We start from the raw sequence: 41,873 nt of genomic DNA on the forward strand, positions 1-41,873 counted from the left end.
GAACCGCACGTGGCGCAGAAGCGCAAACCCCCGGCCCCCCCCCCTCCCCTCTCCCCCCCCCCCCCCCCCCCCCCCCCCCCCCCCCCCCCCCCCCCCCCCCCCCCCCCCCCCCCCCCCCCCCCCCCGCACCTGCGTCCGAACCCCTGGAGGAATTGGTGATCTTCGGAGGCTTCAGCAATCCGCACAATCCCCACCCTCGCCCCGCCGGAGTGAAGCCCGTCGCGGCACGGTCAGCAACATGGCGGCTGGGGGACGGCGCTGCTCGCTCGGTGTCGAACGACAGCGGTCGGCGGCGCATCCTCATCCTGGGGCTTTGCGGTGCCACCAGCTTCGAAATGCAGTGCCTGGCCGGCAGCAAGCTGCCGCACGATATCGCGTGGCGTTGGCCCGGCTCCTACACGGTCGTGGAAGAAACCGAGGACGGTGTGGCCGTGTATTCGGACCCTGCCGCTGCCCGCCCCGTCTACCTCACCGCCTACCAAGGAGGGTGGGCGTGGTGCACCTCTGCTCGGACATTGGCATCGCTCATCGGTGCCCCTGTAGACACCCAGCGGCTGGCGTGCTCCGTATTTCTGCCCTCGGCACCCGTATTAGCGGGCCCACGGACCTTCTTCACGGGCGTTGAGCAACTGCCGCCCGGCAGCCGAATCGAGCTGCCCGCCGACGGCAGCAGCCCCAGGTGTACGACCTTGTGGCGGCCCGACGCCGACTCGGCAGGATCGCCCGTACAGCGTCTGCGCAGTGCGCTGACGGCCACCGTCGCATTACGAGTGGCAGCTGCCCCTGCCCTGTCGTGTGATCTGTCCGGAGGACTGGACTCGACCTCCGTCGCCGTTCTGGCAGCGCACGCGTTGCCGCCCTCCGGCCGTCTCAACGCCGTCACCATCCACCCCGAGGGCGACACGTCCGGTGCGGATCTGCACTACGCGCGCCTGACGGCCGAGGCGCATGAAGGTCGCATCACCCATCACCTGCTGCCGATGGCAGCGGAACACCTGCCGTACACCCGCATCACCGCCGTGCCGGCCACCGATGAACCAGCACCCTCCACCCTGATGCAGGCCCGTCTGACCGGCCAGCTCCGCTGGATGCGAACGCGCCTCGGAAGTCACACGCACCTCACCGGCGACGGAGGCGACAGCGTCCTGTTCCAGCCGCCTCTTCACCTCGCCGACCTGATACGCCACCGCCGCTGGAAGCGAGCAGCCAACGAGGCGTTCGGCTGGGCCCGCCTGCGGCACCACAAGGTGCTTCCCTTCCTCGCCGATGCCACGAAGGCCGCCAGGGCCAGCCGGCACCAAGCTCTCGCCACCCTCGCCCGCACCGTCGGCACGCCTGGCCGAAACGATCACGGGCTCGTCCGCTGGTTCCCCGTTCTGCCGTTCCCCGCCTGGGCCGAACCGACAGCCCGCCGCCTCCTGATACAGGCAGCACGCGAAGCCGTCGCTGCACCGGACACGCTGCCGGGCCTGGACGGATCCGTGCGAGTCCTGGTGGACGAGATCCGCGAAGTCGCACGCACGGCAGCGGCCGACGCCCAGCTGGCCGCCTCCTGCGGGATCGACATGCACAACCCGTTCCTCGACGCCACGGTGATGGACACCGTGCTGAGGACACCCCTCGACCAGCGTCCGCCGCTCCACGCCTACAAGCCACAGCTGAGCCAGGCCATGGCAGGACTGCTCCCGCCCGCCGTTGCGGCCCGCACCACCAAGGGCAGCTTCGACGCCGATCACTACGCCGGTCTGCGCGCCAACCTGACTGACCTCCTCGCCCTCACCGACGGCCACCTAGCCAGCCTCGGATTGATCAACCCCACTTCCCTGGGCCGCGCCCTGTGCGGGGCTGCCGCAGGCATCCCGATGCCGCTGGCCACCCTCGAACAAGCCTTGGCCGCCGAAGCCTGGCTGGTCGCCCACCACCGCGCCCCCGCACCTGCCTGGACGAGCGAGCCCGCCAGGAGCACAAATGATTGAGCCGTCCCCCTTCGCCACCGCCCCAGACCACGTCCGAGCCCTCGACTTCGGGCACGTCACGGTCCTCGTCAACTACCGCAATGGCCATGTCCAATGCCTGCTGCCCGCCGCGGCGGCGCTCTGGCGCGACGCAGCAGCGACCGGCCGCCTGGACGTCATGCCATCCGTTCTCGCCACCCGGCTTCTCACCACCGGCCTCCTGGTCAGAACCCTCACACCGACCCCGTGGCCAGCGCCTCTGATCGCGAAGGGCCCCAGCGCGAGCTGGGGCAGTGCAGAACACCCTGCCGGAGCCCTCAGGCCCGCTCCCACCCGCACCACCACTGCCGCCGCATCCGCTCTGGCCACGGTCCTCGCCATCAAACGAATCGGCACCCCGAGCACCACGATGAACCGCCTCACCACTGCACTGAGGAGGGCGGTGTCAACATGCCGCCGACCCGCCACCCACGACCAGGCACAGGCCGCCACCCTCGCCGTCCGCCGCGCCGGCTGGTACTCACCAGCAAGAACCGCCTGCCTGGAGGAATCCGCCGCCGCGGTACTCCTGCTCGCCACCCGGCGGCTGTCGGCCACCTGGTGCCACGGCGTCGCACCAGACCCCGTCCGGCTCCACGCCTGGGTGCAGACTGACAACGGAGCCCCGGCCGCCGAGCCACCCTCGACGCTCGCCTACACCGCCGCCCTCACCATTGGAGCCCGCCATCAGCACCAACACTGACCCAATCCTGTGGATCGGCACCGACACCTGCGCACTCGGCCCTTACCGCGCCGACCTCGTCGAGAAGTACTGGCGCTGGGAACAGGACCCCACCCTCCTCGTCGGCTACGGCCGCCAGGCACCCGAGTCCCTCGAAGCGCGCACCGAAGGCATGTCCCACCAACTCCGCGGCGAGAACATCCGCTTCACCATCTACGACCGCACCTCCGGCAAACCCGTACCCGCCGGAGTCGCCACCCTCCTGCCCGACCACGCCGTCCGCACCGCCGAATACATCATCATGCTCGCCCCCGAAGCCCGCGGACGAGGAATCGGCACCCAGGCCACCCGCCTGACCCTCGACTACGCCTTCCACATCACCAACCTGCGCATGGTCTGGCTCAAGGTCCTCGCCCCGAACACAGCAGGCATCCGGGCCTACGAGAAAGCAGGCTTCCGCAAAGCCGGCAACCTCCGCGAAGCCGGGTACTGGCTAGGGCAGACGTGCGACGAAGTCATCATGGATGCCGTCGCCGGGGAGTTCGAAGGCCCATCCGTCGTGACGCCTCTACTGCCCAGCTAGCGGTGCTCCTCCTGCACCTGACGGGTGAACGGCAGAGGTGCCCGGCCCGCATCTCCGCCTAGAGGTTGTCCCGTAACCGGTGAGGTGGTTGGTGCGTTGGCTGGGTATGGGTGGGGTGATCTCAGCGGATGATCCGAAGTAGATCGAGCCGTTCGCCGGGCTGACCGAGGTGCAGTTCGCCAGGCTGGTGGCGTTGGTGCGGCGGCACGGGGGCGACGTTCAGCGCGGTCGTCCCTGGCGGCTGACGCTGGAGGACCGGGTGTTGCTGGTGGCGACGTACTGGCGCACGAACCTCACGTTGCGGCAGGTGGCGCCGCTGTTCGGGGTTTCGAAGTCTGCAGCCGATCGCATCCTCGATCACCTGGCGCCTTTGCTGGCCTTCTCGCCGGCCCGCCGACCACGCAAGGACACCGTCTACATTGTCGACGGCACCCTGGTGCCCACCCGTGACCGCAGCGTGGCCACGTCCAGCAAGAACTATCGGTACTCGACGAACCTGCAGGTCGTCATCGACGCCAACAGCCGCCTGGTGGTGGCGATCGGCCTGCCGTTGCCCGGCAGCCGCAACGACTGCCGGGCGTTCACGGAGTCCGGCGTCGACCGGGCCTGCCGCGGCGCTCCGACCCTCGCCGACGGCGGATACCAGGGCACCGGCCTGCTCATCCCGCACCGCAAACGACGAGGTCAAACGCACCTCAGTCCCCACCAGGAAGCGGAGAACGCCGTCCACTGCCGGCTCAAGGGCGACGGCGTTCACCAGGCCATGCTCGGCATCGCCCGGCTCCATAACCTGGCCCTCACTGGATAACTCACACCCCATACGGGACAACCTCTAGGGGTCGTTACCGTGCGGGTGTGAGTGATTCGGTGAGGGCCAGGGAGTCGGGCATTGCCGAGCATGGCCCACCTCTAGAGCAGGTCGTATAGATCCTCTTCATACCCCTCTAGATCCTCGTCATCCCCCTCCGGAACTAGTCCATCGAATGCTCGCAGTAGTGGGTAGCCCACGTCTGGCTCGACTGCGGCGATATAGCATGCCCAGCCCAATAGCCGACGCCGATACATCCCCTCGTCCTCGCCACCGAACTCGGCCATATAGACCTCATAACCAAATTTCGATATCACGTGCAAGATCCATCGCATCTTACGCTTTAGGTTGCGCGGAATCCGGGGCCCGTCCGAGTCTCCGACATACAAACCGGTAACGTATTGCGGACCACCGCGGCGCATGAAAGCGGTCTTGCGCGTGTTTACCGACCAGCCAGCGTCGTCGAGAATACGAGCGATATCCGCCGAGTGGCGGTCAGTAACGTCGCCGGAGAATGTGAGATCGTCCACATAGCGCGTAAACGTCAGACCTTCCGACCGCGCATACTCGGCAAGCGAGCGGTCTGTGCCCAGGAAGGCCAAATTAGACAACAGGGGCGACGTACTAAGTCCGATTGGCAGCTTGCCGCCGATAGTAACGAGACTGACAGCAAGTTCCGCAGCCTTCTCATCGTAGTCTTGCTCTCGCAATGAAGCCCTTATTGTTGCGGCACCAATGGACGGAAAGAAATCCTCAAGATCCATGCGCAATACACACCTCTTCGCAAGGTGCTGACTGGCATTACTGATCGTGGAACGCCCGCGAACAAATCCGTGAACATGGTCGGGAGCTTCATACGAGAACCGGCCCGTAAAGCTCCGATGCAAATTCTTGCTAACGGCGTTGAATGGCGACTTCAGCTCGAATACTTCTCGTATTCCGCCGCGCTTCTTGCGGTGCCTCCGCTGGACATAGAAACGCCCTTCACCCGCAGGCAGCTGCGCGGATAGCCATTCTAGATTTTCAACCGATAAGCCAGCCTGCTCAGCCAGCTGATCAACCGAGAAAGACACTGGACCCCCTGCGGTGGCGTGTCAGGAGGTAGGGCCACACTCCCGTGCAAGGGCTATCATGCAACGCACGCGAACTCGCGCACAACGTTGACCGCGACCCTACCTCAGGCGTGAGCATATCACACATCAATGAAGGGGGTCCTTTCGACTGGAAATGCGACCAAGCTCGAACGAATAGAGCATGGAAACGGACGGTTCAATCTCGCGGAATGCTCTATAAGCGTAGTCTTTCGGGTTCTTGGTGCGGTCCTTTTGGAGCCATCTACTTACGTCGGCCATGGCATAGTCGATGATGGCCGTAGACATATAATCACGCTTAGTGACCATTGAAATATTCGGCCGTGGCAACGATGCATCTCTACCGGCCTTTTTGCGGGCCCGCCTGACGACGGCATCGGGAAGTCGGCGAATGATCGACGCCATTTCTTCGCTCTGCTCTATGTAGCAAAGAAACTCGGGTTCACGGCGATGCCGAATCAGTAAATCACTCAACAACTTTACGTACATGAACTCGATTAGCTCGGATTCGGCGTTACGGGGGAAACTCGTTCGATCAGTGACGACCATATACGCCCTGAAGAAGGTGGTCCGCATGAGCTCTCGAAATGGGACGGAGATCTCTGTCGGATCGTTCGAGCTGTGAAAACCGTCCTTGCGAAAATCTTCGAAGCTGCCAAATCCGGTCAAGCTACGCCTCGCGACCAGGCGTTTGTACAGATCCTGAATTCTTTCCTCGATGTCTTCTGCATCGTCACCCAGTTCAACCGCGCCTACGATCAATGGCTGGGAAGCGTTTCCGTTTCCCGACTCGTCCATAAATAGCTTCACCGCAAGTATCCTTTCATGAGCCATGCCGCAACGCCGCCAAGCCATCCGCGTCATCAGGCTAGAAGAGTAATGGTGTTCACCAGGCCATACTCGGCGTTTCCCGGCTCCCCAATCTGGCCCTCGCCGGATAACTCACACCCATACGGGACAACCTCTAGACAGAGGAAGGGAACGGGACCGTGCATCGCTGATCCAGACAGCGTCAGCGGCATGACCGCATCGGCTGGGTACGCGCAAGATCTCCGTACGCAGCCGCATCACGCCGCTCCCGCGCAAAGACATCGGGGACCTCCTGCGCTGGCCCGCTGTTCGTTCCTACGCCTCGCCGCCGTCCGTGCGCGAGGACGCCGGAGCGCACCCCGTCTGGCTGAGGGCTTCGGCAATCAACTCGCGGCATACCCGAATCAGTTCATGCGGTTGGCCGCGTACACCCGCCAGGCGGACGGCCCGCTCCACGACCGCCTCGTTGTCCAGTGATTCGAGCCAGATCCGGACCGTTTCCGCCTCGGGTCCTTCCGGGGAAGGAGCGAGGACCTCGACGAGATCGGCACGGGCGACGGCAGCCGCGATCCTGTCCCTGGCACGCAGCACAGCGGGCGTGCGGCCCGCCGTTGCTAGTTCGGCGCGCAGGTCCCCGTGTCCGACCGTGATGTCGAGCTGCGGCGGCAGCGAGCTCACCTCGTAACTGCCGGTGGCAAGAACGGGAATGGCTATGGTGCGCACCCAGTCTTCAAGAAGGTCCAGCTCATGGGCGGCGATAGCCCACACCTCAGTGTGAGGCCACTGCAGAGATACGGTCGGCACCACGGAGAAGGCAATTCGGGCGCCGCGCGGGGCAGCGGCGAGTACATCGCCCTCCCGTAGGGGCAGGCCGTCGCCCGGTCGGGGCCGCGGTTTGAGGGGAAGCGCAACGGTCAGATCGCTGCGCGGATCGTCCGGGTACACGGCCCCGAGCCGGGCTGCCGCGACAGCGGGGGTACGGTGCTTAGCCAGGTTGGTGTAGACGGCCAGGAGCCGCAGCGGATGCTCGTCGGCGTCCCGGCGCTGGAACGGCTGAAGCCTCTCGATACGCTGCGCAAGAGGCGTTTCGGCATGAAGCGGCGGAAGTCGGCGCCGCCGACCGTCTCGGAACCACTTGGCAAGCGCCCCGGCCTCCGTGGTCGCGGGCATCTCGACACCCCGTGCCTCTTCTTCGGTCAAGGGCCGCCCAAGACTGGCCTCGACCTCCGCGTACAGGGTGTGCTCCAACGCAGCCCGCAACTGGGTGAGAGCATCAGCCACGAGCCGGGGCACCGCTTCCGGGAGAGGCGCAAGCGCCTTGACCACAACCTCCACCCGGCTGCCTGCGACCACCTCGGCGAACGTGATCGGCCCTTGCTCAGTGTAATCATGAGTCAGCCGCAGCGCTTGGTCGATCGTGTGATCCACATGGGCCAGCGTCGCGACCACGTGAAGCTGGTGGTCCGGCAGCCAGGAGTAGTCCACGTCGTAAGGGCTCATGAACACGACCCTAGCGACGGGCTCCGAACCAATGGCCGGATGACGGTTCGGGCCTGGCTGGTGCCTGGTCCTGCCGATCTCGCCGAGCAGGGCGTCTCCAGGCGGCGCCTCGATGCCGCAGACAGCGCAACACGACAGTTGCCCTACAAACACGACATCCATCGCGCTCGGCCTCAACAGGCCGAACCCCCAGGCGATCGGTTGAAGGGCGTGTCGGTGGCAACCTCATACGCCCAAAGCTATCCGTGTCCGTCACCCCTCTTGAGGCAGCCCTTGCGCTAGGCGGACACCAGGTCTCCCAGCGCTTCGCGAAGGGTGGTGCCCACGACAGGTCCTGCCACGGCTACCTGCAGAAGCTCATCGCCCTTCATGTAGCGGTAGCTCTGCGGAGGGTGGAAGGCCCCCGCAGCCCGCAGTGCGCTGAGCGTCACCGGCTCGTCGAAAGAATGAGGAGCCTCCAATGTGAGGCCACTCGCCTGGGTCGCGCCGCGCATGTAGGTGTCGTACTCCCGCCGAGAGATTCCCGTCTGGGTGCGATGGGCGGACCACACCTCCTTGGGAGAGGCGACGTGGACTGCTGCGATGCGCGCCGTGCCCACCAGGGCCATGGTGGGCGCGGTCGCGTACAGCAGAACCAGGGTTCCGGGGGGCACAGCGACGCGCTGGCGACGGACCTCCACCGTCTTGCTGCCGGCCAGGATCGCGGTGGCGAAGCGCGGATGGACGGACAGCAGCATCGCGCGTTCCGGATCGTTCACGTCGTTCGGTGCCCCTCTTGGTAGACCGCCTGGAACAGCTCTCTGCTGATCCTGGACAACGAGATCAGCGAGCTCGGCGACCACGGTAGTCCCTGCTCCCTGGCCAGTGAGGTCAATCGCCGCAGCGTCACCGGCTTCGGGAAGATCTCGGTGTCCGAGAACCTCAGCGCCATGGCGCGTCCCGAGGCATCGGCAGCATCTTGAACCTCAGCCCGACCATATACACCCAGGTGTTCGAATTTCGAGTAGAGGGTGAGGGGCGTGTCGATGAGCACTTCGTCGAGTCGCGAACTGCCCACCACCATTTGACCTTCGCCCGGGAAGTGGCCCTCGCTGACGTACCAGAGCAGGCGAGCCGGGACGCTCTCACCCCGGCGGCCCGAGGAGCGGTAATAGACGTGCTCTCTGCTGATTCCCAAGACGTCGCTCCGCGGAATGAGCATGGCGGGAACGTCGAACAGCTCGGTCGACCAGCGCGGCTTGATGGGCACCAAGAAGGAGGGCAGTTCGGAGTCGATGACCTTAGCCGGCCACCACGCCCGTTCCACCACGGCGGCCACCTCTGCGGGCATGCCGACCCGGAGCGCGGTCGTCTCCACGGTCAGCTCCCGAGCCAGGCCACCGGCCACAGCCTCCACCTCCGCGGCCGTCCCACACACGTTCACGAGGAGGGCGACGAGGCTGCCGTCATGCTCGAAGAACCCGTCATCGCCTGCTGCGGACTTGGCAGCCTCTGATGGATGCGGATCGCTGATGCGGATGATCTCTGCACCGTAGCTCCGGCCGAGCCGTTTGATCAGGAAGAGAAGTTGCCGGGCCAGTGTCTCTTCGAGCGCGTGGCTGGCCGTGCGAAGGACGGGAACAACCAAAGTTCGCCCGTCCAGCGCCCACGCATAGAGGGCGACTGGACAGCCCTGACCATCTCGGAGCAGCTCGCGACGCCAGGCGACCTCTCCTTCGTTCAGCGACCGCAGCCGCTCAGCGAAGGGCGATCCGTCGTCACCGCCCGACTGGCGAAAGAAGGCGATCAGCTCGCCCTCCGCACCTGGTGCCACCTCGCCGGACCGGAACTCCGTCCCCATCAGATCGGCAGGGCGGTACACCTGGGCCTGCCGCAATTCGTCCGCGTGCAGCGTCACGGTGGAAGGCAAGACAACCCGAACGCGGGCGACATCCCAGGCGACGTCGGCCAGGCGGGACAGCAGCGGCTCACGGGTCGCCAGGACTTGCAGCCCGGCGCACGAGGTCTCGGCCACATACCGCAGGTGAAGCCGAAGCTCAGCGTCGACAGTCAGGGCGGGGGTGGCCTGCTTAGCGGCTTGAAGCAGTTCACGGCTTCTTTCGTCTACGGCCGCCGATTCGGGGGCAAGCTTGCGCAGACCAGTCAGCGCCGCACGTTGGTGCTGACGTTCTGCCGCGTCAGTGAGGTCCCGGATCTGATGGACCAGCTGGGGTGTGTAGGCGAGCTCGACGAGATCCGCCATCCAGCCGGCTTCCAACGCGCGGGACTCCTCCGCGTCGTCCGTGTCGGCAAGGCCGCGCAAATCAGCGAAAACGCTATGGTCGACCGTCACCAGCAGGAGCGCGTCGCTCTCCATCTCCGTGAACAGATCCGGATGACCGAGGTCCAACCACCAGCCGTCCAGGATCTCGCCATCCCGGCCCCGCCCTCGAACCTCGCCATCCGGGACGAAACCTAGGCTTCTCCACATCCCGCTGAGGTTGTAGTCCCGGCGGCACTTGGCCTTGATCCCAAGTCGTTGCGGGTACTGCTCTTTGATGCCCTGCACCAGACGGCGGGCGATTCCCCGGCCGCGCTGCTCCTCCGCCACGCACAAGTGCGCGAGCCGGATGCGCGCACTCCTCTTCGGGAGTCCGAACAGCGCGTAGCCAATCACCTCATCAGATTCGACGACGGCTAGAAGACCGCCATCCTCTGCCGCTTTCCGGTAGGCAGGAGGCGTCAAAAGCCCCAGGGTCTTCGTGTAGCGATCCCCTAGAGCTACGGCCTTGTCGATCAGCTCGTCCTGCACAGGCGAAACGGACACCAACTTGATCGTCACTGCTCCCCCTCCAGTTGGGCCGGTCACGACCGACCACAACTCCCCTGTCAGTACATACAGGGAATTCTGATCTCACTCTCGGCAGCCCCTCAAGGGGGCACGAGGGGCGCACGGTGCTGCGGTGACTGTCACACGCGATGCCGACGTGTCGGAATCCGGCCAACGGACCATCAGTCGCCGCTCAGCCCGTCTCCGCCACTTGGACTGCGCGCTAAGGTGCGTGACGGATCTGGCCAGGGCCTGATCCGAGGGATCGCTCCAAGCTCTGACGTGCTTCCGGAGACTGCTTGAAAGCCGACTCGGATTCAGGGTGCCCGAACGGCTCCCTTCCTTCACCACCACGGTCGACACGGACTGTGGGGTCACACCCCGATTAGCATGGCCCCCACTCACTCATCCCTTCAGAAGAACCGCACTCTTACTGCAAGAGGGTGCTGAGCTCGTCGGCTCGCCCTGCCTGTACGTATGCAGCGGCAAGGCCAGCAAGAGCAGCGACGGTGGTGGAGTGGTCGGCGCCATGGATTCGCCTACTGTCGGCAAGTAGCCGCTCCATATGAGCAATGACCTGGTCGATGTGGCCCGCCTGCCAGTGGGCTGCAGCAAGGTTGCCCCGGACCGCGAGCGTGTCGGGGTGATCAGGGCGAACTCGTTCGCTGTCGGCGAGCACCCGATTGAGGATGGCGATGGCCCTATCGACGTGTCCCGCCTGCCAGTAGGCACTGCCGAGGCTGGCGCGGCCAACGAGGACGCTGTGATCGTCGGGCCCCACTCGCCGTTCCAGGGCAGCCAACGCCTCCTCCTCAATGGTGAGGGCCTCTTCGATGCGCCCCTCATGGTGGTAGTAGCAATCTGCAAGGCGGCGGCGAATCTTGAGGGTATCGGGGTGGTCGGCGCTTAGGATCCTTTCGCTGTCACGGAGCGCCTGTTCCAGGTAGGCAACGGCGTCGGCGATGCGCCCAGCTTTCTCATAGGAGGCGGCGAGATTGCTACGGGCAACGATTGTGTCGGGATGGTCGGGTCCCGCAGTCCGCACCCGGGCGGCGAGTACTTCCACCTCTACGCTTATGGCCTGGTCGATGTGCCCCGCCTGGCGGTAGAGGACAGCTAGGTTGCCGCGTGCGGCAAGAGTTTTGGGGTGATCGGAGCCCATCGTTCGTTCGCAGTCATCGAGCAGTTGCTCTGCGATCGAACGGGCCTCATCGGTACGTCCGGCATACCCGTAGGCGGCAGCGAGGTTGTGCCGCGCCGCGAGGCTGTTGGGATGGTCAGGCTCCAACCTCCTCTTGCAGTCGGCTGCTACCTGCTCCATGAGGCTAACGGCGTCGTCAGCGCGCCCGCTTTGTTGGTAGACGCCGGCGAGATTGCCGCGGGCAACAAGAGTGTCGGGGTTGTCAGGCCCCAACGTCTCTTCACAGTCGGCGAGTACCTGCTCCAGGACGGTAACGGCGATATCGGTCTGCCCCGCTTGACGGTGTGAAGCGCCGAGCTGGATGCGGGCAACGAGGGTGCCTCGGTTATGGGGTCCGTGTACGCGATCGCTGTCAGTGGCGAGTTGCTGCCAGTAGGCGGTGCCAGAGGCTGTCAGACCTGCATTTGCGAGGCTGTAGCCAGCGGTGTAAAGGACTGCGTGGCCTTCGGGGTACCAGAGGTGGTCGCCGCTATGGCCAGCGAGGGCCTCAGTGTTGGCGCGCATAGCAGCCGCGAGGTCGGGATGAGGCTGATCGGGATCGGGCCAGGCTTCAAGCAGGGAACCGGCAGCTGCAGCTGCAAGTCCCGGGAGGACTTCAGGCGGGGTGGATTCCCGCACAGCACGGGCCGTGAGGGCATGGATTCTCACTGCACGGGGTTCCGCACGCGTGTCACACGTGAGTAGTGCGTAGCGGTGCAAGATGCGCAAGGCGGCATGGGCTTGCTCGGCGGTGGCCGCTGGCGCCTTCTCGTGCTGAGGAGCATGCGGCGGCATGCGGCAGATGGTGAGGTAGCGGAGGGCTGTGAGGGTGCCCCACACACCACGGGGATGGCCAGCCGGGTCCAAGAGGGCAGCCAATGTCAGGGCCGGGGTGACCAGTCCGGTGGGGTCGGCACGCTGTGCGGCCTCCAGGGACAACAGCAGGGTGGCGGTGATCTGCCGTCCATAGCCATCGGCGTCAGCCGATTCTGGCAGTGCCTGCTCCAACCGGGTGCGGTGGAAGCGGTCGAGGTACTCAGCGCTGGAGAGGTCCTCGTTGATCATGTAGGCGGCAGCGTGCCCCAAAGCGAGCGGGAGGTAGCCCAAGGCTTCGGCTAGGGCTCCGCTGTGGTTGTCCAGGAGATGACCCATGCCGTCGCCATCCAGCCGGGCGCGCAGATAGGCGTGCGCCTCGTCAGGCGTGTAGACATCGATTGCGATGCGGGTACGGCCACCGCCGGACAGCCGAGCGTCATGCAGGCGGCTAGTGGCCAGCACCCAACCGGTGCCGGTGCGGCTGGCCGGCCACCATGGGGCGAGGCCAGTGGGGTCGGTGATGTTGTCCAGAACCACCAACCATCGGCGGGGAGTGGTGGCCAGCCACGAGAGAAAGGCACGGGCAACCACTTCGGGGTCCCCCGCGTCGGCGCCCGGAACTCCGATGCGAACGGCTGCCTGCGCATACTGCGTGATCACCTGGTGCGTGTGGGCAGCCGATGCCCAGACCACCAGCTCCGTGCCATCCGCCACAGCTTCGGTGGCGTAGGCGGCAGCCAGCTGGGATTTACCGACGCCGCCACCACCGGAAAGCACCTGAGTCAGCACGACGGATTCACCGCCCGAACGGGCCGCTTCAACCTTCTTGCGCAGGTTGCTCCGAGACTGGAACGCTGTGGCCAACGCCGGAACCGCCCCGATCTCCAGCGGCCATGTCACCTCCAGCCCTCGGTCGCGGGGCAGATGCACGTGCTGTTCCCCGATGTTGGTAACCCGACTGTAGGGGCCGAGCGCGTTGCCCACGACGTCACCGCCGGCTCCTACGCCGCCGCGGCTCACCCTCACGTGTCGCGCGCTGTCCGGGGGAACGGTGGTGCCCGTCTCTGCCGCATGAGAGTCCACGTATCGGTCACTCGCCGCAGGGGTGCCGTCTTCCGGGCTGGGGCTGGCAGATGATCTTCCGCGACGCCACGGCAGCTCAGTCATCGACGGCTCTCGTTGCCAAAGGCGTTGTCGGTCATGTCCCCGCCAGCTACTACGGCACCTGGGCCTGCCTGAACGTGATCGTGGCCTCGCTGGGTTGTGGGCCGACGATCAGGAGTTCGCGATCCCGACACCTGTGACCGGTCACCGACGGCGTTGCCGGCGAAATTGCCGCCGGCAGCGAACCCACCTCGCCTCGCCCGGACCTGGCGTCCCACACGACCACTACCTCTGGGGGTGCGGATCAGGGCGACGAAGGAGCCCACCGCACCCACCAGGCCGACCACTGCGCCTATGAGACTTGATACGAGCGCTGCTGTGTTCAAATCGGCCATCACTGCCACTGCAACTAACCCGACCGACGCCGTGCCCGCCAGCACCACAGCCAGCCACAGCGCGCCGCGACCCGATTCCGAGCTCCCCACCATTAAGACCTCCCACCCGTGCGGCACTCTATGCACTCGCCGAAACCCACGCCTCGTCCGTCGGCAGTCGGTGCTTAGACCGTAGCGCCGCTCACACGGTCGTGACCTCAATTCGCACACAAAGCCCTGCTCCTCGCCGATATATAGGTCGCCGCGCGCTCCGACCTGAGTCACCAGGCGAATGTCCCCGTGTGCGCGATGAACTGGCAGTCAGCGTCCGCCACTTCCCGAGAACGCCAGAAATCCGCCTCACGGCCCTTCAATCCCAGCCATCGTTGCAGGTCAGAGCCACCTCATGCCGGTAACCACCTGGTGCCTTCTAAGCACCTGCTGCATCTCGTGCTGCCGCAACATCGACAGCACCGGTCGGGTGATAGTCGCTGTTCCTCGCTGGGCAGCGGGTATGTCAAAGCCCCGGCGGAGTGGCCTGTTGCCAGGGCCGACGCTCCACCGGGGCGTCAGAGCAATCCCAGCTCGCATTCTTGGCCCCGCTCCGGGCATGTGAACCGCGTCGGTTCAGCGGAGGTCGGGTCCGCCCGCCTCGGCGAGCTCGCCAAGCACACTGATCGCCTCGTCGGCGTCGTCCGGGACGTCCGTGTCGGAATCAGGGAACGATGCGGATGCCTCCTCGTCACCGAGATGTGGGTACTTCTCAAGGAGGAACCGCCGCCGGTACGCCACGTCGGCGGCGTCAACGATCCCCTCCAATGTGGTCCAGTTGAGGCTGCCTCCAACGAGGATCCCAAATGCGGGTACGGCTTTGCCGAGTCCCTTCTTGGTAAGGCGAAAGCCGAACGCCTTCGCGAACTGCGCGGAGACCTTGGTGACAACTGCCTCGTTGAGGACCGCCCACGTCTTGCCGCGGACGAGTGCTTGAGTGAGCCGTGAGATGTCGGCCATCGCGGCGGTCTTGGCGGTGGCCGACGTTGCCGTCCCGGCATTGACAACAGACATCACGAAGAGCCTCTCGGCAGGCTCTTCGGGGTCGTAGCCGTAGAGCAGCGAGATCTGACCGACGCAGCGAGATGCGAGTCCGAGGACGACTGCTGCATCGGCAGCAAAAGCACCGACGATTGCACCTCCCGAAGGCGCTGCCGCAGCGCCGGCGGAGGCAGCGGTGACGAGCTGTCCTCCGGAGATCACAAGCCCAGCACCCGCTCCAGCAAGCGCAGCACCGGCGGGGTAGTACCAGCTCGCTGCCCGTCCACGGACAGCATCGACCTGCTCGAGGCCGAGGCGGCGCAGGTCGGACAGTGATGCAACATCGTGCCCGCGCTTCTTGTGGAGCGCCACCACCCGTTTGGAGGAGAGTCCCACTCGCGAGACCCGTCCCGCCGTCTGCCGCATGGACTGAAAAGCGGCGCCGCTCCAGTCCGGGAGGGCGTCGGCGGCTCCGCGAACCCCGGCGCTGACCTTGTGAGCGCCCTTGGCAGCGATTTCCTGTCCACGCGAAACCGCCGATTGGGCCCGTGGGTGGTTCTCCAGGTACTTCGCGGCACGCTTGCCGAGTTCCGCAGCGCCGATGGCCACTTGCTCGCCAGTGTTTCTCATTACTCGTGACAGCGGGCGGCCCTTGAACCGTTGGATGTCACGCCATGCCGCGAGCTCGTAGTCCGAGGGGTCTGCCATACCGCGATGGTAGTTGCCAAGACCTTCGCGCAGTGCCGTAATGCTGCGCACCGGTTCACGCGCACCACGCAGCTGCATAGAGCCAAGAGAATGGCCATCGGCAGTGGGAGCCCCCTGGGACTTTCCTGGGACTTCCGGCTGCATCAACAGGCACGAGCGTGAAACAGCCGAAAGGCCATCAGCACAGGTCAGCGCCCCGCAGCCACCCATCGCGGCAGGTCACGGGGCCGCCAGGTCTCTTCCGGGATATCTGAACGGCTGTCACCACCGCCGCCCCCCTTCCTGACCTGCAACGACCTGGGTCGGGAAGGGGGGCGGCGGCATCCGCGGGAATCGCCCGGTGAGGTCCCGTACGCACTGCGGCGCGGCATCCACCGGCGGGCGGCCAACTCCGTTGTCAGTGGCTGCTGTCAGGCTGAGTGTCGGCTCGCACCGTCGTCTGGAGGACAGCATGAGTGTCGATCTCGGTCCGCTGGTCATCGCTCGCCGCAGCGGCGGTGAGCCGATTCGGGCCAAGGGGGAAACGGTGGGCAGGCTGGGGGACTTCTGGAGCTGGGCGTGCTCCGACCTGGCCAACAACACCATGCGGGGTGTTCTGGCGGAGTACGTCGTGGCCACGGCGTTGGGTGCCGCCACCGGTACCCGCACCGAATGGGACACCGTTGACATCCGTACACCCGAGAAGTGGCGCGTCGAGGTCAAGTCGGCGGCTTATCTCCAGTCGTGGGCGCAGTCCCAGCCGTCGGACATCTCGTTCTCCATCGCGCCGGCCTCCGGCTGGGACGCACAGACCGGCACCGCGTCGGCCGAAGTACTGCGCCGTTCCGACGTGTACGTCTTCTGCCTGCTGCACCACCGGGACAAGCAGACCCTCGATCCACTCGACCTCGACCAGTGGACCTTCTACGTCCTGCCCACCCGGGTCCTGGATGAGCGGTGTGCGGTCCAGAAGACCATCAGGCTCTCCAGTCTGAAGCGCCTCAGCCCGCTGGAGGCCGACTTCACCGGGCTGCCGAAAGCGGTCGCCGGCTGCGCCGAAGGCACGCGATAGCCCACTACGCCCCCCACCCCCACCTCACCCCCGCCCCTCCGGTGTGAGTACCACGAACTCCGCGCCCGAGGGGTCCGTGCAGACGGCGAGGCGGCCGACGCCCTCGGCGGTTTCGGGGCCCATGGAGAGGGTGCCGCCGTTGCCGGTTGCCAGGCCGACGGTGGCGTCGCAGTCCCGGCAGCCGAAGACCGGGTGCCAGTACGGCTTTCCGCCGGGGCCGAGCAGGTCCGCGGGAACGCCCATGAGGCCGCCGTGCGTCCGTTCCTCGCTGCAACCGGCGGGGGTGAGCAGGGTGTAGGTGCCACCGCCGCCGGGGAGCGGCATGTCCTGGGTGCCCCAGCCGAAGACGGACTTGTAGAAGGTCTGCGCGGCGGCGGGGTCGGTGGTGTAGAGCTCGGTCCAGACCAGCGTGCCCGGTCCGTCCGCGGCCTCGACGCCCGGGTACCTGGCCGGTTCCCAGACGGCGAACTCCGCCCCTTGCGGGTCCGTGAGCTGGGCGAACCGCCCGTCGTCCGTACCGACGCCGGCCGGCGCCACGCGGACCGAGCCGCCCGCCCGCTCGACCGCTGTGACCGAGGCGTCCGCGTCGGAGGTGTGGAAGTAGAGCGTCCAGGCGGAACGGGCGCCGTCCTCGGTGAGCGGGCCGACCGCGCCGACGGCCTTGCCGTCCAGCCGGAAGAGGGTGTATCCGCCCGCGTCCTGGCCGCCGTGCGGTTCGGCGTGCCAGCCGAACACGGCCCGGTAGAAGGCCGTTGCGGCCTCGACATCCGGAGCGCCGAGGTCGAGCCAGCAGGGGGAGCCGGGAACGAAGTCAGTAGTGATCATGGCGATTCCCTTCGCGGATCCTCTCTGCTGTCAGCCTGACATCCGGCCACGGCCCTCGCCCGTCGGCCGGAATTCGGCGTCCGTGCCTGCGCTTGCTAGCCTGACGCGCGCTCGTCAAGAACGCTCGGCGAGCGCATCATCAATCGAACGCGCGTATAGGTACGCGCTCAGAGCGGCCGCCCGAGGGGCGGCCGTTTTCACGGGGGAGAAATAGCTATGCAGTTTCGCCATGTCCGCGCTGTCGCCGCATGTGCACTGGTGGTCGTCGCGCTGACCGGTGCCCGGCATTCGCATGGCGGGGGCTGCGGCAGCAGCCACAGCTCCAGCTCCGGTTCCAGCGGCGGCTACAGCAGCAGCGACGGCGGTTACAGCAGCTCCGGGAGCACCACCAGCAGCGGCTCCACCACGGGTGGTTCGCCGACCGCCGGCTCCACCACGCCGCCCGAGTCGGACATCCAAATCAGCGACTGCCAGGTCGACAGCCAGGCCGGGACGCTGAGCGCCAAGCTGAGCGTGACCAACGGCAACTCGCAGGGCACGGCGTCCTACAACGGCACCGTGCAGTTCACCGACGAGACCGGCGCCACCTTCGGCTCGGCGGAGATTGCCGTCAGCGGGGTGGCCGCCGGCCAGACCCGGCCCGCCTCGGTCTCCGGCACCTTCATCAAGGGCCCCGGCGGCCAGGGGCCGAGCTCGGGCAAGTGCAAGCTGGGCCAGGTCTGGAAGGTGAACAGCTGAGGCGCCCAACGGGCTGACACGGTCGCGGACTTCAGGGCCGCGACCGGTACAGCTCCTTGGCGATGATCGAGCGCTGCACCTCCGTGGCGCCCTCGTAGATGCGCGGCGCCCGGACCTCGCGGTAGAGGTGCTCCAGCAGATGGCCGCGCCGGAGTGCGCGGGCGCCGTGGATCTGCACGGCGGCATCGACGACGTACTGGGCGGTCTCGGTCGCCAGCAGCTTGGCCATGGCCGAGCGGCGGGCGATGTCGGGGGCCCCGGTGTCGTACGCGGAGGCCGCCGCGTAGACCAGGAGGCGGGCGGACTCGATCCGGGTGGCCATCTCGGCGAGCTGGTGGCCGACGGACTGGAGGTCCTTGAGGGGGCCGCCGAACGCGGTGCGCGCGCCCGCATGCGTCAGCGCCGCCTCCAGCGCGGCCTGCGCCATACCGACCGCGAAGGCGCCGACGCTGGGCCGGAAGAGATTCAGCGTGGCCATCGCGACGGCGAATCCGCCGCCCACGTCGCCCAGCACGTCCTCCCTGGTCACCGGCGTGCCGTCGAAGACCAACGTGCCGATCGGATGCGGGCTGAGCATCTCCAGGTGCTCGCCGGTCAGGCCCGGGCGGTCGGCGGGGACGAGGAAGGCGGTGACCCCGCGCGCCCCCGCCGCGCCGCCCGTCCGGGCGAAGACGGTGGCGAAGTCGGCCTCGGGGGCGTTGGAGATCCAGCACTTCTCGCCGGTGAGCCGCCAGCCGTCCGGGCCGTCCGGCTCGGCGGCCAGGGCCAGCGCGGCGGCGTCCGAGCCCGCGCCCGGCTCGCTCAGCGCGAAGGAGGCGACCGCCCGGCCGGCTGCCACCTCCGGCAGCCAGCGGGCCCGCTGGGCGGCGGTCCCGGACTGCACCACCGGGTAGGCCCCCAGGCCCTGGAGCGCCAGCGCGGTCTCCGCCTCCGTGCACTCCTGGGCGAGGGATTCCCGCAGCAGACAGAGGTCCAGGGCACGCAGCGCGCCCTCGGCGGGGAACAGACGGCGCAGCAGGCCCAGTTCACCGAGGGCGGCGACCAGCGGTCGGTTGACCCGGCCCTCCTCCCCCTTCTCGGCCAGCGGACTCAGCCGTTCGGCGGTCAGCGCGCGCAGTTCGGCGCACCATTGCTGCTCGTCCGGTCCCAGCGCGAATACGGTCACGAGGCGGCTCCCTGGTAGCGGTCCTCTATCGCGGTCTGTTGACTGCCGTCACGAACACGTTACGCTGACGACGGATCCGAACGGCAGTCCTCGACCGCGGAACGCGCAGCAAACCGAGCAGTCCCCGATCCCGGCCGCCCGTCGGCCACCCCGCCCTAGGACAGGCCCAAGGGGGCACCCGTCATGGAGCTACGGTCCTCGGCCCATACCGACACCTTCGCGCGCGACCGGCTGCCGCCCCACGACCAGTGGCCGCACCTCACCGATCTGGGCTATCCCGACCGGCTGAACTGCGGCGCCGAGCTGCTGGACGGCACCATCGCCCGGCTCGGTGCCGACCGGCCCGCGGTCCGCGACGCGAGCGGCCCCGTCTGGACGTACGGTCAGCTGCGCGCCCAGGTGGACGCCATCGCCCATGCGCTCACCGACCGGCTGGGGGTGCTGCCGGGCAACCGCGTCCTGCTGCGCGGCCCCACCACGCCCTGGCTGGCCGCCTGCTGGCTCGCCGTGATGAAGGCGGGGGCGGTCGCGGTGACGGTGCTGGCCGCCCAGCGCCCCGAGGAGCTCGCCACGATCTGTGCCATCGCGCAGGTGCAGCACGCGCTGTGTGAGGTGCGGGCGGTCGACGATCTCACCAGGGCCGGGGTCCCGGGGCTGCGGATCACGACGTTCGGCGGGGACGGGCCGGACGATCTGCGGCAGCTCGCCCGGCCGGGCGGCGCGCCCTACCCGGCCGTGCCGACCTCCGCCGACGATGTCGCGCTGATCGCCTTCACCTCGGGCACCACCGGGCGCCCCAAGGGCTGTATGCACTTCCACCGCGACGTCCTCGCCATCGCGGACACCTTCTCGGCGCAGGTGCTGCGCCCGGAGCCGGACGATGTGTTCGCCGGCAGTCCGCCGCTCGGTTTCACCTTCGGCCTCGGCGGACTGGTCATCTTCCCGCTGCGGGCGGGCGCGTCGGCCTTTCTCGCCGACTGGGGCGGGCCGGCGCAGCTGCTCGGCGATATCGCGGCGCACCGGATCTCGGTGCTGTTCACCGCGCCGACCGCCTATCGCGCGATGCTGCCGAAGCTCCCCGGGCACGACGTGTCCTCGCTGCGCCGGTGTGTGTCGGCCGGGGAGAATCTGCCGGCCGCGACCTGGCAGGCCTGGCACACGGCGACCGGGCTGCGGATCATCAACGGCATCGGTGCCACCGAGCTGCTGCACATCTTCATCGCGGCCGCCGACGACGCGATCCGCCCCGGGATGACCGGACTGCCGGTCCCCGGCTTCCAGGCGCGGGTGGTGGGCCCGGACGGCGCACCGCTGCCGGACGGCGCGCCGGGGCTGCTGGCGGTCCGCGGGCCGACCGGCTGCCGCTATCTCGCGGACGCCCGGCAGACGGAGTACGTACGGGACGGCTGGAACATCACCGGCGACACCTACGTCCGCGAGCCCGACGGCTACTTCCGCTATGTGGCCCGCGCGGACGACATGATCATCTCGGCGGGGTACAACATCGCGGGGCCCGAGGTGGAGGACGCGCTGCTGCGGCACCCCGATGTCGCCGAGGCGGCGGTGGTCGGCCGGCCGGACGAGGACCGCGGGCAGGTGGTGGTGGCCCATGTGGTGCTGCGGGACGGCGTCCCCCGGGGTGACGACACCGTCGTCGCGCTGCGCGCCTTCACCAAGACCCGCATCGCGCCCTACAAGTGCCCGCGCGAGATCGTCTTCCACACCTCGCTGCCGCGCACCCCGACCGGCAAGCTCCAGCGTTTCCGGCTGCGGGAACCCGATCTAGAGTGACCCGGTGAACGACCCGCACACACAGCGCACCCCACGGTCCCTGATCGTCACGTTCTACGGCGCCTACGGACGTGGCGAGCCCGACGGCCCCGACGGCCCGGGCGGCCCGGCCGCTCCGGTGCCGGTCGCCGCCCTGATCCGGCTGCTCGGTGCGCTCGGGGTCGATCCGCCGTCGGTGCGCTCCGCGGTCTCCCGGCTCAAGCGGCGCGAGCTGCTGACTCCCGCCCGGACGGCCACCGGCGCGGCCGCGTACGGGCTGTCCGACGCGGCCCGCCAGCTGCTGGACGACGGCGACCGCCGGATCTTCGGCCGGCCGGCCGCGCGGCTGTCCGACGGCTGGGTACTGGCCGTCTTCTCCGTCCCCGAGGAGGAGCGGCACAAGCGCCATCTGCTGCGCTCCCGGCTGGCCCGGCTCGGCTTCGGCACCGCGGCGCCGGGTGTGTGGATCGCCCCCGCGCAGCTCTACGAGGAGACCCGGCACACCCTGGAGCGGCTCCAACTGGACCCGTACGTCGACCTGTTCACCGGCACGCACGCCGGCTTCGCCCCCACGGCGGACGCGGTCGCCCGCTGGTGGGACCTGGACGCCATCGCCGCACAGCACCGCGCCTTCCTGGACGAGCAGGAGCCGGTCCTCCAGCGGTGGTCGCGGCGCCGCTCGGTGCCCCCCGAGGCGGCCTACCGCGACTATCTGCTGGCGCTGGACGCCTGGCGCCGGCTGCCCTACGCGGATCCCGGACTGCCCTCTCCCCTCCTGCCTGAGGACTGGCCGGGCGGCCGCGCGGCGGACGTGTTCGGCCGGCTGCACGCCAAACTCCGGGACGCCGGGGCCCCCTACGCGCACGAGGCGATGGCCGGGGCGTAACGGCCCCCGCGCACCGGCCTCAGCGGCGGCGCTGCTGGGCCCCCACCTTGACGCCCGAGCGCGGCCGGGCGGCGGCGATCACGGAGACCACGTCCTTGAAGGAGCCGCACATCCGGGTGCCGGCGACCCCGGCGAGCTCACCGAACGTACCGACGCCGTAGGTCACCGCGACCGGCTCCATGCGCGCGGTGACCGCCATCCTCATGTCCCCCACGGTGTCCCCCACATACGCGCTCTGCCAGGCCGCGACACCGAGCCGGCCGGCCGCCCGCAGCACCATCTCCGGGTGCGGTTTGCCGCGCCGGACCATGTCCTGGCCGATGACCGGGCCGACCAGGTCGCGGATGCCCATGACGTCGAGCAGCGCCTCCGCGCTGCGGGTCGTCTTGGACGTGGCGACGGCCAGCTCGACCCCGTGGGCGCGCAGCGCGGACAGCCCCGCGGTGACGCCCGGGAAGAGCAGCTGCGGCCCCAGGCACAGCACTTCGTAGGCGAACAGTTCGCGGTAGCGGGAGATCGCGGCCTGCACCCGGCCGTCGTCCTCGGGCCTGCCCAGCAGCCGGCCGAAGGCGGGGCCGGGAGGCTTGCCGATCGCGGCGGCCGCCTGCCGTGCGGTCACCGAACATCCCTGCTCCGAGGCCACCTTGATCAGCAGTTTGCTGATTGCGGGGAGGGTGTTGGCGAGGGTGCCGTCCAGGTCGAAGACGGCGGCCCGGATCGTCTCACCTCCGGCGCCCCGTACACCTCTCACGGGACGTTCGCCGACTTCCGTTGCTACGCGCATGGCTGGAGACCTTTCCGGATTCCGATGGTGGGGGGTGCAGGGGCTCGGGTGACGTTGCTGGCTCGGCTGATGGGGCGGCCTGCGGTCGATGTCGGGTAACGGCAGCGGCGGTCTCGCCATGGCGCACCGCCGTCCAGGGCGGCACGCAACCGTCGAGGCGGCGCATCGGAAGGGAACGTCCCGTTTACCGCCTTCGGAGATTTAAAAACCGCCTGCGCTGTTTGTCAATGCATCCCCGTCTCCCCTGACGGGTCGACAACATTCCTTTGCGGCGCCAGACTGGGGGCACATGCCCCGCGGGGGTCGTCGAGCGCCGAAACGAGCGAAAGATCGTCACCTTCGCGTCAGGGCCCGCCAGTTCCGGCCAATCCCGTGGAGCATATCGAACCGCATGGTTGGTTTTCTATGTAGACTGCAATGAGCTCGCAGCCGTACTAGAGACGGGACGGACACCGTGCCCACCCAGCATCGCGCCATCCAGAGCCGCCAGGCACTCATCCGCTCGGCCGCAGAGACCTTCCTGGAGAAGGGGGTTCCCGCAGCGGGCATGGTCGAGATCAGCCGGCGGGCCCGCCTGAGCAAGGGAGCCCTCTACTTCCACTTCACCTCGAAGGACGACCTCACGCTCGCGGTGCGGGACGCGGCGCTGGAGGCCCTACAGGAGCTGGAGGACGCCTTCACCCGCTCCACGCAGCCGCTGACCGCCGCCGTACGGGACTTCACCACCGCGCTGTTCGGCCGGGTGGAGTCGGACGCGGTGCTCCGCGCCGGCCTGCAGCTGCGGCCGGAGACCGCGCCGGGGCTAGGCATCTACGCCCTGGAGCAGCGCTGGTATGCGCTGTTTCTCGACAAAGCGGTGACCTGCGGGACCGGCGGACCGGCCGGGCCGCATGCGACGGACACCGAACCGCGGCGGACGGCCCAGCTGTTGACCTCGATCGTGGTCGGTCTGCTGCATCTGGGCGGTGAGGACGGGACGTGGTGGGACCGCGAGGCGATCGTCGACCTGTGGGCGCTGCTGCCGGCCGCACCGGGCCGGATCCCGGCCGCCGTCCCGGCTCCGGCGCAGCTTCCGGCGGCCGGCTGAACCGGGCCCGCCCCGGTCCTCATGCCCCGGCCTCACAACTCGACCAGCACGGCCCCGATATGACGACCCTGCGTCAGTTCGCGCAGCGCCTGTGGCGCCTGTTCGATTCCCTTCAGAAGGGCGTGCGGGAAGACCAGCGTGCCCTCCCGCAGGCCCTGGCCGAACTCCTTCGTCCACTCCTGCGGCAGGTCCGGGTGGGCGTGCAGCCCGAACCCGCGCAGGGCCACCCGCCGCGTGATGATCAGCCCCGGGTCCAGCTCCACCGGGGCGATGCCGCCGCGGTCCCCGCCCAGCTGACTGGAGAGCGCGCCGACCAGCGCGAACCGCGCGTCGGGGCGGGCCACCGCGAGCGCCGCCGTCAGCTGTTCGCCGCCGACGGTGTCCAGCAGCACATCGATACCGCCCGGCGTGGCCCGCCGCAGCTGCCGCTCGATCGGCCCGGCGCCGCGCACGATCGTGTCGTCGTAGCCCAACTCGGCGCGCAGACGCGCGGCTTTGCGCTCCGAGCCGGTGCTGCCGACGACCCGCCCGGCACCCAGCCGCCGCGCGAGCTGCCCGGCCATGCTGCCCACACCGCCGGCCGCGCCACTGATGAACACGGTGTCCCCCGGCCTGACCTCGGCGGCCCGGCGCAAGGCACCCCAGGCGGTCGCGCCCTGCGACAGATGCGCGGCGGCGGTCGGCAGCGCGTCCGGGTCGAGGCGCCGTACGCGCGACGCGTCGACCGCTGCGAACTCCCGCCAGCCGCAGGGGTGATGGACCAGGTCGCCGGGGGTGAAGCCGCCTCCGGGCGCCGCCACCACCTCGCCGACCGCCGCGCCCCACAGCGCCTCGCCCGGTACGAATGAGGGCATCGGCAGCCGGATTCCGGTCATCTGCGACCGCATCACCGCGGTCACCGCCATCAGGCGGTTGCGCACCAGCACCTCCCCCGCCCGCGGCTCGGGCACGGGGACCTCGGCGATCGTGAAGTGGCGTGCCGTCAGCTCGCCTTCGACCCGGTCCGCGAGCCGGACCTCGCGGTGTACTGCGGGTATGGCGGGGACGACGGTGGGGGACATCGGACAGCTCCTCGCGCTCGTAGCACTCGATGGCGCCGCCACGGAGGACGGCACCGGTTCACGCCCGAGGGGCCCGCCTCCGGACCGGGCGCAAATTCAATACCGCATGGTTGGCTTCTTTATGATGCGGAAATAGACTGCGCGGCCACGGGCAGCGGGTCGCACTCAGGCACAACAACTCCAAGAGAGCATACGGAGGATGATCGGTGGTCAAGCAGGAACGCGCTGTGCGCACCCGACGCGCCGTCCTCGAAGCGGCGGCTCATGTCATCGGCACCCGCGGGTACCAGGCCGCCACGATGGCCGAGATCATCCAGCGCGCCGGGGTCACCAAAGGAGCGGTGTACTTCCACTTCACGTCCAAGGACGCACTGGCCCGCGCGGTCATAACGGAGCAGACCGATCCCTTTCTGCCGCAGGTCAGCGAGTCCCGGCTCCAGGACGCCATCGACTTCACCCACCAGGTGGCACTGGCCCTGCGCAGCGATCCGTTGCTCCAGGCCGGCACGCGGATCGCGGTGGAGACGACCTTCAGCGAGGATCCGCTGGTGCCGTACCAGGCGTGGACCGACATCATCACCACGATGTTCACCGAGGCCCGGGACAACGGGGAATTGCTGCCCGGGGTGGCACCGGACCGGGCGGCCGAGTTCTTCGTCGCCGCCTACATGGGCGTGCAGTTGTTCTCGCGCGCCGCGACCAACCGCGCCGATCTCCCGGAGCGGGTCACGGCCCTGTGGAAGCACACGCTTCCGGGCCTCGCCTCGCCCGGTGCGCTGAGCCATCTGGATCCGCACGGCCGCTGCGTCAAGATCCCGGTCTGACGTCCCGGGCCACTGCCCTGGCGGAGCCGCCGGCTCCTTCCTGGCTCTGGAAAACAAACCACATGGTCCGTATCTTAGTGTGTTGGGCCGTGACCAAGCCTCAGCCCGTCAGGGCGCTGAGAGCCGCACCACAGAAAGGAACCACCTATGGCCAGCGCCACGCTCACGCCGTACTCGCGCGATCAGCGCCACGACATCGGAGGCGGGTCCGCCGACGGAATCCGACCGTCGTCGCTCACCACGACCGTGCCGCGTGAGTACGTCCACCGCAACGCGTTGTCCGAGGTGTTCCTGACGAACTGGTGGCGTGGTGGCGCGGACAGCTGGGTGGTCAGCGCCCAGTGGCCGCGCGCCCACACCTTCTACGGGCCGCTCCACGGGATGCACGACCCGATCCTGCTGATAGAGACGGTGCGGCAGGCCGGCATATTACTGAGCCATGTCGCGCACCGGGTGCCGCTCGACCACCCCATCATCTGGCAGCGGGTCAGCTACGACCTCGCGCCGCAGGCACTGCGCACCGCGCAGCACCCTGCCGAGGTCGAACTGCACATCACCGACCGCGACATGGTTCACCGTGGCAAACGGCTGGTCAGCGCCCTCCAGGAGTTCCGGATCCGGTGCGACGGCGCCGAGCTGGCCTCCGCGACGCTCGACTACTCCTGTCACAGCCCGGCCGTCTACCGCCGGCTGCGCGGCGAGTACGGCGATCTGGCGTTCGCCAACTCCCGTACGCTGCCGCTGCCCGGGGCCGTGAACCCGCAGCTGGTCGCCCGGGAACACGAACGCGATGTGGTGCTCTCCCCCACCGACCGCCCCGACCACTGGCAGCTGCGGGTGGACACCTCGCACCCGGTTCTCTTCGACCACCCCGTGGACCACGCCCCCGGCATGCTGATGGTCGAGGCCGCCCGGCAGGCCGCGCAGGCCGCCACGCCCGGCGTCACCCTGCCGGTCTCGATGGAGTGTTCCTTCTCGCGCTACGCCGAACTCGACGCGCCGTCCTGGGTACACGCGCGGACCACCGGCCGGGGCGACGACGACCGCCGGCAGGTCGAGGTCGCCGTCGAACAGCACGGCCGGCCGGTGGTCTCGGCGCAGGTCAGCTGCGTACCGACACCGCCCTGACCGGCCCCCCGGCCGACCACCGCACCGGCCCGCCGGACCGCTGACCGGCCTCTTTGCCCGTGGGCGTCCTTCCGGACCGGCCCCGCGAACGGCCCCGCCCCGCTGCCCGTGCCTCCCCCGTCACCGCAGCGTGAGGCGGGGCTTCGGCGCGTCCAGGCGTCCGGTGGGCGGAGTGCGGCTGCCCGCCTGGTAGGGGAGCGGCCAGGGCGCGCCCGGCCCCGCGTACCCCTGTTCGGCGGCGGCGTGCAGCGTCCAGTGCGGGTCGTACAGATGCGGCCTGGCCAGCGCGCACAGGTCCGTACGTCCGGCCAGCACCAGGGAGTTGACGTCGTCCCAGGAGGAGATGGCGCCGACCGCGATGACCGGCACGCCGAGGGTGTTGCGGATACGGTCGGCGAACGGGGTCTGGTAGGAGCGGCCGAAGTCGGGGCGCTCGTCGGGCACCACCTGGCCGGTGGACACATCGATGGCGTCGGCACCGTGCTCGGCGAAGGCCCGCGCCATCGCCACCGCGTCCGCCGCGGTGGTACCGCCGTCCGCCCAGTCGGTCGCGGAGATCCGGACCGTCATCGGGCGCCCGGCCGGCCAGACGGCCCGGACCGCGTCGAAGACCTCCAGCGGGAAGCGCAGCCGCCCGGTGAGGTCGCCGCCGTAGGCGTCGGTGCGGTGGTTGGTGAGCGGGGAGAGGAAGCCGGAGAGCAGATAGCCGTGGGCGCAGTGGAGTTCGAGCAGGTCGAAGCCGGCCCGGGCGGCGGACTCGGCGGCGCGGACGAACTGCTCGCGGAGGGTGGCGAGTTCGGGTTCGGTCAGGGCGTGCGGGGTCTGGTTGACGCCGGGGCGGTAGGGCAGCGCGGAGGGCGCCACGAGGGGCCAGTTGCCGTCCGGGAGCGGCTGGTCGATGCCGTCCCACATCAGCCGGGTGGAGCCCTTGCGGCCGGAGTGGCCGAGCTGGACGCCGATGGCGGTGCCGGGGGCGGAGGTGTGCACGAAGTCGGTGACCCGACGCCAGGCCGTCTCGTGCTCCGGCGCGTACAGCCCCGTACAGCCGGGCGTGATCCGCCCCTCGGGGCTGACGCACACCATCTCCGTCATCACCAGGCCGGCCCCGCCCAGCGCACGGGCGCCGAGGTGGACGAGGTGGAAGTCGCCGGGGGTGCCGTTGTTGTCGGCGGCGGAGTACATGTCCATCGGGGAGACCACGACGCGGTTGCGCAGGGTCAGCTCACCCAGCCGGAAGGGCAGGAACATCGGGGGCGTGCCGGGCGGGGTGTCCGCCTCGTCCTCGACGGCCGCGACGAATCCGGGGTCGCGCAGCCGCAGATTGTCGTGGGTGACGCGGCGGCTGCGGGTGAGGAGGTTGAAGGCGAACTGGTGCGGCGGCTGGTCGAGATAGGTGGCCAGCTCCTCGAACCAGGCGAGGCTGGCGCGGGCCGCGCGCTGGGTGGAGGCGACGACGGGGCGGCGCTCCTCCTCGTACGCGGCCAGCGCGCGGGCCGTGTCGGGCTGCTCGTCCAGACAGGCCGCCAGCGCCAGGGCGTCCTCGACGGCGAGTTTGGTGCCGGAGCCGATGGAGAAGTGCGCGGTGTGCGCGGCATCGCCGAGCAGCACGGTGTTGCCGTGCGACCAGCGGTCGTTGACGACCGTGCGGAAGGCGATCCAGCTGGAGTTGTTGCCGCGCAGCGACCGGCCGCGCAGGGCGTCGGTGAAGACCTTGGCGCACCACTCGGCCGACTCGCGCTCATCGCAGCGGTCGAGCCCGGCCGCCCGCCAGACCTCCTCGCGCATCTCGACGATGACCGTGCTGGCGCCGTCCGCCGGGCCCTCCGGCCGGGCGAAGGGGTAGGCGTGGAGCTGGACCACGCCGTGCTCGGTCTCGGCGATCTCGAAGCGGAAGGCGTCGAAGGCGAAGTCGGCGGCGAGCCAGATGTAGCGGCAGCGGTGGGTGGTCAGCTGCGGGCGGAAGGCGTCGGCGTGCGCGGTGCGGGTGGTGCTGTGCACCCCGTCGGCGGCGATCACCAGGTCGTAGGCACGGGCCAGTTCGGCGGCGGGCGGGGCCTCGGTGCAAAAGCGCAGCTCGATGCCGAGATCGCGGCAGCGCCGGTGGAGTACGGCCAGCAGCCGGCGCCGGCCGAGCGCCGCGAAGCCGTGTCCGCCGGAGGTCAGGGTGCGGCCCCGGTGGACGATGTCGATGTCGTCCCAGCGGACGAACTCCGCCTGGAGGGCGCGGTAGACCTCCGGGTCGGCGTGCTCGATGCCGCCGAGGGTCTCATCCGAGAGCACGACGCCGAACCCGAAGGTGTCCTCGGGTGCGTTGCGCTCCCATACGGTGATCTCGCGGGTGGGGTCGAGGCGCTTGAGCAGCACCGCGGCGTACAGTCCGCCCGGCCCGCCGCCGATGACGGCGACCCGCATGGCTATTTCCCCTGCCACTTGGGGGCCCGCTTCTCGGTGAAGGCGGCGTGGAATTCCGCGTAGTCGTCGCTGTTCATCAGCAGCGCCTGGGTGGCGGCGTCCATCTCCACGGCGGCGGCCAGCGGCATATCGAGCTCGGCGGTGAGCAGCGCCTTGGTCTGGGCGTGCGCCATCGCGGGCCCTTCGGCGAGCCGCCGGGCGAGCGCCGCGGCCGCCTCGTCGGACCGGCCCTCCTCGGCCAACTCGCTGATCAGGCCGAGGCGTTCGGCCTCCGGTGCGCGGACGGTGTCGCCGAGCATCAGCAGCCGGGTGGCGTGGCCGAGGCCGATGACGCGGGGCAGGAGATAGGCCGCGCCCATGTCGCCGCCGGAGAGCCCGACCCGGGTGAAGAGGAAGGCGAACCGGGCGGACGGGTCGGCGACCCGGAAGTCCGCGGCCAGCGCGAGCACCGCGCCCGCACCCGCCGCGACCCCGTGCACCGCCGCGATCACCGGGAACGGGCACTCCCGCACCGCCCGGACGACCTGCCCGGTCATCCGGTTGAAGTCCAGCAGTTGGGCGGTGTCCATGCCCAGGGTGGCGCCGATGATCTCCTCGACGTCGCCGCCGGAGCAGAATCCGCGCCCCTCTCCCGCGAGCACCAGGGCGCGTACGGAACGCTCCCTGGACAGCTCGGCGAGGAGGTCGCGGAGGTCGGCGTAGGCCTCGAAGGTGAGCGCGTTGAGCTTGTCCGGGCGCGCCAGGGTGACGGTGGCGACCCCGTCCTGCCGCGTCACACGAAGGTGCTGCCAGGTCTCGGTACTGCGGGCGGATCCTGCGAACGGGCTCATCGGGCTGCCTGCCCCCTTTGGCCGGGTCGGCCGGTGGATGCTGTTCCGGATGCCCCTCGAAGTTATCACTCGTTTATGACTGTCGTCATGAGGACGCGATACGACACGGCCGACGACGGCGGCCCGCCACCCGCCGGGGCCGCCAGGGTGGACCCGCCGAAGGTCCCGGCCCCCGCATGACGTAGGTCATCCGATCCCCGGCCGCTCGCCCCTGCTCCCCCGCCTCTGCGCTTTCTACGGTGGAGGGACCCGATCCGGTCTCAGGCCGCCGACCCGGCCTCTCGCGAACGGACGCACCGCGCATGCTGGAACCGCCCACCCCTGTGACCTGGCGCATCGCGCTGCCGCGTGGCGCGACCGCCGTCCCCATCGCCCGTGCCATGGTCCGGACCGCCATGCAGGATCTCCGGGTGACGGCCGACCGGACCACCGCTCAACTCCTGACCACGGAGTTGGTCACCAACGTGCTCAAGCACACCTGCGGCGCCGACCCCATCGAGCTGGTGGTGGAACAGCGGCCGGCGGGCTGCCGGATCGAGGTACACGACGACAGCCCGCTGCTCGTGGAGGGCCTGGGCGATCCGGTCCCCCTGGGGGCACCGGGCGGTGGCGCGCCGGACGGCCCGGCGGTGGGGCCGCCGGGCGGTACCCCGGCCGGGCCGCCGGTCGGGCCGTCGGCCGGCCCGTCACCCGGCCGGTCGCCGGACGGCCGGGTGCCAACGCAGCAGGTGGCGGAGGCCGGGCGGTCCGGAGACGGCGCCGGGACGGGCGAGGGCGGGGAGGAGCAGGGGCAGGGGCTGGGGCTGGGGCTGGACGGGGAAGGTCAGGGGCCCGACGAGGACAACGGGAAGGCCGGAGCCGATCGCGACACCTGCGCCGACGGCTCGGCGGACACCCGTTCCGCGGACGACGCCGAGGCCGGCGCCACGGCCGCCCACGGCACCGGCACCGGCACCGGCACCGACACCGACGGCCCCTCCCCCGGCCCGGCCCGCGGGGAGCACGACGGTCGCGGGCTGCTGCTGATCCGGTCCCTCAGCGCGGCCTCCGGCTGTCGCCCGACGCCGCGCGGCAAGGCCGTCTGGTTCACCCTTCCCGGTGTGCGGCGCCCGCGCCGGCGCTGACGGTGGTCGCGCCCTCGCCGGTCGCGTCGGCACCGGCCGCGTCGGCACCGGCCGCCGGGTCCTGCGGAGCCGCCGCGAGCCGCGAGCGACGGCGCCCGTAGCACGCGTAGACCAGCGCGCCGGCCACCAGGAACCCGGCGAACTGGAGCCAGGTCGCCGGACCGGTGCCGTACATCAGATACAGGCAGAAGGCGATGCCGAGCACCGGGCTGACCGGGAAGAGCGGGACGCGGAAGCGGCGCGGCAGATCGGGGCGGGTGCGGCGGAGCACCATCACGCTGAGGTTGACCACCGCCATCACCGCCAGCGTCCCGATGGTCGACAGGTTCATCACCGCGTCCAACGGGACGACCGCGGCCGGCACGGCGAAGACGGCCGCGACGATCCAGGTGTTGGCGACGGGGGTGGACGTCCGGGGCGAGACCCGCTCGAAGATCCGCGGGACCAGGCCGTCCCGCGCCATCGACATCAGGATGCGGGTCTGGCCGTACATGACCGCGAGGACGACCGAGGCGATGGCGACGACGGCGCCGAACGCGATCACCCCGCCGCCGAGCGTCGAGTGGGTGACGTGGTTGACGATCAGCGAGAGCGCGGCGGGCCGCCCGCCGACCTCGCCGGCGGAGAGCGCGCCGATGGCGGAGACCGCGACCAGGCAGTACAGGACGGTGACCACACCGATGCAGACCATGATCGCGACGGGGATGTTCCGCCGCGGGTCCCTGGCCTCCTCACCGGCCGTGGTGATCGCGTCGAAGCCGATGTAGGAGAAGAACGCGAGCGAGGCGCCGGAGGTGATGCCGGCGACGCCCTCCGGGGCGAACGGCGAGAGGTTGCCGGCCTGGAAGGCGCTGAAGCCGATCGCGCAGAACAGGACCAGGATCGCGAGCTTCAGCACGGCCATCGCGGCGGTCGCGCGGGCGCTCTCCCGGATGCCGCGGACGAGCAGCAGCGCGGCGAGCAGCATCACGACGACGGCCGGGATGTTGACGATGCCGCCGTCGCCGGGCGGCTGGGAGAGCGCGGCGGGCAGCTGCCAGCCGGTCAGGCTGCCGAGCAGCTCATTGAGGTACTGGCCCCAGCCGACGGCGACCGCGGAGACCGAGATGCCGTATTCGAGCAGCAGGCACCAGCCGACGAGGAAGGCGAGGCGCTCGCCGAGGGTGGCGTAGGCGTAGGAGTAGGCGCTGCCGGACACCGGTATCGCGCCGCCCAGCTCCGCGAAGGAGAAGGCGGTGAAGACGCAGGTGACGGCCGCCAGGACGAAGGACACGATGACGGCGGGACCGGCCTCGGCGACGGTGTCGGACAGGCCGACGAAGATGCCGGTGCCGACGATGGCGCCGATGCCGAAGCAGATGAGCTGGAAGAGCCCCATGCTGCGCCGGAGGCCGTTGCCTTCGAGGTCCGCGCCCGATTCGGCGATGAGGAGGTCGGGCGATTTGATGCGCAGTCCGGACGGACCAAGGAAGGGCGGGCGCACGGTGTGGTTCTCTCTCTGGTGGTGCGACGCGCGCGGCGGGGGTGAGGCCACACACGGAGCGGGGTCCGGACCGGTGGGTCCGAACCCCGCGAGCGGATCGATGGTAACCGCCGAAACCGTATGATCGCCCATTTGCGTGTATGGCTATGCGGTGCGCTGTTTGCGCGGTGCGCACCCGGCCGGGCCCTAACGGGCGAGCGTCGCGACCAGCACCGCCTTGATGGTGTGCATCCGGTTCTCCGCCTCGTCGAAGACGACGGAGTGCGCGGATTCGAAGACCTCGTCGGTGACCTCCAGCGACGACAGCCCGTGCCGCGCGTGGATCTCCCGGCCGACCGCCGTGCCCAGGTCGTGGTACGCGGGCAGACAGTGCAGGAACTTCACCTCCGGCTTGCCGGTGGCGTGCAGCACGTCCATGGTGACCGCGTACGGGGCGAGCAGCGCGATCCGCTCGTCCCAGACCTCCTTGGGTTCGCCCATGGAGACCCAGACATCGGTCGTCACGAAGTCCGCACCGCGCACGCCCTCGGCCACGTCCTCGGTGAGCGTGATGCGGGCGCCGGAGCCGTCGGCCAGCCGCCGCGCCTCGGCGATGACCGTCTCCTCGGGCCACAACTGCCGGGGCGCCACGATCCGTACGTCCATGCCGAGCAGGGCGCCGGTGACGAGGTAGGAGTTGCCCATGTTGTTCCGGGCGTCGCCAAGATAGGCGAAGGCGGTCTCCGTCAGGGGGCGGCCCCGGCCGTGCTCGACCATGGTCAGCACATCGGCGAGCATCTGGGTCGGGTGCCAGTCGTCGGTCAGTCCGTTGAAGACCGGCACCCCGGCGTGGGCGGCCAGCTCCTCGACGTCGGACTGCTTGCTGCCGCGGAACTCGATACCGTCGAACATCCGGCCCAGGACCCGGGCGGTGTCCTTCACCGACTCCTTGTGCCCGATCTGCGAGCCGGACGGGTCGAGGTAGGTGGTGGAGGCACCCTGGTCCGCTGCGGCGACCTCGAAGGAGCAGCGGGTCCGGGTCGAGGTCTTCTCGAAGATCAGGGCGATGTTCCTGCCCCGGAGACGGGGGACCTCGGTGCCGGCGCGCTTGGCAGCTTTCAGCTCGGCCGCCAGGTCGATCAGTCGGCGGAATTCCTCGGCGCTGAAGTCCAGCTCCTTGAGGAAGTGGCGGCCCGTGAGGTCTATCGCCATGGGTGGACTCCTGGGTTCGCGGCGGTCGGGACGGACTCGGACCCTGGAATTATATACGAACAGACGTATCCCTATACGGGCCGTCGGCTGCCGTACGGGTCCGGCCCCTCCTCCCGGGCGGAGTACCCGGCACGCTCAGGCTGCCCCCGGCACCGCGTCCCTCGCCACCGGACAGCTCATACAGCGCGGTCCGCCGCGACCGCGCCCCAGCTCGCTCCCCGGGATCGTGATCACCTCGATGCCGCGCTTGCGGAGGAAGGTGTTCGTGGTGACGTTCCGCTCGTACGCCACCACCACGCCCGGCTCCACCGCCAGCACATTGCAGCCGTCGTCCCACTGCTCACGCTCGGCGGAGTGCACATCCTGGGTCGCGGTCAGCACCCGGATGTCCGCCAGCCCCAGCGAGGCCGCTATGGCGCGGTGCATATGCTCCGGCGGATGGTCGGTGACCTTGAGGTCCTGATCCCCCGAGCCCGGCTCGATGGTGTACGAGCGGAGCATCCCCAGGCCCTCGTACTGGGTGAAGGTATCTCCGTCGATCATCGTCATGACGGTGTCCAGATGCATGAACGCCCGGCGCTTGGGCATATCGAGCGCCACGATCGTGCGTGCCGAACCCGCCGCGAACAGCCCCCGCGCCAGCAGCTCGACGGCCTGCGGAGTGGTCCGCTCGCTCATCCCGATCAGCACCGCGCCACTGCCCATCACCAGGACGTCGCCGCCCTCGATCGTCGAGGGGTAGTCCGCCTGCCCCTCCGACCAGACGTGGAAGTCCCCACCGCGGAAGAGCGGATGGTGCCGGTAGATCGCCTCGTAGTGCACGGTCTCGCGCTGCCGGGCGGGCCAGCGCATCGAGTTGATCGACACCCCGTCGTAGATCCAGGCGGAGGTGTCGCGGGTGAAGAGGTGGTTGGGCAGCGGGCCCAGCAGGAAGTCGTCCAGATCCATCACATGGAAGCGGACCGAGGTCGGCTCGGCGTGCCGCTCCAGGAACTCCCGCTTGGTCATGCCGCCGACCAGCGCCTCGACGAGCTCCGGCACCGGCAGCTCGTCGAAGGCCGCCCGCAGATGGTCGGTGGCCAGCGGCCCGTATTCCTTCTCGTCGAAGACGCGGTCGAGGACGAGCCGCCGCGCCTCGGGGATCTGGAGGCTCTCGGCCAGCAGATCCCCGAAGAGGTGCACCTCCACCCCCCGGTCCCGGAGCACATCCGCGAAACCGTCGTGCTCGGCCCGCGCCCGGCGCACCCACAGGACGTCATCGAAGAGCAAGGCGTCCTTGTTCGAGGGCGTGAGCCGCTTCAGCTCCAGATCGGGGCGGTGCAGGATGACCCGGCGCAGCCGCCCGGCCTCGGAGTCGACTTGGAATCCCATCCACCCATCTTGGCCGCTCGGACGGCTCGGCGGAGGGAGTCGGGCGATGTCGGTCCGGTCGGGCCCGGGAGTTGCCCGAAAGCACCGGCAGTCCCGTGGGCCCCAGGAGTGCGCCGGGGGCCGCGGTTCGCGATCGGCCGCCACGGCCCTTAGGTGGTCTGCGACGGCCGGGAGGGCGAGGAACTATCCGCCCCTCCCCCTCCCGGCCCGCCTACAGCCGCGGGTCCACCGGCTCCGACTCCAGGGCGAGCACCGCGAAGACCGCCTCGTGGACCCGCCACAGCGGTTCGCCGTCCGCCATCCGGTCGAGCGCCTCCAGGCCGAGCGCGTACTCCCGCAGGGCCAGTGAGCGCTTGTGGCCCAGGTGCCGGACGCGCAGCCGCCGGAGGTTCTCCGGACGGGTGTACTCCGGCCCGTAGATGATCCGCAGGTACTCGCGGCCACGGCACTTGACGCCCGGCTGGACGAGCCGGCCGTCGGCCTGCCGGATCAGTGCCCGCACCGGCTTGACCACCATGCCCTCACCGCCGGCGGCGGTCAGCTCCTGCCACCAGGCGATACCGGCCGCGACCGAGGTCTCGTCCTCGGTGTCGACGAGGATCCGCCGGGTCGTGGCGAGCAGCCCCGGCCGGTCCGTGGTGCCGCCGCCCGTCCCGCCGTCCCGGGCCGCCACCGCGCCCTCGGCCGCGATCAGCCGGTCGAGCAGGGCGAGCTGCTCGGTGTGCGCCACCCCGGCGAGGCTGCGGCCCCGCACCGCGAGGATCTGGAACGGCGCGAGCCGCACCCCGTCCAGCTCCCCGAGCCCGGCGCCGCCGCCCGGCTCCTGCGGTGCCCCGGCGTCCGGCTCCTGCGGTGCCCCGGCGTCCGCCGCCGTCGCCCCGACTCGCCAGCAGTAGCGCCGGTACGCCTCGGTGAACGCGGCCGCGTCCGCCGCCCGGTCCCGCTGCCGGCCGAGCAGCGGTGCCACCTCGACCCCGCGGGCGGCCGCCGCGTCCAGCGCACGAAGCACGCCCGGGAACGCCGCACCGGACGCCGCGCCCACCGCCGCGTACTGCTTGCGCAGCAGACCGGTCGCCTTCAGGGACCAGGGCATCAGCTCGGCGTCCAGCAGCAGCCAGTCGGTCTCCAGCTCGTCCCACAGACCGGCCTCTTCGGCGCAGTCCCGGACCCGCCGCAGAAGGCTTTCGGTCGCCTCCTGGCCGTCGAAGAACGGCCGGCCGGTACGGGTGTACAGCGCGCCCGACACCCCCTTGGGCACACCGAAGAGTTCACCGGCCACGGTCTCGTCGCGGCACACCAGCGCCACCGCACGGGACCCCATGTGCTTCTCCTCGCACACCACTTCCCGTACGCCGTCGGCCCGGTAGCCGGCGAACGCCTCCGCGGGGTGCTCCAAGTACCCCTCCTCCGACGAGGTCGCGCAGGGCGCCATCGTCGGCGGGAGGTACGGCAGCAGCCGCGGGTCGATCGCGAAACGGCTCATGACCTCCAGCGCGGCCGCGGCGTTCTCCTCCTTGACCGCGAGACGGCCCATGTACCGGGTCTCCACGACACGCCGCCCGGTCACATCCTTCAGATCGAGCGGACGCCCGTCCGCTCCGCCGGGCGCCTCGGTCAGCAGCGGCTTCGTGGGCTCGTACCAGACCCGCTCGGCCGGTACGTCCACCAGCTCGCGCTCCGGCCACCGCAGCGCGGTCATCGCACCGCCGAAGACACAGCCGGTGTCCAGGCAGAGGGTGTTGTTGAGCCAGGTGGCGCGCGGGGTGGGGGTGTGGCCGTAGACGACGGCGGCACGGCCGCGGTAGTCCTCGGCCCAGGGGTAGCGCACCGGCAGGCCGAACTCGTCGGTCTCGCCGGTCGTGTCCCCATACAGCGCGAAGGAGCGCACCCGTCCCGAGGTCCGGCCGTGGTACTTCTCCGGCAGGCCGGCGTGGCACACCACGAGGTCGCCGCCGTCCAGGACGTAGTGGCTGACCAGGCCGCGGATGAACTCCCCGACCTCGGTACGGAAGGCGGCGTCCTCCTTGTCCAGCTGCTCGATGGTCTCGGCCAGCCCATGGGTGTGCTGGACCTGGCGGCCCTTGAGGTAGCGGCCGAGCTTGTTCTCGTGGTTGCCCGGCACACACAGCGCGTGCCCGGCCCCGACCATGCCCATCACCAGGCGCAGCACGCCGGGACTGTCCGGCCCACGGTCGACGAGGTCACCGACGAAGACCGCCGTACGGCCCTCGGGGTGTGCCGCGTCCACCGGCCGGCCGAGCGCATCGCGCACCAGCGCATAGCCCAGCTTGCCGAGCAGGGTCTCCAGCTCGGAACGGCAGCCGTGGATATCGCCGATGATGTCGAACGGACCGGTGAGATGGCGCAGATCGTTGAACCGCCGCTCCGTGACGACCTCGGCGGCCGCCACCTCCTCCGGGCCCCGCAGGACATGCACCTTGCGGAAACCCTCCCGCTCCAAGTGGCGCAGCGAACGGCGGAGTTCGCGCTGGTGGCGCTGGATGACCCGGCGCGGCAGCCCGGCCCGGTCGGCGCGCGCCGCGTTGCGTGCGGCGCAGACCTGCTCGGGGATGTCCAGCACGATCGCCACCGGGAGGACGTCATGCTCCCGGGCCAGCCGCACCAGCTGGGTCCGCGCCTCGGACTGCACATTGGTGGCGTCCACGACCGTCAGCCGGCCGGCGGCCAGCCGCTTGCCCGCGATGAAGTGCAGGACGTCGAAGGCATCGCCGCTGGCGCTCTGGTCGTTCTCGTCGTCGCTGACCAGCCCCCGGCAGACGTCGGAGGAGAGGACCTCGGTCGGCCGGAAGTGCCGGGCGGCGAAGGTGGACTTGCCGGAGCCGGTGGCTCCGATCAGCACCACGAGGGAGAGGTCGGGCACGGCGAGCGTACGCGGCGCCCGCTCGGGCCGGGGCTGCGCCCGCTCCCCGCGCTCCTGGCCGGGACCGCTGTCCTGTGCGCTCCCGCTCTCCTGTGGGCCCTCATGCGGGTGTGCGTGCGGGTACGTGTGCGGGTGCTCGTGCGGGTGCGCGTTCTTCTCGCCGTACTCGGTACGGTCGTCGTCCGTCATGCCGCGACCTCCTTCCCCCTCGTCGAAGCGCTGCTGCCCGCAGCACTGTCTTCCCGGCTGTTGCTCCCACTGCCTTCAGGGCCGCTGCTGTCGTCGCCGGCCCTGCGGAAGTGCGCGAGCTGGGTGGGCGGGCCGACCTCGGGGTCGTCCGGTCCCACCGGGCCGAAGCTCACCTCGTAGCCGTGCCGGGCGGCGACCCCGCGCGCCCACTGCCGGAACTCCTCCCGGGTCCACTCGAAGCGGTGGTCCGCATGCCGCACCCGGCCGGCCGGCAGCGATTCCCAGCGCACGTTGTACTCGACGTTCGGCGTCGTCACCACGACCGTGCCCGGCCTGGCCGACCCGAACACCGCGTACTCCAGCGCCGGCAGCCGCGCCGGATCGACATGCTCAATGACCTCGCTGAGCACCGCCGCGTCATACCCCTTCAACCGGCCGTCGGTGTACGCCAGCGACCCCTGTACGAGCCGTACGCGCTCCGACTGCCGCTCGGACATCCGCTCCAGCCGCAGCCGCCGCCGCGCCTCGTGCAGCGCCCGTATCGACACATCCACGCCGACGATCTCGGTGAACTGCCCCTCCTTGAGCAGCGCGCCGACCAGCTGGCCCTGCCCGCAGCCCAGGTCGAGCACCCGCGCCGCCCGGACCGAGCGCAGGACCGCGAGGATCGCCTCCCGCCGCCGGACGGCGAGCGGCACCGGCTTCTCCTCGGTGTCCGCCTCCTCGTCCACGGCGTTGTCGAGCTCTTCGGCGGCCACGTCGTCCGACTCGGCCAGCCGCTCCAGTTCCAGCCGTTCCATGGCCCGGCGCGTCAGCGACCAGCGCCGCGCGAGATAGCGGCCGACGATCACCCGCTGCTCCGGATGGCCCTCCAGCCAGCCCGCACCGGCCCGCAGCAGCTTGTCGACCTCATCAGGCGCGACCCAGTAGTGCTTGGCGTCGTCCAGCACCGGCAGCAACACATACAGATGCCGCAGCGCCTCGGCCAGCCGGCACTTCCCTTCCAGCACGAGCCGTACATAGCGCGAGTCGCCCCACTCCGGGAATGTCTCGTCCAGCGGTACCGGCTCGGCCCGCACCGTCCAGCCCAGCGGCCGGAACAGCTTGTCCACCAGCTCCGGGCCACCCCGGGCGGGCAGCACCGGCACCTCGATACGCAACGGCAGCGCCTGCGCCACCAGCTCGGGCCGTGCCGTGCACTGCCCCTTCATGGCGCTCGCGAAGACGCTCCCCAGCGCCACCGCCAACAGCGAGGAGGCCGCGTACGGACGGTCGTTCACATACTGGCCCAGCGCCGAATCCGGCGCGCCGCCACGGCCCTTGCCGCGGCTCTTGCGCACCAGGGCGATGGGATCGACCTCCAACAGCAGTGCGGCGGTGCACCGTTGTGCGTCGGCTTCGGGATAGAAGACATGCGCGGTGCCCTGCGACGTCGAGAACCGCTGCGCCTTGTCGGGATGCTTGTGCAGCAGAAAGCCGAGGTCGGTCGCGGGACGGTCGGCGCTGCCGGTGGTGGTTATCGTCAGGAACACCCGTCCGAGTATTGCCGCAGGACAGCCCGAGCCCCACCGGTTTTCCGCGACAGCGCCGACCCGCCCGGCGTCACCTCAGCTGCGACTGCACCTGCGCCGAGATCATCCGGCCATCTGACCTCCTTCGGGGTGGAGTTCGGGTACGGTTGTCTAAACGAATTGGGCAACACGCAGCTGACGCTGCAGCCTCCACCGGGTGCGATCCAACGCGCGCCCACCGGGGTGCCCAATGCCGAAACGGAGACTCAAAGAGCCCCCCTCTGGGGGGCTTACAGTCGAGACTCGTGCAGGCCCCCAAGTGGGGGCCTCGTTGGGCATGACTCTCGGTTTCGATCACACGCACAGTTACCCGTGTGGTCGGGCCGAGGCATGCCCCCCACCCGGCCCGACCACTCACCTCAACAGGGAAGGTCAAGGCAGGATGGGCAACCACGATTGGGCGACATGGGCTGCGGGCGTCGGCGCCGCATTGGCAAGCGCTAAATACGCAGTTGACCGGACACCATATTGGTGCAAGGGGTTGATCCGTGCCCTCAAAGCGATCCGCGAACTTCGCGACGAGATCAAGCGCAAGTAATCAGGCGAGTAACGACCGCGCTTAGATCGCCCAGTAGTGACGGGCTGCTGCCATGTCGGCGGCCCGTCACTGTGATGTAGCGGTCGGTCCCGTAGATCTCCACGGCCGTACCGTCGGGGCGTCGAATGCGCCGCCCCTGCCGGACGTCAGCGCGACCCCAGATGTGCAGCCCATCGCCGGACGGGGAGACCTCTACGTAGGTGGTCCCCGCGTCGCGAAGGATGACTGCGGCCCACGGGGCAAGTCGCCCGGTGAGTGTGTTGAGACACCATCGCCGGAGAGCGTTTCGGTGCGGCGGGTGGCACCGGGCATGAGTGGCTTGGGGCGTGGGCACGGCCGGCGGTGGCCGGGCCGGGCCGGGCCGTGGGGGGTGCGAGACATGTGGTGGGCGAGCGCAGGGATGGCGTGTGCGTGCGGTGCCGTCAGGCGCAGGCAGTGGCAGGCGGGGTGTCCGCGACGGCTCGGGCGGCGTCGCGTCGGGTGTGGGGCGTGAGCTCTCCCGGCCCGCGGTCGGTGGATTACCGCTCGGGGCTTGCCTCGCGCGGTAGCGCGGTCCGTGCGGTGCCGTGGCGCTCAGGCGGGGTTCCGGTCGCGCACCTCCAGTTTCTCCAGTATTCCGGCCACGCGGTCTCTCGATTCATCGACCGTGTCCATCGCCTCGACGCAGGTCCAGTACATCCCCTCCCCGTCCGCCAGCAGCACCACCGCCACCAGCGCTTCGCACACCTCCCGCAGCAGGAGGCACAGGCCGGTTAACGCCGCCTTGGCATCGCGCACTTCGGACAGCTGAGCCGCCCGGAGCCCACCGCCGACCGACGCCGGGCACAGCAGTCCCCCGCTGAACCGCCCGCCTGCGTCGCCCAATCCCCGGGCCCTGGACCGCACTTCGTACGGCCCGAATATCGCGAGATGGCTGCCTACCGCCTCCGCCAAGGCCTGCGCCTGCCATGCCTCGACGATCACTCCCTGAACCGTGTTCGCCTCTGCCAGCCCGCGTCGGCTGGCCGCGATGATCCGCACCGCGTCCATCCGCTTCCCTCCTTTCCTCTTTCATTCCCATGCACCCTGCACTCTTTCCACTACCCAGAGTGAATGCGAACACCCAAAAAAGCCAGGGGAATTCGCAAATCTGTGGACAAGCAAGGCGATGTGGAAAGATCCATGACTCCGGAGAGTGACAAGCGGCTACCGTACCCCCGCTCCCTCCCCTTTCGCCACAGCACCCCCACGCCTCACACCACCGGCACAAGCCACGCGAAACCGTCGAAGGGAGCACGGACCGGACCGCCGGCGCACAGCACACCGCACCGTGAGAAATGCCGTACCGGAACGGCCGAGGAGGGCCGGACCGAGCCACCGATGAACCCCGAAACCCACCAGGCGGGGGGGGGGGGGGGGGGGGGGGGGGGGGGGGGGGGGGGGGTGTGCGACGGAGCGGTAGTAGTGTCTTTGCCCATCTCTTCTTCTCCTCTA

General features: G+C 69.6%; 31 protein-coding genes. 12 read left to right on the top strand and 19 right to left on the bottom strand.

The features are described 5' to 3' along the window. The first annotated feature begins 155 nt into the window (after positions 1–155). From ACZ4XD_RS33575 to ACZ4XD_RS33590, 4 genes are all read left to right on the top strand, one after another. Positions 156–1,976 carry an albusnodin/ikarugamycin family macrolactam cyclase gene (locus tag ACZ4XD_RS33575; protein WP_468048470.1) on the top strand — a complete coding sequence of 607 codons (1,821 nt, stop codon included), beginning with the start codon at positions 156–158 and terminating at the stop codon, positions 1,974–1,976. Continuing rightward, a complete protein-coding gene (locus ACZ4XD_RS33580) occupies positions 1,969–2,697 on the top strand; it encodes a lasso peptide biosynthesis B2 protein (protein WP_468048473.1) in 729 nt (242 codons plus the stop codon). The genes ACZ4XD_RS33575 and ACZ4XD_RS33580 overlap by 8 nt, the downstream gene beginning before the upstream one ends. A gap of 4 nt (positions 2,698–2,701) precedes the next feature. Continuing rightward, positions 2,702–3,259, top strand: coding sequence for a GNAT family N-acetyltransferase (locus tag ACZ4XD_RS33585; protein WP_468048529.1), 558 nt, complete (start codon positions 2,702–2,704; stop codon positions 3,257–3,259). Positions 3,260–3,401: 142 nt separating this feature from the next. Further along, on the top strand, positions 3,402–4,067 hold the full coding sequence (locus tag ACZ4XD_RS33590; protein ID WP_468048533.1) for a transposase family protein: 666 nt from the start codon (positions 3,402–3,404) through the stop codon (positions 4,065–4,067). Between the two features lie 101 nt (positions 4,068–4,168). Here ACZ4XD_RS33590 and ACZ4XD_RS33595 read toward each other — a convergent pair whose 3' ends face one another. The 7 genes from ACZ4XD_RS33595 to ACZ4XD_RS33625 all read right to left on the bottom strand — a co-directional run bounded on the left by ACZ4XD_RS33595 (position 4,169) and on the right by ACZ4XD_RS33625 (position 15,491). Then, entirely contained in the window at positions 4,169–5,140 is a 972-nt protein-coding gene (locus tag ACZ4XD_RS33595) for a reverse transcriptase family protein (RefSeq protein WP_468048476.1), read from the bottom strand. Positions 5,141–5,266: 126 nt separating this feature from the next. Then, complete coding sequence (locus ACZ4XD_RS33600) at positions 5,267–6,022, bottom strand: hypothetical protein (RefSeq protein ID WP_468048479.1); 756 nt, start codon at positions 6,020–6,022, stop codon at positions 5,267–5,269. A gap of 261 nt (positions 6,023–6,283) precedes the next feature. Further along, positions 6,284–7,468 carry a serine/threonine-protein kinase gene (locus ACZ4XD_RS33605; RefSeq protein WP_468048481.1) on the bottom strand — a complete coding sequence of 395 codons (1,185 nt, stop codon included), beginning with the start codon at positions 7,466–7,468 and terminating at the stop codon, positions 6,284–6,286. A gap of 278 nt (positions 7,469–7,746) precedes the next feature. Then, a complete protein-coding gene (locus ACZ4XD_RS33610) occupies positions 7,747–8,226 on the bottom strand; it encodes an ASCH domain-containing protein (protein WP_468048483.1) in 480 nt (159 codons plus the stop codon). Then, positions 8,223–10,289: a GNAT family N-acetyltransferase gene (locus ACZ4XD_RS33615; protein ID WP_468048486.1), complete on the bottom strand. Its 2,067-nt coding sequence runs from the start codon at positions 10,287–10,289 to the stop codon at positions 8,223–8,225. The genes ACZ4XD_RS33610 and ACZ4XD_RS33615 overlap by 4 nt, the downstream gene beginning before the upstream one ends. Before the next feature lie 418 nt (positions 10,290–10,707). Further along, a complete protein-coding gene (locus ACZ4XD_RS33620) occupies positions 10,708–13,257 on the bottom strand; it encodes a tetratricopeptide repeat protein (RefSeq protein ID WP_468048488.1) in 2,550 nt (849 codons plus the stop codon). 1,121 nt (positions 13,258–14,378) lie between these two features. Beyond that, positions 14,379–15,491 carry an EcsC family protein gene (locus tag ACZ4XD_RS33625; protein WP_468048491.1) on the bottom strand — a complete coding sequence of 371 codons (1,113 nt, stop codon included), beginning with the start codon at positions 15,489–15,491 and terminating at the stop codon, positions 14,379–14,381. 451 nt (positions 15,492–15,942) lie between these two features. Here ACZ4XD_RS33625 and ACZ4XD_RS33630 point away from each other — a divergent pair, with 451 nt between their 5' ends. Beyond that, positions 15,943–16,542, top strand: a complete 600-nt coding sequence (locus tag ACZ4XD_RS33630; protein WP_468048493.1) for a hypothetical protein — start codon at positions 15,943–15,945, stop codon at positions 16,540–16,542. A gap of 24 nt (positions 16,543–16,566) precedes the next feature. Here ACZ4XD_RS33630 and ACZ4XD_RS33635 read toward each other — a convergent pair whose 3' ends face one another. Next, positions 16,567–17,367, bottom strand: a complete 801-nt coding sequence (locus tag ACZ4XD_RS33635) for a VOC family protein (protein WP_468048495.1) — start codon at positions 17,365–17,367, stop codon at positions 16,567–16,569. 216 nt (positions 17,368–17,583) lie between these two features. On the opposite strand from ACZ4XD_RS33635, the gene ACZ4XD_RS33640 reads away from it, so the two are divergent. Then, complete coding sequence (locus tag ACZ4XD_RS33640) at positions 17,584–18,105, top strand: hypothetical protein (protein ID WP_468048497.1); 522 nt, start codon at positions 17,584–17,586, stop codon at positions 18,103–18,105. A gap of 31 nt (positions 18,106–18,136) precedes the next feature. Here the strand turns inward: ACZ4XD_RS33640 and ACZ4XD_RS33645 are convergent, their stop codons facing one another. Next, positions 18,137–19,270, bottom strand: coding sequence for an acyl-CoA dehydrogenase family protein (locus tag ACZ4XD_RS33645; protein ID WP_468048498.1), 1,134 nt, complete (start codon positions 19,268–19,270; stop codon positions 18,137–18,139). Positions 19,271–19,453: 183 nt separating this feature from the next. Here ACZ4XD_RS33645 and ACZ4XD_RS33650 point away from each other — a divergent pair, with 183 nt between their 5' ends. After that, positions 19,454–21,061: an AMP-binding protein gene (locus ACZ4XD_RS33650; protein ID WP_468048500.1), complete on the top strand. Its 1,608-nt coding sequence runs from the start codon at positions 19,454–19,456 to the stop codon at positions 21,059–21,061. 4 nt (positions 21,062–21,065) lie between these two features. Continuing rightward, complete coding sequence (locus ACZ4XD_RS33655; RefSeq protein WP_468048503.1) at positions 21,066–21,926, top strand: PaaX family transcriptional regulator; 861 nt, start codon at positions 21,066–21,068, stop codon at positions 21,924–21,926. A 19-nt stretch (positions 21,927–21,945) separates the two neighbouring features. Here the strand turns inward: ACZ4XD_RS33655 and ACZ4XD_RS33660 are convergent, their stop codons facing one another. Then, a complete protein-coding gene (locus tag ACZ4XD_RS33660) occupies positions 21,946–22,710 on the bottom strand; it encodes an HAD family hydrolase (protein WP_052719089.1) in 765 nt (254 codons plus the stop codon). Positions 22,711–23,164: 454 nt separating this feature from the next. Between ACZ4XD_RS33660 and ACZ4XD_RS33665 the strand changes: the two genes are divergently transcribed. Next, positions 23,165–23,797 carry a TetR family transcriptional regulator gene (locus tag ACZ4XD_RS33665; RefSeq protein WP_468048506.1) on the top strand — a complete coding sequence of 211 codons (633 nt, stop codon included), beginning with the start codon at positions 23,165–23,167 and terminating at the stop codon, positions 23,795–23,797. Positions 23,798–23,829: 32 nt separating this feature from the next. Here ACZ4XD_RS33665 and ACZ4XD_RS33670 read toward each other — a convergent pair whose 3' ends face one another. Continuing rightward, a complete protein-coding gene (locus ACZ4XD_RS33670) occupies positions 23,830–24,858 on the bottom strand; it encodes an MDR family NADP-dependent oxidoreductase (RefSeq protein WP_468048508.1) in 1,029 nt (342 codons plus the stop codon). Positions 24,859–25,085: 227 nt separating this feature from the next. Here ACZ4XD_RS33670 and ACZ4XD_RS33675 point away from each other — a divergent pair, with 227 nt between their 5' ends. Both ACZ4XD_RS33675 and ACZ4XD_RS33680 read left to right on the top strand, forming a co-directional pair. After that, complete coding sequence (locus ACZ4XD_RS33675; protein WP_259670209.1) at positions 25,086–25,682, top strand: ScbR family autoregulator-binding transcription factor; 597 nt, start codon at positions 25,086–25,088, stop codon at positions 25,680–25,682. 147 nt (positions 25,683–25,829) lie between these two features. Continuing rightward, positions 25,830–26,810, top strand: coding sequence for a ScbA/BarX family gamma-butyrolactone biosynthesis protein (locus ACZ4XD_RS33680; protein WP_468048511.1), 981 nt, complete (start codon positions 25,830–25,832; stop codon positions 26,808–26,810). Positions 26,811–26,930: 120 nt separating this feature from the next. Here ACZ4XD_RS33680 and ACZ4XD_RS33685 read toward each other — a convergent pair whose 3' ends face one another. Both ACZ4XD_RS33685 and ACZ4XD_RS33690 read right to left on the bottom strand, forming a co-directional pair. Continuing rightward, positions 26,931–29,222 carry a bifunctional salicylyl-CoA 5-hydroxylase/oxidoreductase gene (locus ACZ4XD_RS33685; RefSeq protein ID WP_468048537.1) on the bottom strand — a complete coding sequence of 764 codons (2,292 nt, stop codon included), beginning with the start codon at positions 29,220–29,222 and terminating at the stop codon, positions 26,931–26,933. A 2-nt stretch (positions 29,223–29,224) separates the two neighbouring features. After that, positions 29,225–30,052, bottom strand: a complete 828-nt coding sequence (locus ACZ4XD_RS33690) for an enoyl-CoA hydratase family protein (protein WP_468048513.1) — start codon at positions 30,050–30,052, stop codon at positions 29,225–29,227. A 302-nt stretch (positions 30,053–30,354) separates the two neighbouring features. Between ACZ4XD_RS33690 and ACZ4XD_RS33695 the strand changes: the two genes are divergently transcribed. Beyond that, positions 30,355–31,176: a hypothetical protein gene (locus ACZ4XD_RS33695; protein ID WP_468048515.1), complete on the top strand. Its 822-nt coding sequence runs from the start codon at positions 30,355–30,357 to the stop codon at positions 31,174–31,176. Here ACZ4XD_RS33695 and ACZ4XD_RS33700 read toward each other — a convergent pair. From ACZ4XD_RS33700 to ACZ4XD_RS33725, 6 genes are all read right to left on the bottom strand, one after another. Continuing rightward, positions 31,139–32,659, bottom strand: coding sequence for an amino acid permease (locus ACZ4XD_RS33700; protein WP_468048517.1), 1,521 nt, complete (start codon positions 32,657–32,659; stop codon positions 31,139–31,141). The two genes, ACZ4XD_RS33695 and ACZ4XD_RS33700, sit on opposite strands and share 38 nt — an antisense overlap. A gap of 186 nt (positions 32,660–32,845) precedes the next feature. Further along, positions 32,846–33,850, bottom strand: coding sequence for an ornithine carbamoyltransferase (gene argF, locus ACZ4XD_RS33705; RefSeq protein ID WP_468048520.1), 1,005 nt, complete (start codon positions 33,848–33,850; stop codon positions 32,846–32,848). 135 nt (positions 33,851–33,985) lie between these two features. Next, a complete protein-coding gene (locus tag ACZ4XD_RS33710; protein WP_042159658.1) occupies positions 33,986–35,221 on the bottom strand; it encodes an arginine deiminase in 1,236 nt (411 codons plus the stop codon). Between the two features lie 211 nt (positions 35,222–35,432). Then, a complete protein-coding gene (locus tag ACZ4XD_RS33715) occupies positions 35,433–38,291 on the bottom strand; it encodes a polynucleotide kinase-phosphatase (RefSeq protein ID WP_468048523.1) in 2,859 nt (952 codons plus the stop codon). Then, positions 38,288–39,823 carry a 3' terminal RNA ribose 2'-O-methyltransferase Hen1 gene (locus ACZ4XD_RS33720; RefSeq protein ID WP_468048525.1) on the bottom strand — a complete coding sequence of 512 codons (1,536 nt, stop codon included), beginning with the start codon at positions 39,821–39,823 and terminating at the stop codon, positions 38,288–38,290. The genes ACZ4XD_RS33715 and ACZ4XD_RS33720 overlap by 4 nt, the downstream gene beginning before the upstream one ends. A gap of 1,150 nt (positions 39,824–40,973) precedes the next feature. After that, complete coding sequence (locus tag ACZ4XD_RS33725; RefSeq protein ID WP_468048527.1) at positions 40,974–41,429, bottom strand: DUF6099 family protein; 456 nt, start codon at positions 41,427–41,429, stop codon at positions 40,974–40,976. Positions 41,430–41,873: the final 444 nt, after the last annotated feature.

The sequence above is a fragment of the Streptomyces sp. NPDC029466 genome (assembly GCF_055574515.1).

Bases quoted from the DNA above. Each gene is read 5' to 3' on its own strand.
- ACZ4XD_RS33715 (WP_468048523.1), bottom strand. From the start codon at position 38,291: ATGACGGACGACGACCGTACCGAGTACGGCGAGAAGAACGCGCACCCG.
- ACZ4XD_RS33625 (WP_468048491.1), bottom strand. From the start codon at position 15,491: ATGGCAGACCCCTCGGACTACGAGCTCGCGGCATGGCGTGACATCCAA.
- ACZ4XD_RS33635 (WP_468048495.1), bottom strand. From the start codon at position 17,367: ATGATCACTACTGACTTCGTTCCCGGCTCCCCCTGCTGGCTCGACCTC.
- ACZ4XD_RS33710 (WP_042159658.1), bottom strand. From the start codon at position 35,221: ATGGGATTCCAAGTCGACTCCGAGGCCGGGCGGCTGCGCCGGGTCATC.
- ACZ4XD_RS33600 (WP_468048479.1), bottom strand. From the start codon at position 6,022: ATGACGCGGATGGCTTGGCGGCGTTGCGGCATGGCTCATGAAAGGATA.
- ACZ4XD_RS33725 (WP_468048527.1), bottom strand. From the start codon at position 41,429: ATGGACGCGGTGCGGATCATCGCGGCCAGCCGACGCGGGCTGGCAGAG.
- ACZ4XD_RS33640 (WP_468048497.1), top strand. From the start codon at position 17,584: ATGCAGTTTCGCCATGTCCGCGCTGTCGCCGCATGTGCACTGGTGGTC.
- ACZ4XD_RS33660 (WP_052719089.1), bottom strand. From the start codon at position 22,710: ATGCGCGTAGCAACGGAAGTCGGCGAACGTCCCGTGAGAGGTGTACGG.
- ACZ4XD_RS33605 (WP_468048481.1), bottom strand. From the start codon at position 7,468: ATGAGCCCTTACGACGTGGACTACTCCTGGCTGCCGGACCACCAGCTT.
- argF (WP_468048520.1), bottom strand. From the start codon at position 33,850: ATGGCGATAGACCTCACGGGCCGCCACTTCCTCAAGGAGCTGGACTTC.
- ACZ4XD_RS33685 (WP_468048537.1), bottom strand. From the start codon at position 29,222: ATGCGGGTCGCCGTCATCGGCGGCGGGCCGGGCGGACTGTACGCCGCG.
- ACZ4XD_RS33650 (WP_468048500.1), top strand. From the start codon at position 19,454: ATGGAGCTACGGTCCTCGGCCCATACCGACACCTTCGCGCGCGACCGG.
- ACZ4XD_RS33695 (WP_468048515.1), top strand. From the start codon at position 30,355: ATGCTGGAACCGCCCACCCCTGTGACCTGGCGCATCGCGCTGCCGCGT.
- ACZ4XD_RS33680 (WP_468048511.1), top strand. From the start codon at position 25,830: ATGGCCAGCGCCACGCTCACGCCGTACTCGCGCGATCAGCGCCACGAC.
- ACZ4XD_RS33690 (WP_468048513.1), bottom strand. From the start codon at position 30,052: ATGAGCCCGTTCGCAGGATCCGCCCGCAGTACCGAGACCTGGCAGCAC.
- ACZ4XD_RS33630 (WP_468048493.1), top strand. From the start codon at position 15,943: ATGAGTGTCGATCTCGGTCCGCTGGTCATCGCTCGCCGCAGCGGCGGT.
- ACZ4XD_RS33670 (WP_468048508.1), bottom strand. From the start codon at position 24,858: ATGTCCCCCACCGTCGTCCCCGCCATACCCGCAGTACACCGCGAGGTC.
- ACZ4XD_RS33580 (WP_468048473.1), top strand. From the start codon at position 1,969: ATGATTGAGCCGTCCCCCTTCGCCACCGCCCCAGACCACGTCCGAGCC.